General features: G+C 51.4%; 53 protein-coding genes, 1 other RNA gene and 1 pseudogene (1 of these 55 running past the window's edge). 36 read left to right on the top strand and 19 right to left on the bottom strand.

Features of this window, described 5'->3' with window-relative positions; all coding sequences use genetic code 11:
- From lnt to WCI03_05560, 8 genes are all read left to right on the top strand, one after another.
- Positions 1–1,065, top strand: partial view of an apolipoprotein N-acyltransferase gene (lnt, locus tag WCI03_05595; GenBank protein MEI8139326.1) — the 3' portion only. 624 nt of this gene lie to the left of the window's left edge; the window shows 1,065 of its 1,689 coding nt (coding positions 625–1,689); its start codon lies beyond the left edge, outside the window; the stop codon is at positions 1,063–1,065.
- A protein-coding gene (gene prfB, locus WCI03_05590) for a peptide chain release factor 2 (GenBank protein ID MEI8139325.1) occupies positions 1,062–2,187 on the top strand; the annotation gives its coding sequence in 2 pieces (ribosomal slippage) (positions 1,062–1,127 and positions 1,129–2,187; 1,125 coding nt in all). The genes lnt and prfB overlap by 4 nt, the downstream gene beginning before the upstream one ends.
- A gap of 4 nt (positions 2,188–2,191) precedes the next feature.
- Complete coding sequence (locus WCI03_05585) at positions 2,192–3,076, top strand: YicC/YloC family endoribonuclease (protein ID MEI8139324.1); 885 nt, start codon at positions 2,192–2,194, stop codon at positions 3,074–3,076.
- Between the two features lie 25 nt (positions 3,077–3,101).
- A complete protein-coding gene (gene gmk / locus WCI03_05580; protein MEI8139323.1) occupies positions 3,102–3,704 on the top strand; it encodes a guanylate kinase in 603 nt (200 codons plus the stop codon).
- Positions 3,698–4,489, top strand: a complete 792-nt coding sequence (locus tag WCI03_05575) for a TatD family hydrolase (protein ID MEI8139322.1) — start codon at positions 3,698–3,700, stop codon at positions 4,487–4,489. Before gmk ends, WCI03_05575 begins: the two co-directional genes overlap by 7 nt.
- A 3-nt stretch (positions 4,490–4,492) precedes the next feature.
- Complete coding sequence (locus tag WCI03_05570) at positions 4,493–5,695, top strand: 4-phosphoerythronate dehydrogenase (GenBank protein MEI8139321.1); 1,203 nt, start codon at positions 4,493–4,495, stop codon at positions 5,693–5,695.
- Positions 5,696–5,697: 2 nt separating this feature from the next.
- Entirely contained in the window at positions 5,698–6,960 is a 1,263-nt protein-coding gene (locus WCI03_05565) for a competence/damage-inducible protein A (protein MEI8139320.1), read from the top strand.
- A 2-nt stretch (positions 6,961–6,962) separates the two neighbouring features.
- Positions 6,963–8,918: a PAS domain S-box protein gene (locus WCI03_05560; protein MEI8139319.1), complete on the top strand. Its 1,956-nt coding sequence runs from the start codon at positions 6,963–6,965 to the stop codon at positions 8,916–8,918.
- Here the strand turns inward: WCI03_05560 and WCI03_05555 are convergent.
- The 3 genes from WCI03_05555 to WCI03_05545 form a co-directional block, all read right to left on the bottom strand.
- Complete coding sequence (locus tag WCI03_05555) at positions 8,863–9,681, bottom strand: hypothetical protein (GenBank protein MEI8139318.1); 819 nt, start codon at positions 9,679–9,681, stop codon at positions 8,863–8,865. The two genes, WCI03_05560 and WCI03_05555, sit on opposite strands and share 56 nt — an antisense overlap.
- 5 nt (positions 9,682–9,686) lie before the next feature.
- The gene (locus WCI03_05550; protein MEI8139317.1) at positions 9,687–10,529 is read right to left on the bottom strand and encodes a histidinol-phosphatase HisJ family protein; all 843 of its coding nucleotides are present in this window, start codon (positions 10,527–10,529) and stop codon (positions 9,687–9,689) included.
- Between the two features lie 189 nt (positions 10,530–10,718).
- On the bottom strand, positions 10,719–11,738 hold the full coding sequence (locus WCI03_05545) for a LacI family DNA-binding transcriptional regulator (protein ID MEI8139316.1): 1,020 nt from the start codon (positions 11,736–11,738) through the stop codon (positions 10,719–10,721).
- 368 nt (positions 11,739–12,106) lie between these two features.
- Between WCI03_05545 and WCI03_05540 the strand changes: the two genes are divergently transcribed.
- The 3 genes from WCI03_05540 to WCI03_05530 all read left to right on the top strand — a co-directional run bounded on the left by WCI03_05540 (position 12,107) and on the right by WCI03_05530 (position 13,892).
- Positions 12,107–12,460: a type II toxin-antitoxin system RelE/ParE family toxin gene (locus WCI03_05540; protein MEI8139315.1), complete on the top strand. Its 354-nt coding sequence runs from the start codon at positions 12,107–12,109 to the stop codon at positions 12,458–12,460.
- On the top strand, positions 12,457–12,807 hold the full coding sequence (locus tag WCI03_05535; GenBank protein MEI8139314.1) for a helix-turn-helix transcriptional regulator: 351 nt from the start codon (positions 12,457–12,459) through the stop codon (positions 12,805–12,807). The genes WCI03_05540 and WCI03_05535 overlap by 4 nt, the downstream gene beginning before the upstream one ends.
- Positions 12,808–13,250: 443 nt before the next feature.
- Complete coding sequence (locus tag WCI03_05530; GenBank protein MEI8139313.1) at positions 13,251–13,892, top strand: DEAD/DEAH box helicase; 642 nt, start codon at positions 13,251–13,253, stop codon at positions 13,890–13,892.
- On the opposite strand, the gene WCI03_05525 is transcribed toward WCI03_05530, so the two are convergent.
- Positions 13,858–14,106 (bottom strand): hypothetical protein, encoded by a 249-nt coding sequence (locus WCI03_05525; GenBank protein ID MEI8139312.1) that lies wholly within the window; start codon positions 14,104–14,106, stop codon positions 13,858–13,860. The genes WCI03_05530 and WCI03_05525 overlap by 35 nt on opposite strands.
- Before the next feature lie 226 nt (positions 14,107–14,332).
- On the opposite strand from WCI03_05525, the gene WCI03_05520 reads away from it, so the two are divergent.
- The 5 genes from WCI03_05520 (at position 14,333) to WCI03_05500 (ending at position 19,182) form a co-directional block, all read left to right on the top strand.
- Positions 14,333–15,082 (top strand): HNH endonuclease, encoded by a 750-nt coding sequence (locus tag WCI03_05520; GenBank protein ID MEI8139311.1) that lies wholly within the window; start codon positions 14,333–14,335, stop codon positions 15,080–15,082.
- The gene (locus tag WCI03_05515; protein ID MEI8139310.1) at positions 15,079–15,309 is read left to right on the top strand and encodes an ABC-three component system middle component 6; all 231 of its coding nucleotides are present in this window, start codon (positions 15,079–15,081) and stop codon (positions 15,307–15,309) included. The genes WCI03_05520 and WCI03_05515 overlap by 4 nt, the downstream gene beginning before the upstream one ends.
- Entirely contained in the window at positions 15,306–17,048 is a 1,743-nt protein-coding gene (locus WCI03_05510; protein ID MEI8139309.1) for an ABC-three component system protein, read from the top strand. Before WCI03_05515 ends, WCI03_05510 begins: the two co-directional genes overlap by 4 nt.
- Before the next feature lie 390 nt (positions 17,049–17,438).
- Positions 17,439–18,734, top strand: coding sequence for a folylpolyglutamate synthase/dihydrofolate synthase family protein (locus tag WCI03_05505; protein MEI8139308.1), 1,296 nt, complete (start codon positions 17,439–17,441; stop codon positions 18,732–18,734).
- Positions 18,721–19,182 carry an NUDIX domain-containing protein gene (locus WCI03_05500; protein ID MEI8139307.1) on the top strand — a complete coding sequence of 154 codons (462 nt, stop codon included), beginning with the start codon at positions 18,721–18,723 and terminating at the stop codon, positions 19,180–19,182. Before WCI03_05505 ends, WCI03_05500 begins: the two co-directional genes overlap by 14 nt.
- On the opposite strand, the gene WCI03_05495 is transcribed toward WCI03_05500, so the two are convergent.
- Positions 19,165–24,288 (bottom strand): S8 family serine peptidase, encoded by a 5,124-nt coding sequence (locus WCI03_05495; protein ID MEI8139306.1) that lies wholly within the window; start codon positions 24,286–24,288, stop codon positions 19,165–19,167. The genes WCI03_05500 and WCI03_05495 overlap by 18 nt on opposite strands.
- A gap of 383 nt (positions 24,289–24,671) precedes the next feature.
- Here WCI03_05495 and WCI03_05490 point away from each other — a divergent pair, with 383 nt between their 5' ends.
- From WCI03_05490 to WCI03_05480, 3 genes are all read left to right on the top strand, one after another.
- Entirely contained in the window at positions 24,672–24,857 is a 186-nt protein-coding gene (locus WCI03_05490; protein MEI8139305.1) for a hypothetical protein, read from the top strand.
- A 106-nt stretch (positions 24,858–24,963) separates the two neighbouring features.
- A complete protein-coding gene (locus tag WCI03_05485) occupies positions 24,964–25,959 on the top strand; it encodes a diacylglycerol kinase family protein (protein MEI8139304.1) in 996 nt (331 codons plus the stop codon).
- 62 nt (positions 25,960–26,021) lie between these two features.
- Complete coding sequence (locus tag WCI03_05480; protein ID MEI8139303.1) at positions 26,022–27,080, top strand: M23 family metallopeptidase; 1,059 nt, start codon at positions 26,022–26,024, stop codon at positions 27,078–27,080.
- Here the strand turns inward: WCI03_05480 and panB are convergent.
- From panB to cobS, 9 genes are read right to left on the bottom strand one after another with little or no spacing between them, the layout of a single operon-like run.
- Positions 27,074–27,868 (bottom strand): 3-methyl-2-oxobutanoate hydroxymethyltransferase, encoded by a 795-nt coding sequence (panB, locus tag WCI03_05475; protein MEI8139302.1) that lies wholly within the window; start codon positions 27,866–27,868, stop codon positions 27,074–27,076. The genes WCI03_05480 and panB overlap by 7 nt on opposite strands.
- 24 nt (positions 27,869–27,892) lie before the next feature.
- Positions 27,893–28,867 carry a DUF481 domain-containing protein gene (locus WCI03_05470; GenBank protein ID MEI8139301.1) on the bottom strand — a complete coding sequence of 325 codons (975 nt, stop codon included), beginning with the start codon at positions 28,865–28,867 and terminating at the stop codon, positions 27,893–27,895.
- The gene (locus WCI03_05465; protein ID MEI8139300.1) at positions 28,864–30,189 is read right to left on the bottom strand and encodes an extracellular solute-binding protein; all 1,326 of its coding nucleotides are present in this window, start codon (positions 30,187–30,189) and stop codon (positions 28,864–28,866) included. The genes WCI03_05470 and WCI03_05465 overlap by 4 nt, the downstream gene beginning before the upstream one ends.
- A 17-nt stretch (positions 30,190–30,206) precedes the next feature.
- On the bottom strand, positions 30,207–31,604 hold the full coding sequence (locus tag WCI03_05460; GenBank protein MEI8139299.1) for an MBL fold metallo-hydrolase: 1,398 nt from the start codon (positions 31,602–31,604) through the stop codon (positions 30,207–30,209).
- A 22-nt stretch (positions 31,605–31,626) separates the two neighbouring features.
- Positions 31,627–32,886, bottom strand: a complete 1,260-nt coding sequence (locus WCI03_05455) for an ATP-binding cassette domain-containing protein (GenBank protein MEI8139298.1) — start codon at positions 32,884–32,886, stop codon at positions 31,627–31,629.
- 8 nt (positions 32,887–32,894) lie between these two features.
- Positions 32,895–33,860 (bottom strand): iron ABC transporter permease, encoded by a 966-nt coding sequence (locus WCI03_05450; protein ID MEI8139297.1) that lies wholly within the window; start codon positions 33,858–33,860, stop codon positions 32,895–32,897.
- Positions 33,847–34,710, bottom strand: a complete 864-nt coding sequence (locus WCI03_05445) for a helical backbone metal receptor (GenBank protein ID MEI8139296.1) — start codon at positions 34,708–34,710, stop codon at positions 33,847–33,849. Before WCI03_05445 ends, WCI03_05450 begins: the two co-directional genes overlap by 14 nt.
- Positions 34,707–37,031: a hypothetical protein gene (locus WCI03_05440; protein MEI8139295.1), complete on the bottom strand. Its 2,325-nt coding sequence runs from the start codon at positions 37,029–37,031 to the stop codon at positions 34,707–34,709. The genes WCI03_05445 and WCI03_05440 overlap by 4 nt, the downstream gene beginning before the upstream one ends.
- Complete coding sequence (gene cobS / locus WCI03_05435; protein ID MEI8139294.1) at positions 37,028–37,771, bottom strand: adenosylcobinamide-GDP ribazoletransferase; 744 nt, start codon at positions 37,769–37,771, stop codon at positions 37,028–37,030. Before cobS ends, WCI03_05440 begins: the two co-directional genes overlap by 4 nt.
- 154 nt (positions 37,772–37,925) lie before the next feature.
- On the opposite strand from cobS, the gene WCI03_05430 reads away from it, so the two are divergent.
- Positions 37,926–38,609, top strand: coding sequence for a hypothetical protein (locus WCI03_05430; protein ID MEI8139293.1), 684 nt, complete (start codon positions 37,926–37,928; stop codon positions 38,607–38,609).
- A pseudogene (locus WCI03_05425) lies at positions 38,606–38,779 on the top strand (Dabb family protein). The gene WCI03_05430 and the pseudogene WCI03_05425 overlap by 4 nt, the downstream one beginning before the upstream one ends.
- A gap of 6 nt (positions 38,780–38,785) precedes the next feature.
- On the opposite strand, the gene WCI03_05420 reads toward WCI03_05425, so the two are convergent.
- Positions 38,786–38,968, bottom strand: a complete 183-nt coding sequence (locus WCI03_05420) for a hypothetical protein (protein MEI8139292.1) — start codon at positions 38,966–38,968, stop codon at positions 38,786–38,788.
- Positions 38,969–39,144: 176 nt separating this feature from the next.
- On the opposite strand from WCI03_05420, the gene WCI03_05415 reads away from it, so the two are divergent.
- Genes WCI03_05415 through WCI03_05405 form a run of 3 tightly spaced genes read left to right on the top strand, consistent with a single transcriptional unit; the run spans position 39,145 to position 40,261 of the window.
- Entirely contained in the window at positions 39,145–39,378 is a 234-nt protein-coding gene (locus WCI03_05415; GenBank protein ID MEI8139291.1) for a CopG family transcriptional regulator, read from the top strand.
- On the top strand, positions 39,365–39,622 hold the full coding sequence (locus tag WCI03_05410) for a type II toxin-antitoxin system RelE/ParE family toxin (GenBank protein MEI8139290.1): 258 nt from the start codon (positions 39,365–39,367) through the stop codon (positions 39,620–39,622). The genes WCI03_05415 and WCI03_05410 overlap by 14 nt, the downstream gene beginning before the upstream one ends.
- Before the next feature lie 27 nt (positions 39,623–39,649).
- On the top strand, positions 39,650–40,261 hold the full coding sequence (locus WCI03_05405; GenBank protein MEI8139289.1) for a CDP-alcohol phosphatidyltransferase family protein: 612 nt from the start codon (positions 39,650–39,652) through the stop codon (positions 40,259–40,261).
- A gap of 48 nt (positions 40,262–40,309) precedes the next feature.
- Here the strand turns inward: WCI03_05405 and WCI03_05400 are convergent, their stop codons facing one another.
- A complete protein-coding gene (locus WCI03_05400; GenBank protein ID MEI8139288.1) occupies positions 40,310–41,509 on the bottom strand; it encodes an MFS transporter in 1,200 nt (399 codons plus the stop codon).
- 34 nt (positions 41,510–41,543) lie between these two features.
- On the bottom strand, positions 41,544–41,798 hold the full coding sequence (locus WCI03_05395) for a hypothetical protein (protein MEI8139287.1): 255 nt from the start codon (positions 41,796–41,798) through the stop codon (positions 41,544–41,546).
- Between the two features lie 160 nt (positions 41,799–41,958).
- Between WCI03_05395 and WCI03_05390 the strand changes: the two genes are divergently transcribed.
- The 7 genes from WCI03_05390 to WCI03_05360 all read left to right on the top strand — a co-directional run bounded on the left by WCI03_05390 (position 41,959) and on the right by WCI03_05360 (position 49,881).
- The gene (locus tag WCI03_05390; GenBank protein ID MEI8139286.1) at positions 41,959–42,951 is read left to right on the top strand and encodes a hypothetical protein; all 993 of its coding nucleotides are present in this window, start codon (positions 41,959–41,961) and stop codon (positions 42,949–42,951) included.
- Positions 42,952–42,978: 27 nt separating this feature from the next.
- On the top strand, positions 42,979–43,821 hold the full coding sequence (locus tag WCI03_05385; protein MEI8139285.1) for a PHP domain-containing protein: 843 nt from the start codon (positions 42,979–42,981) through the stop codon (positions 43,819–43,821).
- On the top strand, positions 43,799–44,974 hold the full coding sequence (gene hemW, locus WCI03_05380; GenBank protein MEI8139284.1) for a radical SAM family heme chaperone HemW: 1,176 nt from the start codon (positions 43,799–43,801) through the stop codon (positions 44,972–44,974). Before WCI03_05385 ends, hemW begins: the two co-directional genes overlap by 23 nt.
- Before the next feature lie 18 nt (positions 44,975–44,992).
- Entirely contained in the window at positions 44,993–45,877 is an 885-nt protein-coding gene (locus WCI03_05375) for a fumarate hydratase (protein MEI8139283.1), read from the top strand.
- Positions 45,868–46,464 carry a FumA C-terminus/TtdB family hydratase beta subunit gene (locus WCI03_05370; GenBank protein MEI8139282.1) on the top strand — a complete coding sequence of 199 codons (597 nt, stop codon included), beginning with the start codon at positions 45,868–45,870 and terminating at the stop codon, positions 46,462–46,464. Before WCI03_05375 ends, WCI03_05370 begins: the two co-directional genes overlap by 10 nt.
- Before the next feature lie 8 nt (positions 46,465–46,472).
- Positions 46,473–47,411 (top strand): methionyl-tRNA formyltransferase, encoded by a 939-nt coding sequence (fmt, locus tag WCI03_05365; GenBank protein ID MEI8139281.1) that lies wholly within the window; start codon positions 46,473–46,475, stop codon positions 47,409–47,411.
- 76 nt (positions 47,412–47,487) lie between these two features.
- Positions 47,488–49,881 (top strand): transporter substrate-binding domain-containing protein, encoded by a 2,394-nt coding sequence (locus WCI03_05360; GenBank protein ID MEI8139280.1) that lies wholly within the window; start codon positions 47,488–47,490, stop codon positions 49,879–49,881.
- A 62-nt stretch (positions 49,882–49,943) separates the two neighbouring features.
- On the opposite strand, the gene WCI03_05355 is transcribed toward WCI03_05360, so the two are convergent.
- Both WCI03_05355 and WCI03_05350 read right to left on the bottom strand, forming a co-directional pair.
- Positions 49,944–51,077: a hypothetical protein gene (locus tag WCI03_05355; protein MEI8139279.1), complete on the bottom strand. Its 1,134-nt coding sequence runs from the start codon at positions 51,075–51,077 to the stop codon at positions 49,944–49,946.
- An 8-nt stretch (positions 51,078–51,085) separates the two neighbouring features.
- On the bottom strand, positions 51,086–52,180 hold the full coding sequence (locus WCI03_05350; protein ID MEI8139278.1) for a lactonase family protein: 1,095 nt from the start codon (positions 52,178–52,180) through the stop codon (positions 51,086–51,088).
- 244 nt (positions 52,181–52,424) lie between these two features.
- On the opposite strand from WCI03_05350, the gene WCI03_05345 reads away from it, so the two are divergent.
- From WCI03_05345 to rnpB, 5 genes are all read left to right on the top strand, one after another.
- The gene (locus WCI03_05345) at positions 52,425–53,462 is read left to right on the top strand and encodes a PAS domain-containing protein (GenBank protein ID MEI8139277.1); all 1,038 of its coding nucleotides are present in this window, start codon (positions 52,425–52,427) and stop codon (positions 53,460–53,462) included.
- A 114-nt stretch (positions 53,463–53,576) separates the two neighbouring features.
- Entirely contained in the window at positions 53,577–54,647 is a 1,071-nt protein-coding gene (locus WCI03_05340) for a response regulator (GenBank protein ID MEI8139276.1), read from the top strand.
- A 53-nt stretch (positions 54,648–54,700) separates the two neighbouring features.
- Positions 54,701–55,894 carry an aldo/keto reductase gene (locus tag WCI03_05335; protein ID MEI8139275.1) on the top strand — a complete coding sequence of 398 codons (1,194 nt, stop codon included), beginning with the start codon at positions 54,701–54,703 and terminating at the stop codon, positions 55,892–55,894.
- 693 nt (positions 55,895–56,587) lie between these two features.
- Complete coding sequence (locus WCI03_05330; GenBank protein ID MEI8139274.1) at positions 56,588–57,286, top strand: C4-type zinc ribbon domain-containing protein; 699 nt, start codon at positions 56,588–56,590, stop codon at positions 57,284–57,286.
- Positions 57,287–57,311: 25 nt separating this feature from the next.
- Positions 57,312–57,671, top strand: an RNA gene (gene rnpB, locus WCI03_05325) — RNase P RNA component class A; the annotation flags it as partial.

The raw sequence follows: 57,671 nt of genomic DNA, 5'->3' as shown, positions 1-57,671 counted from the left end.
TACGTTTCACCACGTAAGCAGAAACACTATCGACCGCATTTGGAATTGTTTGTCGCACTGTTGAGTATGGCGCTTTGCTTCAGGTCGGGCGTTTTACTCGTCCGGGAGTATACCCCGGTTATCCGCTCCGTCACCATCAGCGCCATTCAGCCGGCGATCCCACAGATCAAAAAATGGACGGATGAGCAAGTGGATCTTATTCATTCCACATTCCGCCAGTTGATGACGCAGACGGTAAAAGATCCCGAGGGGCTCCCGGATCTCATTGTCTGGCCTGAAACGGCAACCCCGTATTGTGTTACCGATGAACGGGGCGCCTCGAAGGATTTTGTTGAGGAGCTCTGTCACTGGGGGAGCCCCTTGTTGGTGGGCTCCATGGATGAAGTCAGCGTCGGCTGGAGTGTTTCGTATTATAATGCGAGTTTCCTGTTTGATACCAACGGTGTCGTAACCGAGCATTATTATAAGCAACATCTGGTTCCTTTTGGTGAGTTTGTACCTCTGAGCGGGATCATTCCCTGGTTGGGTACGCTGGCACCCATGGGCTGGAATTGTTCGCCCGGACGGGAAGCAACCGTCTTTACGCTGGGCTCCTTATCCAAATGGAGTTTTTCCTGCCTGATTTGTTTCGAAGATATTATGGCGGATTTGTCGCGGGCTGCGGTCAAGAGAGGTGCCCGGCTGTTGGTGAACCAGACGAATGATGCCTGGTTTGACCGGTCGGCAGGCCCGGAACAACATTTGGCCCATTGCGTTTTCAGGTGCGTGGAAAATCGGGTGGCGGCCGTGCGGGTGGCGAACTCGGGGGTTTCCTGTCTGATTGAACCAACCGGGCTGATTGTCGAGCAGACGGAGAATGGGATCGGACGACCGCCGGAAGCCGCCGTACTGCGCTGGCAGGTGCCGATTCCTGAGGCGGACTTTGAATTGACCGCTTATACCCGCTATGGCGACTGGCTTTTAGGCATACCCTGCGGAGTTGTCGCCGTGATTTGTTTTGTGTTAGCATGGCAAACTCTGCGGCGAAAAACGTTGCTGGCAGATAAGGGAGTGGATCAATTATGAATGAAGATATTAAGGGCCGCATTCAGGAAATGCGGGAGAAAACCGATGAGATGCGAGGTTATCTTTGACGTCGCCAAACGGAAAGCGACGTTAAATGAACTCGAAGCCCAGACCGCAATGCCGGGGTTTTGGGATGACCCCAATAAGGCTAAAAACCATCTCGGTCGCGTGAATGAGATTAAGGCGGTTTTGGATCCCTTCGCCCGGATTGATAAACTGGTTGAGGAAGCTGGCTTGATGGCCGAGCTGTCCGAGGCGGAAGAGCCCGGCCCTCTTCGGGATCATGCGTTGAGCGATGCGGCCAAAGATCTTGATCGCGCCGAGGTTCTCTTTAATGAACTGGAGACCCGGTCGCTCTTGAATGGGCCCCTGGATCGAAGCAATGCCTTTGTGACCGTCCATGCCGGTGCCGGGGGTACGGAGTCCTGCGACTGGGCCAATATGCTATTCCGCATGTTTCAGCGCTTTGCTTCAAAAAAAGGCTTTGAGGTCGAAGTACTCGATATTCAGGCGGGTGATGAAGCCGGAATTAAATATGCCACTTTTGCAGTTCGGGGTCCGTTTGCGTATGGATTCATGAAATGTGAGCGGGGAATTCACCGGTTAGTCCGCATCAGCCCCTTTGATTCCAACAAGCGGCGTCACACCTCCTTTGCCTCATTGGATGTTATTGCTGAATTGGACGATGACATTGAGGTGGAGATCGATGAAAAAGATCTGCGCATTGATACCTTCCGTTCCAGCGGTTCGGGTGGACAGCATGTCAACAAGACGGATTCAGCCATCCGGATCACCCATATGCCGACAGGCCTTGTTGTGTCATGTCAGGCAGAACGCTCCCAACACATGAACAAGGCCAAATCCATGCAGATGTTGAAGGCCAAGATATATGAGCTTGAGATGGATAAGAAACGCAAGGAGATGGAACGCTTCTATGGTCAGAAGGGTGAAATGGCCTGGGGTAACCAAATTCGATCATATGTTTTTCAGCCCTATACAATGGTGAAAGATCATCGTACAGAGGCCGAAACCAGTAATGTTGAAGCCGTCATGGATGGGGATTTGGATCGTTTCATTGAGGCGTACCTGAAGAAGGAAAAAGCCGCCGAGAGAAAGAGTTAACACGATGTTGATACGCAGTATGACTGGATATGGGCGGGGAGAAGCGACCGCAAAAGGGCTCCGTGTCGAGGTGGAACTGACTTCCGTCAATCGCAAACAGTTGGAAGTCAGGATTTCACTGCAACGAGCCTGGCAGGCCTTGGAATCAAGGGTTGGCGAGTTGGTTCAGGAATCCATTTCCAGAGGTCAGGTTTCCGGCTCGATCGTAGTACATGTCTCCGAAGCATTACGGGCAAAGAGTTTAAAAGTAAACCGGGCGTTAGCGGCAGTTTATGCATCCGAACTTCGCAAGACTGCCAAGGCGTTGAAATTGAAGGACGACCTCTCTGCCAGCCTACTATTGAGCCTACCGGAAGTCGTGAGTTATTCCGGGGTGGATCAGGATGTGGATTTTGTGTGGCCAGTAATCGAAAAGGGCCTCAAGGCGGCCATTGCCCAGCTTCTGATCATGCGGCTTAAGGAAGGCACGGAGTTGGTCCACGATTTGGAAGGTCGGTTAAAAAAACTTAGTGAGCATCTCGATGGCATCCGTCAGGAGGCGCCACTTGTTACCGAACGCTATCGCGAAGCCATTCGCAAGCGTCTGGCCCAGGCCGGGGTGATACTGGATGCCTCGGATCCGGTAGTGATGAAGGATCTGGCCGTGTTTGCAGATCGGTCGGACATCACCGAAGAAATCACACGGCTGGAGAGTCATCTCAAGCAGGCCCATACTTTATTCAAATCGCGGGAACCGGTCGGTCGGACTTTAGACTTTCTGGCCCAGGAGATGTTCCGGGAAATCAATACCATCGGATCCAAGGCTAATGAAGTCCGCATTACACGCCAGGTGATTGAATTTAAAACCGAGTTGGAACGGATCCGTGAGCAGGTTCAGAATATCGAATAACAGGGCAAAGGGTGAGGGGTGAAGGATGAAACATGGGAGAGCGTTACTGCTGGTGGTGTCAGCACCATCTGGTGCCGGGAAAACGACATTGTGCAACCGGTTGCTTGCCGAGCATGACGGCATGACACGTTCTGTTTCCTGCACGACCCGGGCACCGCGTGGGGCGGAGATTGATGGCAAGGATTATCATTTTCTGTCAGCGACTGAATTCGATCGTCGGGTATCCGAAGGCCTGTTTTTGGAGCATGCCGTTGTGCATGGGAACCAGTACGGAACTTTGCGCAGCAATGTGGAGTCCGTCCTGAAAGCGGGTAGGGATGTTCTGCTCGTCATTGATGTCCAAGGGGCTGCCGCGGTTCGCAAGGCGGCCCAATCTCTGGGCGGCCTACTGGGCCGTGCCTATGTGGACATATTCATCGCTCCACCCTCGATTGAGGCCCTGCGGGACAGGCTTCAAAAACGTGGCGAAGATGCAGCGGATGTGATTGAGCGCCGTTTGGTCAATGCCCTGGGCGAAATGGAGCGGGGGAATGAATACCAATACCTGGTCGTAAATGACAATCTTAAGCAGGCATTTACTGAGTTAAAAACTATTATTCGCGCGGAGCATGACCGAAACCCATGCTGATCGATACCCATGCTCATTTCCGTGAAACCATGACGCCAGGCGAAATTGCGGGGATCATGGAGCGGGCTCGTTTTGCAGGGGTGGGGCGAATCATGGCTGTCGGGTGTGAGCCAGACACCAATGCGTCTGCCCTACGTCTGGCAGCGGCTTATCCAGATCGCGTAAAGGCCGCAGTAGCCTATGATCGGAGTCTGGCTGGCTCTGATGCCAAGGCCGACGATATCCGGCGTCTGATTCAGTCTGCTCCGACTGGTCAGGTGACAGCCATCGGGGAAATCGGACTCGACTTATATTATGAACCGGAAACGGCTGAGGCACAGCAGGAATTAATGGAATCTCAGCTTGCCCTGGCCCGGGAACTCTGCTTGCCGGTGATTGTGCACAGTCGGCAAGCGGACAGCGAAACGTTGGCTTTATTGACTACCCATTCAAAAGTCTGGTCAGGTGATGCAGCTCTGATAGGGGTTCTACATTGTTTTACTGGTGAAGAGCCGTTTGCCCGACGATTGCTGGATTTGGGGTTCATGATCAGTTTCAGCGGGATTGTCACCTTCCGGAATGCCGATCCTTTGCGCGCGGTGGCTAAAGTCATTCCTGATGACCGGTTATTATTGGAAACGGATTCGCCTTATCTCACGCCTGTTCCGCATCGTGGCAAACCCAATGAGCCCTGCTATCTGCCTGCCGTAGCGGCCCTGGCTGCAAATATACGTGGGGTGACAATTGAAAGCCTGTCAGCGGTTACATCAGAAAATGCGACTCGGTTGTTTAATTTTGAGAGGTGAGCTATGGCCCTGAAAATCATCTGTGCAACGAATATGCCATTTGCCATGGAGGCCTTTAGTACTCTGGGTGAAACGCGGATTCTGGAAGGCCGTAATATCAAATTTGATGATGTGCGGGAGACGGATATTCTGGCACTTCGCTCCACTACCAAAGTCAATCGCGCGCTGTTGGATGGAAGCAAGGTCCGTTTTGTCGGGACGGCGACGATTGGGACGGATCATTTGGATATTCCGTATTTTGACAAGGCGGGCATCAAATGGTGTTTTGCGCCGGGATGCAATGCCAATAGCGTTTCCGAATACATCACCGCAGCGCTGTTGTATCTTGCCAGCAAACATGGATTTATTCTGAAAGGGAAGACCATTGGAGTCATCGGAGTTGGGAATGTGGGCCGCCGTGTGGTGCAAAAAACTCATGCCTTGGGTATGCGTGTCCTGATGAATGATCCGCCGAGAGAGAGAGAAGAAGGCAGCAGGCAGAGGTCAGAGGGCAGTAGCGAAAATCAGGAGATGGCAAACCCGTTTGTCAGTCTGGATCGGGTACTGGCGGAGGCGGATATTATTACCGTGCATGTGCCGTTGACCAAAGAGGGTGTGGACAAGACGGTTCATCTGGCTGATGCGGCATTTTTTTCGCGTGCGAAAAAGGGTCTTATTTTCCTGAATGCGGCCCGTGGCCCCGTGGTGGATTCTCCGGCGTTGCTTGCGGCACTTGATGAGGGGCGGGTAAGCCATGCGGTTCTGGATACCTGGGAAGGGGAGCCCAATTATCGGATGGACTTACTTGGCCGTGTGGATATCGCCACCCCCCATATTGCCGGCCATTCCTTTGAAGGTAAAGTCATGGGCACCGTCATGGTGTATCAAGAAGTCTGCAAGTTTTTGGAAATTCCGGCAACTTGGTCACATGAGGCGCTATTGCCTCCGCCTCTAGTCCCGGTAGTCAGGGTGAATGCGGCCGGACGCGAAGATCAGTCGGTCCTTCGGGAAATAGTCAGTCAGGTTTATGACCTTGAAGGGGATGATCGCCGATTCCGCGAATCCGCTGTTGCGGATGAAAAGGCCAGAATGAAGAATTTTGACCTTCTGCGCAGCGACTACCATGAACGTCGTGAGTTCCAATACACAATGGTAAAATTAGCAGGCGGCAATGAACAATTATATCGCACATTGAGTGAACTTGGATTTAGAGTACAGAGAGTATAACAATGAATGCGATAATTCTATCCATCGGTGATGAACTTGTGCTAGGTCAGACACTTGACTCAAATTCAGCATGGTTAAGCGCCCGGTTGGCTGATCGCGGCATTATTCCATTATATCATAAAACAATTGCGGATGATTTAGAGGCCACGGTCAGGGCGCTGAGGCTTGCTGTCGATGAGACAGATTTGGTTGTTGTGACGGGTGGATTGGGGCCGACCCAGGACGACTTGACCCGGCAGGCGCTTGCAGCTTTCATGAATAAACCCCTGGATTTGCATCCCCCGTCCCTTGAGCGGATGAAGGCATTTTTCAAGTTGTTAGGGCGCGAAATGCCGCTATCCAATCGTATTCAGGCCCATTTTCCGCGCGGTGCCGAGGTGCTTGATAATGATTGGGGAACGGCCCCTGGTATCAAGCTTAAGGCAGGGAAGACGTTAATTTTTGCATTGCCCGGCGTTCCCTATGAGATGGAGAAAATGTCCGAACGTTACATTTTTCCGCTTTTTGAAAAGAACTCAGGGATGGTGGTTGCGGTAGAGTCACTGGCCACTTTTGGCGCAGGTGAATCGACAGTTGCCGAGAAATTAGGGGAACTGATGCGACGGGATCGCAATCCACTTGTGGGCACTACGGTTTCCGGAGGGATCGTGACAGTGCGGTTCCGCAGTGAGGCACCCACCGTTGAATTGGCTCAGAAACAACTCGTTAGAATAGTGGCGTTGGTTAGGGAGCGTTTAGGTGTACTCGTTTTCGCCGAAGGGAAGCAGTCCTTGCCTGAAGCCTTGGGACAATTGGCGAAGGCAAAGTCGAAGCGATTGGTCACTGCAGAAAGCTGTACGGGTGGGTTGGTGGCAAAAATGTTAACGGATGTCCCGGGATCCAGCGCCTGGTTTGATGGAGGGTGGGTGACCTATTCGAATGCCATGAAGAGTGATGAATTGACTGTGTCTTCCACCTTAGTTGAGCAGGAAGGGGCTGTGAGTGAAGCTGTCGCCTGTGCAATGGCTGCGGGGGCTTTGAAGCATTCGACGGCTGATTATTCGATAGCACTAACCGGTATTGCCGGACCGGATGGCGGATCTGATGAAAAACCAGTGGGTCTGGTCTGGATTGCCATTGGAGGCAGAGATGGCACGCAAGTGACAACCCATGCTGAGTGTTTTCGCTTCCCCGGCAATCGCGATATGATCAGAGATCGGGCGGCCAAGACCGCGCTCAATCTATTGCGTTTGGAATTACTGAAGGCAATAGGGTGCCAGCTGTGAAAATGGTTAACGAAATCAAAAAAGCCCTTAGTGAGAACGAGCGATTGTTATATCAGGCCCAGCAGATCGCAGGCTTGGGATCGTTTGTGATGGATATTCCTACAGGACGTTTTAAAGCTTCTCCTGTTCTTGATGATATTTTCGGAATTCAACCAGATACGCCTCATACTTACGAGTTATGGACGTCGATTATTCACCCTGATGATCGGCAGATCATAATTGAGTATTTCCGGCAGGAGGTTCTGGGGCTGAGGCGGCGATTTAACAAAGAATACAGAATTTGCCGGATAGTAGATGGAGCTGAACGCTGGGTTCAGGGACACGGTGATCTCGAATTGGATGAGAATAACCTTCCGGTTATCATGACTGGCACCATACAGGATATCACCGAGCGTAAGCGCTGGGAGAAGGCCCTGCAACAAAGTGAGACTCGGTATCGGGAACTTGTTGACTTGGCTGTTGATGGGATATTGGTCGGCTCAAAGGATGGTATCATTCTTGATGCCAACCGGTTCATGTGCAAGCTTACCGGATTAAGACATGATGAATTGGTCGGAAAACACATAAGTGCTGTGCTTTTCACACCTGAGAGTCTGGCGAATACTCCATTACGTTTTGATTTATTGGAAAAAGGCGAAATCGTTGTCAGCGAGCGCCAAGTATTTCACGTGGACGGCTCGGTGGCGTTTATTGAGATGCGAACCAAAATGATGCCCGATGGAACCTATCAATCCATCTATCGCGACATAACCGAACGCAAGAGTACGGAAACCTCGCTTTTAAATTTTGCGAAGTTACTCGCTCAACGCGTTGAGGAACGTACCAATGAGCTGCAAAAAGCTAATACTACCCTGAAACATAGTGTACAGCAAATTCAAGCCAACCAGGCGTTGCTTAATGAAGTGGGTAGAATTGCAAATGTCGGCGGATGGGAGCTCGATATTCAAACCGGAAAACAGGTTTGGACTGAAGAAGTTTATCATATCCACGAGGTTGACCTGGACTTCGAGCCGTCAAAAGATAATGGCATCGAATTTTATTCCCCGGAAGTGAGGCCTATCATTGAAAATGCCGTAAGGCAGTGTGCTGAAAAGGGCGAGTCATTCGACTTTGAATACCCATTCTTTACGGCTAAGGGTAATCCCCGATGGGTACACGCCATCGGCAAGCCAGACCTTGAGCATGGTCGGATCTATGGTACTTTTCAGGATGTGACAGATCGTAGGCTGGCTGATGACGCGCTACGAGAAAAGAATGTGGCATTGGATCAAAGCGTGGCTCAACTTCGTAAACTGGCCATGGAATTAACACAGGCTGAAGAGCTGGAGCGCAAAAGGCTGGCGGTCATGCTTCATGACAATGTTCAGCAATATATGGCTGCTGTGATGATGAAAATCAGCCTGCTTGATAGCAAAATGCCGGCGGATGAGCATGCCCGGTGCGCTCAGGGGGCTCTAGCGCTTTTGGGCGAGGCACTTGAGTCCTCACGATCCCTCACCGTCAGTTTGTGTCCTCCGGTTCTGCTTGAAGCCGGGCTCATGCCGGGCTTACGCTGGCTTGCTGAATGGATGAGAGACAAGCATGGGTTGATTGTCGATGTCTCTGGAGATGATACCCGATCACTTCCAGGCCCCCTTTGTAGCCTGCTTTTTCAGGCCGTGAGGGAATTGTTATTTAATATCGTCAAACATTCCGGAGTCAACAAGGCAACCGTACGAGTGGATCATCCGAATGCAAAAACACTCCGGATCGTTGTTTCTGACATTGGCAAGGGGTTTCCTGCTGGAGAATCCCGTATTGGTATTACTTCAAGTGGGTTCGGATTGTTCCACTTACGAGAACGCCTCGCATACATCGGCGGCACATTTGAGGTGGCGAGCGAGCCCGGAAAAGGAACATGCGTCACGTTGACGGTGCCGGCCATTGATTCCGTCCCCAACGTGAAGCGAACGCCATAAGGGAGCTATGCTGTCCTACCGGGATAAATTCGCTGGAATGGTTGAGCAGGATATGTCGAAGGCTGGCTGCCGGATTTTGTGTATCAAACTCACCCGCAGCCTGAAAGCCTGTGCGACCAATCCAGCACTCTTCTCCGGGACGGGGCAGTGAGTCGGATCCGCCAATGATTTTAAACCCCTGCTTTATAGCTAGTTTCATTAAGCCGGGCTTTGGCCATAGGGTGGGGCGCAGTCCAATGTCCCCGATCAGGAAACTTTCGGGGGCATTTGAAGTTATGAGTGATTTCACTAACTTTCCCCGGCCAAAAAACCATTTCCCAGGCGACCAACTCAGGACCGGCACGCCCCCCTGTTCGGTAATGGCCTGTATGGTTTCCTGAAGTGGGAGCCTTTTCGAAATGGAGGTAATGCGGCCAAGTGCGAGAACTTCCAGATTTTCCGAAGTTACCCATTGCCGTCCGGCGATCAGGTAGCCTTTTATGATCCCGAACTCACGAATGACAAGACTGTCGGCATTCGGCCCAGCCTCCAGTTGAAGAGATCCTTTTGTTAAGGGGGAGCCACGTTCAATCACTTCGTTATAGAAACGGTTCGCTGTGCTTTCTGCCAGCAGTCCGATGGGAATGACAGGCTGATTTGGAGCCAGGGTGCGTCTGGTGAGTGATAGATTAGTAATCAAGGCATTGATCGCAACAGTCCAATCATAGTGCTTATAAATGTGAACATGCCCATCGATCATCAGCGTTGAGAGAGTGGTATCCATGATGCCTAAACCCTCCATGAGGACAAGGGAACACGGGTCGCAACCCTGTTCTTGTAGAGAAGTGAGTCTTTGCATCCAGTATCGAGCGCCAGTGCCAAGGCTTCAGCGAAATGGTATCCAACTTCATTGGGTGCGTGTGCATCAGATCCAAACGTGATGGGGATTTCCCGTTCAGCGGCGAGACTGAGGATCAAAGGCGAGGGATAGGCTTCGGCTGCATCCCGGCGCCAGCCCGAAGTATTGATCTCAAAGGCCATCCCTTTTTTTGAAATATGATCAAGTACCGGCTGAACCAGCTCTTTCATCTCCCGATCCCTGAGACGATGCCCGAATTTCTTTGGAAGGTCAAAATGACTGATCACATCAAACAAGTTGGTGTCGATAAGCTGTTTGATAAGCCGTAAATATTCAATCCAGACTCCTTTCAGGTCCACCGATGCCCAGGTCTTTATGTAGTCAGGATTATCAAATCCCCAGTCTTTGATGTAGTGAACCGAGCCCATTACCAGGTCTAGTGGTTGGCTAGGAAGAAACTCCGTTAAAAAAGGCTCACAGCCCGGAAAGAAATCGGCCTCCAATCCCAGCAAAACCTGTGGGGAATCGCCATCTTGAAGTGGCTTCACGAGGTCATAATACTCGGGGATTTCCTCAAGCGTCATCCGGTATTTGGGATCGTATCCGGATGGTTCGGGGCAATGGTCGGTGAAACATAATTCCGCGAGCCCCTGTTCCTGGGCCTGTTGCCTGAACTCCTGAGGTGTCCCCTCGGCATGCTTACAGAGGCGGGTATGGGTATGATAATCCGGAGGCAGTAAAACAAGGGGCGAAGAGGTTGATGTGTTGTTCATAAAATTCGGTAAATTAATCTAACCGTGGAAGATGCTGATGTCACGGATAAAGAGGGTGGAAGAATTTGATAATCGTATTCCCGTCTTTTAGTGACGCGCGGAAGAGGGGATAAACTACTAAACTCGCGAAAGGCGCGAAAATTTATTTGTGAATGATGACGTATGAACAACCAATACAGTATAGGTTGTTCAAGAGGTAGTCGTTTCTGGTCTTGAGTCAGTTTCAGGCGGAGGAGTTTCTGATGTGATCTCCGGTTCTGGAGTTGTGACTGTTGTCTCAACTGGCAACGATTCAGCCACGGGATCCGGTGTTGCCGTCTCGATGATAGGCGGTGTTACCTCATGGCTTACGGTCTCCGATTCCGAGATCGTGAGAGGCGGTTCGGGAGCAGGTTCCACGGAGATGGCCGGCTCCGGCCTTGCGACCGGCTCCACCGCCGGTATCGGCTTCGGCACTATCGGTATTGGCATCACGATGACGACCGGCTTTGGCGTTGCAACGGGTGTAACCGGTGTCGGCTGCGGTGGCATGGCAGGCGCAGGTTGCGCCTGAGGTTGCTGAGTTGATGCGTTGTTGGTTGTTGAAGTCCCAATCGGCCCGCGCTCATTGGCGCCTGGTCGCCGGACCTCCGCCTCCGGCGCTCCGTACTCCGCGCTCCCCACTTCTTTCGCTAGCATCGCCTTCCCCGCCCCCTGCCACAAGACGATCGTCTGGCATTTTCCCGCCGTCATCGCCGACACCACCGGATAAACGCTGGGACAACCAAGAATTCCCGCAACGCCGTCCTGGAGCAATCTGGTCACCCGCTCGCGAACAGCCGTTGGCTCCGGCGAAACAATGACGATGACCACCAGGTAATCCTCCGCTTCCAGTACCGCCTCAATCCCGGGGATCAGGCCCAGGGTGGTGATGGTGGTGTCGGTTGAGATGATGATGCCAATCTGTCTCTGCTTTTTCGCTTCTGCAATCTGAGATTTTTCATTTGAGATTCCATCCAGCGATTTCACTGGATGGAACTTCCCCAGAGCAACATCCCGTGCCGCCGGATCCGGCTGATAGCCCATCTGCCGGGCCATATCGCGAACCCGCTTCTGCGTATCAATGCCGATCCGGAACTTATCGAGCTTCTCATTGATTACCCGCGAGACGGTAGTTTTAGAGACTCCTGCCGCCCTGGCAACATCCATTATTGAAACTTTATCACTCATGAACAACCTTATAAACATAGGTTGTTCAATGTATCAAGCGTAAACTTAGGCAGTTCATAAATGATATCCTGGGTCTTTTGTTTTTCTTTCCATCCGGACGCCCCTTCGATCCGCGTCCTATGTCGGAGTTTCCCACACCAGATGAACTCGTCGCCCGCTTAAACGCCATCTCTGCCGCCCTTTTGCGGCAGTTGTTCGTCAAAATGAGAAGAGGAAAAGTCCTCGGGCATAGATATATCTAAAATAGTGCTATATAATAGTAGTGATTTAGTGTATTGTACTGAGCAATGGGTGGCTGGGGCGGGTGTTTGTGAAAAAGTCCACCCATGAGAGGCTTTGATTCACACTAAATTTGATGTTGACCGTTTATGGAGTTCATCGTAGAGTTTTACGAGAGTGCGAGCGGACAGTCGCCCGTTCGAGCATTCCTTGATACGCTTAAGAAGAGTGACCCGGCTGACCACGCGGCAGTGTTGCGCGGTATGGTGAAATTGCGTGATCGCCAGTATCACCGCGAGCCGCTGTCCAAGGCGTTGGGCAACGGCCTCTTTGAGTTGCGTCACGTTGGAAGGTTAAACACGCGCGTGCTGTGGTTCTTTATGAAAGGGCGGCGCATTATTGCAGTTCATGGCATCCGTAACAAAGGGCAGACCATTCTGATCCAGGATCTTCAAACGGCACAGAATCGGATGCGTGACTGGCAGGAAAGATGGGGAACATGAAAAAGACCAATTTTGACCTTTACTTGGAAGAGCAACTGAAGGATCCGGACTTTGCCGAGCGGTTTGAACAAGCGGGCGAGGCGTGGGATGTGGCCTTACAGATTGCGGAATTGAGGGAGAAGGCGGGGCTTTCGCAAAAGGCTCTCGCGCAGAAACTCAAAACTACCCAGCAACAGGTCAGCCGCCTCGAGTCGCCCTCATACGAAGGCCACTCGTTAAGCATGTTGCGTCGTGTGGCCAAGGCGCTCCACGCCCACGTTCATGTTGTGTTTGAAGCGGAGCCCCCTCGGACAGGGATGCGCGTGGCCGAAGCCGTGACTGCCTACGGAACCAGTAAACCAGCATGATGAGAAAATGATATCCATGGTCTTTTGATTTTGCCGCTCATTGGACCGGGCCTGACGGAGCAGGATCCTCCACAAATGCCATGGCAGGAATCATGTTAGATTATTTATGTTGGGTGAAGCGCCCCGTCTACGGTGTGATTGACGAATGCGTGGCGATTGTTCACGGGCGAGGATCAGAATTAGAATTGTAGTTTTGAGACCGCCCGTTCTTGATTAATTATCCAGATGGTGTAACGTCCAACAAATGTTTAAAGCCTCGATAGACCTCCTCCCTGGAACCGAAGTTCACACCCGCGGCTTGCGGTGGGAAGTGGTACTGGCTTGTTTACCATCAGGCATTTCTCCTGGAGCAGGCGCTCGGGGCCGATGCCCTCCTTGCAACCCAGCCCGGTCGTCTTCGGGTGGAGCCTTACCAACTTGTTCCGATCCTCCGCTCAATACGCATGAGCCGACCCCGCTTGCTTCTGGCCGATGGCGTTGGTCTCGGTAAAACCATTCAGGCCGGTTTGATCCTGACGGAGTTGATGGCCCGGCGTATTGCTCACCGGATCCTGATTGTCTCACCCGCAGGTCCCCTCATGGAACAGTGGAAGACCGAGATGCTGGAACGGTTTGGTTTGCGGGCAACAGTCATTGACCGTGCCAAACTGAATGATATCCACAGAAGTACCGAATTTGGAGCCAACCCGTTCGATCACATCGCCATTGGGTTAGCCTCCATGGATTTTCTCAAGCAGGAGACCGTTCTTGATCAACTGGAGCGCGCCACTTATGACGTGGTTGTGATTGATGAGGCCCATCACTGCATGGATTTGGGCGCATCAGGAGAACGGGATGATTCCCTGCGCCGACGTATGGCTGAAGTCCTGGCGCGCCGCTGTGATTGCCTGATTCTTACCACGGCCACGCCGCATGACGGGAACGACCGCTCCTTTGCGTCGCTCTGTGAACTTCTTGACTATTCTCTTGTGGATAGCCGGGGCGGCCTGCGCGGGACACGATTCCAGTCGCATGTGGTGCGCCGCCTGAAAGATCACATCAAGGATCCGGTTAGTCCAGGGGGTGGAGTTGGGGGATACCCATGACCCACGTCCGTGGCTTGAGTCCTATGCCGCAGGTGTCGGATCGCCACTCGAACTCAAGTTCCTGCGCTTGTTTGAGAAGCACGGTTTTCAGCCAGCCAAGCAGGTGGAAATCGGTATCCCTGACGGGACTACCCCCATTACGATTGCTGACTTCGCGGTCCCGGAGCGCCAGCTGGCGATCTATATTGATGGTGCCTCCGTTCACTTGGGGCATGTCTCTCGACGGGATGCCTACATTCGTAATAAATTACGAAGCGCAACTCCACCATGAACAGTAGTAGAACTGCGCGCTCTAGATTTGGGACGGGGCGCATCATTGGTGGCACAACTTAAGGGATGAGTTGATGAATCAAAGCCCGCAGTCATCGACCAATCTTTGGAAACTCCTGCACAAATGAAGATGTTGCACTGTTATAATTTAACTGGTATTAGATTATTACATGAGTGCGGCTCCTAAAACAAAACTTCTTCTGGCATTTCGTAGCGGTGACCGGTGTGCGTTTCCGGGGTGTGGCAAATGGCTAACGGTTGATGCTCCAGGAGGAGGTGACCCTGTTGTCGTCGGGCAGGCCGCTCATATTGCAGGTGATAAACCGGATGCCCCTCGGTTTGACGCCGCCATGACTGATGACGAGAGAGATCACAATAACAACCTCATTTATCTTTGTGGCGATCACCACACCCAAATAGATAAGCAGGTGGAACACTTCCCCGTGGCGTTGCTGACTAAAATGAAAACTGATCATGAGTCAAAAGTGCGGGATGGAATGAACGACGCTTTTGCTGAGATTGGTTCCCCTGAACTCCGGATCGCAACCGAGTGGGTGTACAAGTTCAAGCCCGGCACAGACTTGCATGACTTCTCTCTCTTGACGCCAGATGCGAAAATTCTGAAAAACGACCTTAGCTTGGCGAGTCGGCTAACCATCACGATGGGTTTGAGTGTCGCGCGTCTGGTGAGTGATTTTATTCAGGATGAAGCCCAGATTGATGCGGATTACCCTGAACGTTTGAAGGCCGGTTTCTTGACAGAGTATTACAGGCTCCGTCATGATGGTTTCAAAGGCGATGATTTATTTGATATGATGTGTGAGTTTGCGCAACGAGGCATGATAGGGCAGGCGAGACGGTCTGCCGGCTTGGCTGTTTTGGTGTGCCTATTCGAGAAATGTGATGTATTTGAAAAATGATTTTACCTACGAAACATATTTCATTGGATAAATCCCTTCTTGGGGCTGGCGCGACAGTTCTGCCGGAACTGAAAACGCCCATGACCGTCACGGGAATATGGGAACGTGTTAAAGAAACTCCAGAAATTGGTTCGTATGGGAGGTTTCTGTTAACTCTCGATTTTCTCTATGCAATTGGGACCATTGAGTTGGCCGATGGTCTGATTGCCAGAAGGGAGGCGCCATGATTAAGCGAGTCTCTTCAAATCATGCGTCATTCAAAACCGTAGAATTCAAACCGGGCTTCAATGTGTTATTGGCAGAACGCACCCATGAGTCAACAAAACTTGATTCCCGTAACGGGCTGGGGAAATCCACTTTAATTGAAATCATTCATTTCTGTCTGGGGGCCAAGGCGGCTAAAGGCAAGGGGCTGCTTGTGGATGCCCTCAGTGGGTGGGCTTTTACAGTGGAACTGGAAGTGGGGGGGCGGTCCATTACTGCCATCCGTTCCATTGATGCACCCAACGATGTTGTGGTTAACGGGCTTCCCGACGAATGTCCATTCAGGCCCAAAAAGAAAAAAGATAAATATGTTTTCTCCGTTCGGGATTGGAATCTGATTTTAGGGGGCCTTTTCTTCGGGTTGCCCGGTGCTGATGACAGCCTGAAATATCAACCGACTTTCCGCAGTCTTTTCTCATACTTTGTCAGGCGTCAGAAAGACGCTTATTTTACACCATTTGAGCACCACGGGAAACAGGCCGAATGGGCTCGGCAGGTTAATAATGCATTTCTTCTTGGTTTGGCGTGGGAGAACGCTGTGGAAGTGCAGGTTCTGAAAGATCGGAAGAAAGGCCTCGAAGGTTTGATCAAGGCCGCCAAAACGGGCGTACTGAAAGGCTTTGTTGGGTCTCGGGGTGATTTGGAGGCCAGGCGTGTTCGATTAAGTGAAAAAGCGGGGGAAGAGGCTGCAAATCTGGAATCCTTCAAGGTACATCCTCAGTATGAGGACATCCGGATGCAGGCGAATCAACTTACGGAAGAGATCCATGTTGAGGCCAATCATAATTCCAAGGATCAGCGGATATTGTCGCTATACGAGAAGAGCTTAGCCGAGGAAAATGCACCCGTTCCTAATGCAGTAGAAAAACTCTATGCCGATGCGGGTGTTGCTTTGCCGGGCGTGGCACTACGTCGTATTGAGGATGTTCAGGCATTTCATCACACCATAATTGAGAACCGGCGGCTTTTTCTTGAGGCGGAAGTCTCCCGGTTGAAAATGGCCATCGAGGCTCGCGAGCAATTGATTAAGGCGAAATCGAACGAGCGGGCTGTTGTTATGGAGGTTTTGAAGACGCATGGCGCGCTTGAAGAATATACCCTTTTGCAGAAACGGCATTTGGAAACGCAAAACACTTTGAACTCCATTACCGCGACCATTGACAATTTAAAGTCATGTGAAACGGGCATGAGCCAATTCAAGATTGATCAGCAGGTGCTGCAACAGCGATCTCTCCGCGACTATGAAGAACGACGGGAAATTCGGGAGACCGCCATCAGATTATTTAATCGCTACTCCCAGGGGCTCTATAGCGTGCCTGGAAAACTTGTCATTGATGTTGGCCTCAATGGATTCAAGTTTGATGTTGAGATTGAACGGTCAGGTAGCACCGGCATCAATAACATGAAGGTGTTCTGTTATGACATGACCTTGGCTGCAATATGGGCCCGAAAAATTGTTTCGCCCGGAATTCTCATACACGACAGTTTGATTTTTGATGGTGTCGATGAAAGACAACGTGCCCTGGCCTTGGAAATTGCAGCGAAGGACGCGAACTCGGATGGATTTCAATACATTTGTACCCTTAATAGTGATGCCGTCCCATATAGTGAATTTTCTAGCGGTTTCGATATAAAGAAATACGTCCGGTTGACTCTTACGGATGCGGATCAAGCAGGATGCTTGCTTGGTATCAGGTATTGATTCGGTGCAGGGAAGTGCGAAACGATAACCAGACGAGCTATTCGGCGAGGTCGGAGCCATTTGCAGAGATTCACGTTTATCGTTACTTTCTGCATATGAAAAGGTGTGTCGGTGAACATTATCGGGCAGGAACATAACTGGGCATTCATTCGGGTATTATTGTTTGCAAACGGTAACTTAGGCATAACTAGGTGATCCGTCACGGATCGTCGACTGCTCCCGTCGATACATGGAGCTTTCAAAACATAATGTTAGTCAGGCCGAGTTCGCGGCTAATCTTGCTGAAAATCGTGCCGGTCTTATACAATCAGGATATAATCATGACTTTACCTTCTATCATCGCGCTCGATCAGGGAACATCATTGGTGGCTCAACTTAAGGGGTGAGTTGATGAAACAAAATCTTAAACAATCACTCGAACGTTTATATGCCTTGCGAACCTTTGGCATTAAGCCGGGACTCGATGTAACGGTCTCCTTATTGAACCGATTGGGGAATCCCCATCATGCCTTTGCCGCCATCCATGTGGCCGGGACCAATGGTAAGGGATCCGTTTGCGCCATGCTGGAATCGGTTCTGCGGCAAGCAGGGCTGCGGGTCGGCCTGTATACGTCACCACACCTGATTAATTTCAATGAACGGATTCAGGTCAACGGAGAGGCGATCAATGACGAGGAGTTGGCTGCCCTATTTGAGGATATGGAAGCCCACGCGGCTGCGGTGTCGGTCGCGGAGCGTGAAGTAACTTTCTTTGAGTTTACCACGGCCCTGGCCTTTGAATATTTCAGGAGAAAGGGTGTCCAGGTGGCGGTGGTAGAGACAGGGATGGGTGGGCGACTGGATTCAACCAACGTGGTGATGCCTCTGGTTTCAGTCATTACTCGCATCGGGCTTGATCATACAGCCTACTTGGGAACCACCCTGGCCGCGATTGCCGGTGAAAAAGCAGGGATTATCAAAGACGGCCGGCCGGTCATTTGTGGAGCAACGCCGGATGAAGCCAAAACCGTCATCCGGGCTACGGCTGGCGCCAAGAAATCCCGACTCGTCGAAGTTGAGGACGCCGTAGCGGTTCGGCGGGTGTCGCAGAATCTTATGGGCCAAAAGGTGGCAATTACGAGTGGGGATATCGATTACGGAACCGTTCCAATAAAATTATTGGGTAAACATCAGCTTGAAAATGTCGCTACTGTCGTTGCGACTCTGGAGGTCCTCGCTGACTGCAGTCCTCTCAAAATCCCTATTGAGGTGATTCGGGCAGGGCTTGCTGCGGCCAAATGGCTGGGGCGTCTACAGGTTCTCGTTCAGGATCCCCCCACGATATTGGATGGCGCCCACAATCCGGATGGTGCCCGTGCTCTGGCCGTGACCTTGAAGGATTTGTTGAAGAAAAAGAAGGTGGGGCTGATCTGGGGAATGTGTGATGACAAGGATGCGCTCGGTTTTGCCAAGGCCATGGGTGCTACAGTAAAGCGTTGCTGGATTGTTCCCATTAACTCGGAACGGAATGCGGATCCACGGAAATTGTTGCAGATCGCAAAAACAGAGGGTTGGGAGACGATGACAAGTCCGCTTCCGGAGGCAATGGAATTGGCAAAGAAATGGGCACAGGAAAATGAAGGCGCGGTGTGCATCGCGGGTTCATTATTTTTGGCAGGGGAAGTATTGTCATATGAAAAATACTAAACATATTGAGATTCTGGTTCGGGGCGTTTGTGTGAAACAGGGGCAGTTGCTTGTTTGTCAGGGAAAGGGTGCCGCAAACACCTATCTTCCGGGTGGACATGTGGAATGGAATGAGCAAGCGGCTGAGGGGTTGAAACGCGAAATTGAGGAAGAACTTGGCGTAAAAGCAGTGGTAAAGGAATTTCTCGGATCCGTAGAGCATACTTTCATCCAAAAAGGGGAGCGTCATTGTGAAATTAATTTGATGTTTGCGATGACGATTTCGGCGCTATCCCCTGGAAAAACACCCGAAGCCTGTGAGGGCTGGATTAGTTTTAAATGGATTCCGCTATCTGGGCTTGGCCGGAACCAGCTTGAACCCTGGCCGTTGCGAAAGCTGATCGCCGGCTGGATGAAGTCAACGGGAAGAGTTCCGCGCTGGGGCAGTACATTACGGCGCGGTCACTGAGATCCGGTAGAACCTGCTGGGGTGCGTCAGCGTGTTATCGGTATAGCTCATTATTCCCGTCGTTCCTGTGAGACCAGTTGCCCCTGGCAAGTTGATCCAACTACCAATGGGGCCCATGGTATCCTTATACGAAATGGTATAGTGCCGGTTGGTAAGGCCGGGCCACTGTAATGTGAATCCACCTTCAAGGCCTGGTGTATTGTTTGAGGCCCCAATTTGGAATACGCTTCCTCCGAGCAAGGCATCGGTTCCGGAAATTTCTTCCTGCCAGTTCAGTACTCCGTCATGATCCCAGTCACTATTTGGCGAAAGCACTATAAATGAGGCATAGGTTGCCTGTCCAATCCACCCGGCCTGATCTTTGGCCCACACATACATCGTATTAGTTCGATCCGTTAGGAGGCTTGAAATCAGGCCTTGCGTATTGGTTGTCCAGGTGCCTTTCGTGGTGCCTCCTGCATTGGTAGGGGCAAAGTAGTATCCCGAAATGCCAGAGCCGGCCCCGTCAGTAAAGTTTGACCAGACGCCCGTTACAGAATTTGAGCCCACTATATAGCTACCATAAGGGCTCAGTTTGAGGGTGATCCCGGCAAGAGCTGCCGAGGGAGGTGTGGCATCAATCCAGCAAGGTCCGTAAAATGCAGGTACGCCAAGGTTTCCCATTTTGTCTCTGGCACGAACCCAGCCCCAGTAATTGGTGCCGTCGGACAGAGGGGGCGGGGATCCCGTTAGGCCTGTAGTCGTATTGGTTGTTATCAGGACTGATAAATTAGTAGTTGTCCCAAATAAGTAATTGGTCACCCCACTCCCGCGCGTTTCCTGAACCGAATCCCAGCGAAGACTCATGACTGAGTTTTTAGACCAGGCATTTGTTTGATGAACGAGTGAGAAAAGATGTGGCGGGGTGGGCGGAGCTTCATTATCCACCCTAAAAGGCTGACTGGTCACCCAACTGCTCAAAAAGAGGCCATCCCAGGTGCGGACTCGAAGGAACGTGTTACTCGAATAGACAATTGCACACCCCGTGGCTTGAGAATCCCAAATGGAGACAAGGTTGTTTGTAACCACTCCTGCCTCGCTTCGGGTAAGGAGGTTGGAAAGCGGCCAGGCTTCATCTCCGATGAGTGTGGCTGAACCAATAGTAGACTGGACTGATGTGAGCCATGTGTTACGCCACACCCCGGGGATAGTACTCCATTCGATAGATGCAAGGCAGGCGTCCCCATCGGCATCGTGCAATTGGTTGGTCAGTGTAATTTGACCTGTCCCGTTGGTCGAAGTTTGCCCGGCGTAACACCAGATCAAGGTGGCGGGGGACCGTACCTTTAAATGAACGGGGATGAACGTGTTCAGATTAGTGATCGTGTTGCCGGCGATCCAAAGGACAGAGGTGCGGTCACCGGTCGGAATCTCTGCGCTGTTCAATATGGCGAAGGGCAGGCAGGCACTGCTTTTTGAGGGAACTATCACGTTGGTACTGACCGGCGTCAGCCAGGCTTGAGGCTGGATTATGGGTGAGACCATAATATCGTCGATAAACCAGCCGGTTTCCTCGGTATTATCATCCGATCCGAAATGAAAGCGGAGAATAGCTACACAGCCTTCAAACGAGGAAAGATCGAATGCAGGCTGAGTCCAGGAAGAACCATTGCCTGCAAAACAAGGGGTTCTGTCAGGCCAGGGCGAGGCCGCATATCCTGAAATTAAATTCGGGTAACCGCCAATTGGCGAAATCTGTTTGAACGAGGCCCCGTTATTTGTGGAAATCTCAACAATGCCGCCATCCCAGCAATTATTATATTTCCAGCCCGGCCGCCAATACTGACCGTCGAGTTCACATTTAATCCAATGCCGGAACGTCAGTTGTGCCCCAGGGGTTACATAAAATGGGGCAGAGTCCAGTTTAGCATGCATACTCGGCGCATAAAGAGAAGCACCGGGATCCCCGCAATACCACGCTTGTGCCCCTGAAAATGCCAGATTTGTCGAGATATTCCATAAATCGTTGGAACCAGAGTGAGTCCAGGCGCCTGCACCGTTTTCGATATCATTGCTAAAGCCGCCCCACAAAATGGAGACATTGCCATGCCAGGAGCCCACTCCTGAATTCGTCACAGACAACATCAGATTGGAAGTGGTTTCGGGGAGAATCATCGGGTTATAGCATGAAGGTGATGATTGGATTTCAGGATAACTTGGAATCACGCTATAGGGGCCGTTCGTAGTGGCGGTTAGTGGATCGGTAGCAATGATTGAATATACAAAGCTATCCCCGTTTGTACCCGGCGGGGGAATGGAGGCGGTGAATACCTGTCCGATACCAGCCGTCATGGGGGTTGCTGTTACCGGACCACCATTGCGGCTCCAGCACATGATGGTTGAGACTACTTTGAAATTATCGGTAATGATGGCTGAAACGGTGTAAGGCGCAGGAAGCGGTTGCCGGTAGTTCAGCGGGGTATGATTGATGACTGCGGGGGTGGGGACATATCGCGAGTCATTTGGATTTGTCTGATCTTTGAACTCGCTAAGATTATTAAAGCCATCGCCATCGGGATCTGCATTGGGATCGCAGGCGTTGTGCCCCAGATAGAAAATCTCCCACCAATCATTCATTCCATTCCCATCGCTATCCAAGGCTTCAGGAACAAACAGCGCTATGGCTTGGTGCGGAGTGTTCATGAGAATCCCCGTTATGGGGTTAACGGCAGGGCTGGTCAAGTCCGGCTGCCGCGCCCCATCTAAAGTCCACCCTGTAAATTCATGAAGTATGCGGCTGACGTAGATTGAGGCGGGGGCAGGCAGAGACGTTGCGATGGTTCCTGAGGCCCACCACGTTGTGGTATTTAAACGGGAATAGAGCGAGGTATGCGTCAAAGCACATTGGGACTGCCATTGCCAGGTCAACGAAGAATTGGTGGTTAGCGTAAAGGAGACAACGTTACTGGTTCCGGAGGCCGGGACGCTACCTGTCCCAAGCCAACCGCTGCAGGCCCAGCGCATGCCATTAGTCTGGGGGGTCGCGGCAGGGACACTCGCTTGAACAATTTTACCGGAAGGGCAGGCTTGCGCCCCGTAGTCAGGACTGGGACTGGAGATGAAGGCGGGCGTTCCGGCAACTAAAAGACTTACGGGGGGAACAACGGTAAAGTCAAAGGTGTTGGTCGGGGCATCAGTGGGTAGGTGTACAATGAGTCCGTTTGTGGTGGCCGCTTGAATCCAATATCGGATTTGGGTACTTTCCGGATGTTCTGGGATAAATGCTCTGAAACAAGTATTACTCACCTTATAGCAGGATGCCACGCTGAAATTGGTGGATCCATTTGCAGCCCAATAGACGAAAATCTGATTGGTATCTGTCAAAATAGAGGGGCCCACTTCACATTCGATGGGATAGCTGGCGCCACTGTTAAAGGTATTCCCGTGAGCACTGTGTACGATTCGAAACAAGGCATCAACTGACTTACGTGCGTTAAGTCGGCCTCCGGTTATCGTTTTCCCGATCAGGGAGGGAATTACATCTACCCCTTTAAGAATGGCATCCCTGATGTCTTCGGCTCGGGCCGTAGGCCAAAGGCTCCACAACAGGGCGGCAACGCCTGCGACATGAGGCGTGGCCATGGAGGTTCCGCTCATATAACCATAACGCCCCCCGTAAAGTGAGCTGTAGATATCAACGCCGGGCGCGGCGAGGTGGACAGAGTTGGAGCCGTAATGCGAGAAGGTGGCGAGCGCGTCGTAGCCATCCGTTGCCGCAATGGCGAGGACGTTCGAATCACTGTAGGAAGAGGGGTAAAAAGGGTATATATCATTATTTTGGCTATCATTACCTGCCGCTGCCATGAACAAAATTCCGAGCCCCGCATTCTCATCCAGAGCATCTTTAAACGTTGAACTGTAGCCGCCGCCACCCCAGCTGTTGTTGGTGATCTTGATATTGACTCCGCGTCGCCGTAAATCGGCGACATAGTGAAGGGCATCGGCAGCGTCGGAAATTACACCATTGCCGCTGTTATCCAGAAACTTCAAAGGCATGAGCTGGCAGTTCCAGTTGACGCCCACAACACCAATTCCATTGTTGCCCACTGCACCCATGGTTCCCGCCGTGTGGGTCCCATGGCCTTGCCCGTCCATGGGGGTATTGGTGGCATCCACAAAATTCCAACCACGAATGTCGTCGATATAGCCGTTGCCATCGTCATCCAAACCATTAAGAGTTTCTGCTGTGTTGTGCCAGATATTGGAGGCAAGGTCCGGATGATTGTAGTCCATGCCGGTATCGATGCCAGCAATGACAACCTGCTTATCACCGGTCGTAAGATCCCAGATTTGAGGGGCAGAGATATCCGCGGCCGGGGTTGGGTTATTATTGAGCCCCCAGAGCAATCCGAATTTGGGATCATTAGGAATGGTCTGTTGAGAACGGACCACGTAATCCGGTTCGACATATCGGATGAGGCCCTTCTGCTGCCCCAGGATCGTTAACAGGCGGGGCAGGGCGGCAATAGACTCGTCTGGGATGCTGATCAGGTAACAACCGGGCATTTTCATTACCTTACGAATAGTCAGGCCTTGTTCTTTTACAAGAGCCTCCAAATTCATGGGTGCTGCCTCAGGATTTAATCGTATCATGACATGGTCGGCGATCATGATGTTGCGGGACTGAATGGTTTCAGATTTTCCTGCCGGTGCTTTCATCACAAACTCCTCAACACGCCAGAGCGGGTATTTGAAGTTAGCACGAACAATCCTGACCCTTTTAATGCTGTCAGGATGACTGGTTTCCGGTGTTTCCGAAACCTGGAGTACAGGCATCCCCATTGTTGGGTCGTCAGGGATGGTCGAAACTGGCGAGGATACGGGGACGGGAGATGCGCCGGTTGTTGAGTTGGTGTTTTGCTGGTTGTTTAGCTGGGTTCGGTTGTTCAGCAGGGACTGAGTTGTGGTTAAAGAAGACTGTGGAAGCAGGGAAGAGGTGGACGAAAGATCAGTGACGGGGATTAGGATTGGCGATAGGGTGGTTCGAAAAATCCACCAACTCAAAGCCACAAGCAAACAGCCAATCAGTATGACCACCTTTAGCTCTATTTTTGCCCGGTTGTCCATATTTGTTAATGTTACTAAATCAGGCCGTTTGTTGCACGTTACATATTTTCTATTTTTAAAAAATAGTTAATCGTGGCAGCTATACGGTGCGGCACAACTATTGTATAATGAACCCGTGGAGAGAGAGTGGGGCCAGGCCAAGGCCGGCTTCCGGCCAAGATTAGGTTGCAGTTATTGTGCCCACTCTTAAGAACATTTCTCCACAAGAGGATAGGGCGACATCGGGTGGAATGAAAAGTCCATAGGTGTCGCCCGCTTATTTATGGCATGATTTGAGTTAGGATTGATATTGACTTACGCGGTTTTTAACGGCATCGTGTGCGCCCTTGCATTCTTATGCATTGGATGAATGAAGCAACGTATTTATTAGAGAGGATGTAACTATGGCTGGAAAAGGTGGAGATACCCGTGCTGGGCGTCCTGTAAAAGGGGCGTCTGACAAGAAACGACGTGAGAAAGTTCAACGCAAGCGTCTGGTAGGTCTTGGTGTGGATGCTGATAAGGTCAAGAAAATGGACGCTTCCGCAGTTCGGATCATGCTCAAGGCTCCGAAAAAAATCAAAAAGTAACGACGTTGCATATCGATTTAGCCGGCATTGCCTTGAAAACAGGCGTTGCCGGTTTTTTTTCGTTCATTTTCACCAATTCTGTGGCTAAATATTTGAATGGTGATTTATGAAGGTATTATGCGTACTCAATCATAATGCGGCGGGAGGCGATGCCAAGCGGTTATGGCCTGATGTGGCCGAGTTACTGCAAAGGCAAAGTATCGACTTTGATCTTCTCTCCGTGCAAGGTGATCTTACAATAAAAGATCAGGTCTCGGCATACCTTGATGCCGCCCCCCCCAACGCCTACAGCGTTGTGGCAGGAATTGGAGGGGATGGCACTCATTCAGGGGTGATGAATGGGATCATGCAATTCGGGGCAAGTTCCCCCTCCGCCAAGATTCCGGCGTATGCGTTCATCCCCATGGGAACGGGCAATGATATTGCTAAATCATTGGGGATCCGGCTGCGGAGTGAGTATTCGGCAAAGGACCTCCGGCGCGCCGTTTCAACCATCTTGCATGGGGCAGATTATCGGCTTGATCTGGGCCGGATCAACGGGACCTATTTTGTGGATGCCCTTACTATTGGTCTCGATTCCCGGATTTTACAGAAACGTAATGTCAGCAAACGTAAAATCGAGAAAATTCCTTTCCTGAAATTTTTGGCGCGCGGGAAATTTCTGTATTCTCTCTCTGTTGGTTCACGTTTTTTTATGCATGAACCCGTTGAGGCGGAAGTTATTGTAGATGGACGCAGTTGGTACAAAGGCCAGATGATCAATGTGGTCATTAATAATACCCGGATCTACGCTGGCGATTTTGACTTCAGCATGGATGCCTATCCGGATGACGGGATGCTGGATGTGGTTTTGTTTACTGATCACACCGATTATTTAACCCGATATCTTCTTGCAATCCGTCACAACCCGGACAAAATCCGGGACTATTCGGATGAACTTCACCGGCGTTCCATGCATATTCAAGGGCGTAATATTGAAGTCCGGATGACTCGTCATGAACCTGCCCAGATTGATGGTGAGGAGTTCAGGGAAGATTCGTTGTTCAAAATAACAATCATACCCCGGGCTATTTTAATCAAAACCCCTGTCGAACCACTATAAGCAAGCATGCTATGAAAAAGAGCTATTTAACTACGAAACACGCGAAAGACGCAAAATAGATCATGATTAATACTTTTCGCGGATTCCGCGTGTTTGGCAGTGATGTGAACTGCCTGATTTTGGTGATTTTGTTCGTGTTGATTTGTCCGGATTTCACGGTTTATGCGACGACGCCCTTCAATCAGGTCGTGATGCCAACGGATCGCAAAACATTGGATCCCGCAGTTCCGGGAAACTTCCAACCTACGGCTGCTGGCACAGTGGAGTCGGCACTATATGGATCTGTTCGGACGGTTCAAATCGGGAAGCATCTCTATCCCTCTTTTCACGAAGGGATCGACATTGCCCCCCTGCAACGTAATGGCCGGGGGGTTCCGCTAGATGAAGTCCATGCTGTGGCGGCAGGAACCGTGGGGTATATCAATCAGAAATCCGGAAACTCCAATTATGGGAACTATGTCGTTCTGCTTCATCAGGACCCCATCGGGGCGGTCTACACCTTGTATGCCCATCTCGCCGCTATTTCGCCTGATTTGCGCGTGGGGCAGGCCGTGGAACCGGGACGGCTATTGGGAATGATGGGGAATACATCTTCCGGCGCCATTCCCCTGAGTCGAGCCCATCTCCATTTCGAGGTTGGCTTGATCGTGAATGAACACTTTGGGATCTGGTTTCGCGCACAGAAATTGAAGCCGGATCATGGTCTCTTCAACGGCGGCAATTTGATTGCACTCAATCCTCTCACGTTTTTCAATCACCTGGACACTATTTCTGTTGCAGGTTTTAAAGGTCTGATTTCGGAGGTTCCTCGGGCTTTTACGCTCATGATTCAGGTTAACCACCCGTTGGATTATTTCCGGCGTTATCCGGGATTATGGGCAGGAACCCCTTTTCAGAGCGGTGGGGTTGTTATGACGTGTTCTGAAAATGGCGCCATTTTATCGGGTCGTAATGCGACCCCTGATGAGATCCGGGTGGCCTCTTCGCCCAAAGTCACGATCCTCGGCGTGGATGCCAAGGCGCTGGGACGCAACGGATGTCGTCTTATTGTTGAAGATCGCGGGCGCTGGCGGTTAGGGGAAAAAGGGACACGCTGGTTGGACATCCTGGAGTATCAGTAGCACTGTTTATCTGTGGGAAACGCGCCAGACTCCACTTCGGTTTTATACTCTTTGAATGCCTTAACCATTCGGTCCCCAAGGTCAGCGTAGCATTTGATGAACTTGGGTGCGGTACTGCCTGATAATCCCAATAGGTCATGGCTCACTAATATTTGCCCATCACAATCCGGGCCAGCACCGATGCCTATCGTGGGAACGCCCACCGTCCTGGTAATGATTGCTCCAAGTTGCGCGGGAACACATTCAATGACGATGCCGAACACTCCCGCTTCTTCCAAAGCCCGGGCATCCAGCACCAGACGTTCTGCATCTGAAGTTTGCCGCCCCTGCACCTTGTAGCCGCTCTGTCGGATACTTTGAGGGGTCAGGCCGATATGGCCGAGAACAGGGATGCCATTAGCCACAAGCGCGGAAATGGTCGATGTCCGGAAAGCCCCACCCTCAATCTTTACGGCATCGGCGCCAGCTTCCTTGAGAAATCGGCCCGCATTTTCCAGGGCTTGTTCCGTAGAGACCTGATAGGACATGAAGGGCATATCAGCTACAACCAAGGCGGACGTGACTCCGCGCGCCACAGCGGAAGTATGATGCAGCATTTGCTCCATGGTGACGGAAAGGGTCGTGGTATGCCCGAGCATGGTGTTGGCCAGTGAATCACCCACCAGCACCAGTTGAATGCCGGACGCATCTACAAATTTTGCGGTTGTATAATCATAGGCGGTCAGACAGGTGATTTTTTCACCCCCTTTAAGATGCTTAATCCGGTCGGCTGTCCATTTGGTTTGCATGACCATAAAATTACCTGATTCTCATCAGAAATTCAAACTTAACGCCGTTGAGAGAATGGAGTCGCGCGACTTTTTGTCTTCCCCGGGATTGCTATCGTAGCGCTCCTGATAGCAGATGTTAAGACTGAGATCGCGGGTGATATAGGATGCAAGACCAATTTCGGTATTGACAAAAAACACGCTGGGATCAGCCAGCTTCGGGATATATTCGACGGTGATCCAACCCAAAACATGGTCATTAAAAAGCTTTTCCGCCGTTACCGCAGCACGGCCTGCCGTATAGCCGTCTTCATTCTTGTCCTTTTTTTCCTCAACATACCCGGCCCCGATTTCGAAATTCAGAAGGGTTGTCTTGGTGCGGAGCAGGTGAAATCCTGGCGAGAGAATACCGGTAAAACGATAATCCAGTTCGGCGATGGGATCGGTCATCCAGTCGAGATTGGCGAGGGCATAAACAATCGGCGTAAGTTGTCGCTCATAGCGCAATGTCGCTCCGGCATTTTCTGTGTCCTTGCTTCCATCACTTTCCCCGTAGGCTCCGTGAGCTCGGAAGCGAATGGTATTGGCATCCTTTTCCTTTACAGTATCAACTCCAAGTGAATAACGCAGAGTATCACTGTTTCCGCGTGTCATATTCATGCCGAAGTCCAGATTTCGCCTCCAGTCGGTTGCGCTGCGAGGGGTCGCTTCGGGAGCGGGGAACCTGAGCGTGCGACCGGAAACACTATAATTACCACCAAAGCTTCCCGCCAGGGCACTCAGGACATTGGAGGAGCCCGGTTTAACGGTTCCTTTGGGTTTAATCACCGGTATCTGATTAGTGATCACCGGTATTGGATTGGTTACCACGGGAGTGACCTCGACGGGGGTGGGGACGACCTCGGGCGTAAGGTTGGTTGCGGTAGTATCCGGCGCCAACGGGATTTGGGCCAATGCTGCCCCATGGAGTGAGACTGCGATCAGGGCAGCCAAAAAAAGTTTTTGACGATTACTATTCACCGTGAGATCGACCTTTTGAGATAACGTAACTGAGCTTCTTTGGACCATTGTTGCATGACTTCCTGTTTGCGACGCGAATCTTTCCATATAGGGATCAATGCTTCCAGCGATTTTTCAGTCAGGGGCGGACGACAGAGTTCCTCCGCGAGTCCGGGATCCCGGTTCATGCAATCTTTCCAAGCTATTTTGAGGTCGGCATGGGCATCTATCAGCCACACGCCCATGAGATCGTTCAGGATATTCCAACGCCGTGTCGCAAGTTCATTGTCATAGGCGAGCCCTGAGGGGAAATCATAGGGATTAGGCTTGGGTGCGGCGGCCTCGGCGTAAAGCGCCTTGAGCACCGGCATTCGGTAAAGGTTGTGTTTTTGGCCGTTTGTTCCAGCCGACTGGTACAAGAGACGTTGTCCCTCCTCAGAAAGTGTAAATTCGATAAAAAGTTTAGCCAGCTCAGGCTGTTTGGCTCCCCGCAGCATGGCAATAGGATCCGGGCCGATAATGGTCTCCTTTTCAGGCAGTACCAGCGCCAGGGCGTCATTGCCCACTGACTTGATAACGGTCTGGGCATACTGGTCAATCACCATGCCCGCTGCAATGTCGCCAGCGGCAACCTCCCTCGGCACTGTGCCGCCTGCTTCCCCGAATCCCCGTACGTTGGCACAGATTCGCGTAATGATCGGCCACCCCTTTTCAAAACCGTAGGATTGAAGAATGATCTCATAACACATATGAACCGAGCCGCTGGAGCGGGGGTCGCCTGAGCCTACCCACGAATAATATTCCGGGCGTGCAAGATCATGCCAGGACACTGGAACAGGCAGCCCGAGCCGTTGAACCAGCGGACGGTTATATAGAATTCCAAAGGCGCTCAGGGTGACGCCAAACCAGCGTTGGCCGGGATCTAAGACGGGTGACCCGGCGCAGGTTGCAGGGATGTCGCTCAGGAGCTTAGCGGGTAACTCCGTTTGATTGAGCCAGTTTTTCTGAATCGCAGTCAGGAAGGGGGCAATCCCTCCACCAAACATAAGGTCCACACCGGGATTCCCGGGTGAGGACGCATATCGTGATTCGAGTTCCTTCATGACCTTGGAGGCACCACCGACATCAAGCCATTGAATCGCCACATTACGGTGATATCGGGTGTTCATCCATTCCGCAAAGCCCCGTGAATACTCCAGCCTGACCTCCCGGCGATGTGGCGAAATGATGGTGAGCGATTCATTAGCATTTCCCTTGGGTAGCTGGGCACCATGCCGTCCCGGCATGAGCAGGAATGGAATGGCGGCAATCAGAAAAAATAGAATGATGGCAAACCTGCGCATGATAGATTCACCACGTCTTACTCAAGTTCGGCGACCTGTCCATATTTTGGAACTGAGGAGGAAAACCCTTTTTCCTTTTTGACCGTTTCCGCAAATCGATGTGCCGTTTCAGGTTCACCGTGGGTGATAAACACATTACGCGGGGGTGTGTTGCCAAACCGGGACAGCCATTGCAAAAGCTCACCTCGATCCGCATGCGCTGAAAATCCCGAAATTTGCTCAAGTTTGGCCTTAACAGTGCATGATTGTCCCAAGAGTCGGACTGGTGAGACCCCGTTGAGAAGAAGTCGGCCTAGCGTGCCATTCGCTTGATAGCCCACAAATAGGACTGTGCTTTCGGGACGGCTGAGATTGTTCGCGAGATGATGCTTGATGCGCCCCCCTGTACACATGCCTGCACCAGCCATCACAACGACTGTTCCCTTGATGGCATTGATGGCCTTGGATGCGTCAACCGTTTGCACCATTTCCAAGCCCGGGAAATGGAAGGGTGATTGGCGATCCCGGATCAGCTGATTCATATCGGAATCAAGAATATCCATGGAATGCTCAAAAACCTTCGTCACGGTGACGGCCATGGGGCTGTCCAGGAACACAATGATATTGGGAATACATTTAGCTTTGAGTAATGCGTTAAAGTAATAAAGCACTTCCTGAGCCCGCTCGATGGCAAAAGTGGGAATGATCAAATTCCCGCCTCTTTGGGCGGTATCCTTGAGGATTTGGCACAACCGTTCGCTAATCAACTCCGTTTTTTCATGGAGTCTGTCACCGTAGGTAGATTCCATGACGACATAATCGGCAGTGGGGCAGAAATCAGGATCCTCCAGAATAGGTCGGTTCCACCGTCCGATATCACCTGAAAATATAATGGAGCGGCCATTCGCCTGGATTTTAATTGAGGCTGAGCCCAGGATGTGACCGGCATCTGTATAGATGGCCTCTACGCCATCGGCAAGGGTGACGGTCTGCCTGTAGCCGACAGGCGAAAAATGTGAGCAACACTGCTCCACGTCGTTGACGGTGAATAAAGGTTCCAAAGGACGTGGATTCGGGCGCTGCTCCTTCTCATGCCGTTTCTTTTTGAACGCCACATCTTCTGCTTGGATTTTAGCGGAATCCATCAGGACGATTTTGGCGATTTCAGCCGTTTGGGAGGTTGCATGGATGGGCCCCTGGAATCCATCACGAACAAGCCGGGGCAGATAACCGCAGTGGTCAATGTGGGCATGCGTTAGAAGAACCGCATCGATACTTGATGGAGCGACGGGGAAAGGCCCCCAATTGCGATCTGCAAGTGCACGTTCCTGATATAAGCCGCAATCGATCAACAGACGGCTTCCATTAATCTCCAGCAGATAGCGTGATCCGGTAACATTTTCAGCCGCCCCAAGAAAAGTGACTTTAGCGAACATATATATTTCCTCCTTTAATTCCTCAACCTGACTTCGCGGGAAGCAGGGTTAATAATTCGGCTACATCTTGATAGGGTTTTGCGCCGCGATCTATCAGTGTTTGTACCCATTTTTCGGCTTGACGGGTCGGGGTGTAATCCCGATTTCCAATGCCTGATGCAATAAAGACCGGTTTCCCTGCGGTTAACGCACTCTCCAGCAATTCCAGATTAGGCAAATTCCCTGTACCAAATGGAATCGGGGTTAACACCAAGGCATCGGCTTTAAAGGCCAGATCCTGCGCCACTTGAAGTGCTTCACGACTGATCGGGGAAAAGGGTTTTTCCAAGGCCAGTTTGGCACCCAATACAGCACCAATCTCGGCATCCATGTCACCCTGACTGACCACCCCGCAACTCAGCGTGTAGCCGCAGAGGGCCAGTCTGCGCAAGGTGGCTTCCCCGCAACCGCCTCCTGCCACCGCGTGGATCTGGATTCCTTTGCCTGCTGCGGCCGCAGGCAGACGCGGGGCCGCCAGAATGCTAAGACCTCCTGTCTGGGGATCCTGACTGACGCGAACATCACAATTATAAACCCGACGCAGCGTCTCTTCCGTTAGTACCATGCTGGGAATGCCATCAGCCACAATGTTCCCATGCTGCAACACGATCAGACGGCGGCTGAATTCAGCGGCCATTTGGAGATCATGGCTGATCATCAACACCGTGACCCCTGATTCACGGTTCAGTCGTTCAACCAATTGCATGATTTCCAGCCGATGATTGATGTCGAGATGAGAGGTGGCTTCATCCATGAGAATGATACGGGGTTCCTGCGCCAGAACCATCGCAACAATGGCGCGTTGTCGTTCTCCGCCGCTCAACTCATTCAGGTGGCGGTGGCGGATATCTGCCACATCGGTATAAACCATGGCCCGCTCGACAGCTTGACGATCCTGTGAAGTCGGTTTTGCAAACCGGCCCATTGAAACCGTACGCCCCATCATGACAATTTCCTCGACTGTATAGGGAACAGGAATGTCGAGTTCCTGTGGAACCACGGCAATGGCTTTGGCTCGCTCTCGGGGGGGCATCTGGCGTAGATCCGCATTAAATAACTTTACCGTTCCCGTGGCAGGTGTCAAAAGACCGGATACAATATTAAATAAGGTTGATTTACCTGCTCCATTGGGGCCCAGAATTCCAACCATTTCACCTGAATTGATCGTCAACGAAATATCCTGTAGTACCGGATGCTCCCGGTACTTAGCCGTTACATGATCAAGTTGAATAGCAGTCGTCATGGGGGGGGTCAATCAAGCCAACTCTGGGTACGGCGTCGCTTCAGGAGGAAAAGAAAAAAAGGGCCCCCAAGCAGGGCGGTGATGACACCTACCGGGATTTCAACGGCCAGGATGGTTCTTGCCAGCGCATCGCAGGCGGCCAGAAAAACCCCGCCGCCAATGGCGGCGGCGGGAATCAAGCGCCGGTGATCGGCCCCCACCAGGTTTCGCATGATGTGAGGGACAATCAAACCCACGAAGCCGATCAGCCCGGCGACCCCTACGGCCGCCGAGGCCACTAAGGTAGCCAGAAGCAGGGCGGTGATAATGGTAACCTTGACCTGGATGCCGAGGTGATGGGCCATGTGGTGGCCGAGAGTGAGGGCATTCAGTTCCCGAGACATTGCCCATAGGCCAAAACATCCGGTAACCACAACCACTCCAATGAGCATCAGGACGTTATTGGAACTGACTTCCAGATTTCCCAGCATCCACCAGAGAATGCTGTGCATTCCCTCGATGGACGATACAGAGACCATGAACATCAGGAGACTGGAGCAGACGGCGCTGACAATGACTCCGCTCAGAATCAATCCGTAGATGGACGGTGAATCCCCATTGCGTGACAAGGCATAAACAAGTGCCAGCGTGATGACGGCCATTACAAAAGCGCAAAGGGGAAGGACGTAGGCTCCCGCTGCCGCTATGCCCGTAACAATGGCGATGGCCGCGCCCAGACCTGCACCGCTGCTGACGCCCAGAATATAGGGCTCGGCCAGGGGATTGCGCAAAATGGCTTGAAAGACAACACCGGCACAGGACAACGCCGCCCCGATAATCAGCCCGCATAGCACCCGCGTCAAGCGGAGCATGAGTATTTCGCGATCCGTATTCAGATCCGGCATGCCAATGCCAGAAGGCCCCATCATGACGCAGAGCGTCAGAATAAACGGGGTCAATGCCATCATCAGCCAGAAATTTCTACTGTTTCGCATGAATTTGATTTTTAATTACTTCAAAGCCCTGCATCACGCGCGGGCCGGGTCGTAAGGCAACATTGTTATCAAACCCGTCATATACCCGTCCATCTCGGACTGCTTTAATGTGGCTCCAACCGGGCTGTCGGATGATGGTTTGACTGACAGGAGTACTGCTCGCCATAAAAAAACAAAAAATAATATCCGGATCATGAGCTAACACCCATTCGGATGAGGCTTGGAAATAGTCCCTGTTGATTTCGTCACCGATGTTTTGGCCGCCTGCCAATGCGATAAGGTCTGAGACAAATGATTTACTGCCGGCCGCATAAAAGGGGTCATGCCAGATTAACACCAGAATGCGGGGTCGATTTATGAAGGTTGTCGCCTGTTCACGGGCCGTCTGAATTTGGGAGATGAGGCTAGCCGCAAGGGCTTTAGCTTGAGGTTCCCTATGAATTAGTTGTCCAACGTGAATTATGGCAGGGGGAATATCTGTAAGGCGTTCACATGCAATGTGAACGGGATGGAGCCCCACACGGGTCATTTTACTGTCCATCATCGGGTCAGCTACATCTGTATAGAGCACCTGATCGGGCCGGAGCGATACGATACGTTCCAGCGAAGGGACACCAAAGTCACCGATGACCGGAACATTGCTCACGGCTGCAGGAGGATAATCGCAGGCTGAACTCCGTCCGATCAATTGGTTAGTTCCACCCAGGGCATAAACTATTTCGGTAATACTGGGGGCCAGAGAAATAATGCGGGGCGTGGAGGCCGAAGGTGGGGGCAGTGGGGCAGGTCTACAGCCGGATAACAGTAATGCGAAACACGTGAAATACGCGAATGAGCAGTCACTTTTCATAAATGACTTTCCGTGTCTTCAATTACAATCAGATGGATCCGTGCACCAAGGTCGGAGGGATATCCGCTAATGCCAATTTTCCCGGGGTCATAAGGCATTTCGGAAGAAATCTTGTAGATTCCTGTGGGCGATCCGCCGGGCGAACCATCGGGGCGGGCGAGAATACCAGATACCCTCGTAAACTCGTTGCTGATGGTTAGCGCCAAGCCAGGGCCTGACCAGGGTGGTGTGATTTTCAGTATTTGCCTCGGAAGCCCATCATCACGTGAGGCCGCAGCCTCGATCGTGATACGGACAGAGCGCCCGACTTGCGGGATGGGGCCGATTATTCCAGAGCCCTCCCGGCTCCAGCGGGCTGGAAGCAGGGCGTTTGTCGTCTGAATTTGGCTTCCTCGCCCCCAGGGGCCGCGCAATGCTAAGGGCCCATCATCCAGAATCTTGCGAACGACGAGGCCAGCGGAATTGGTAACGGGGACACCTTTTAGGATATCTATATCCATCACATATTTGCGGCATTCTGCTGGGAGCGCCGTTTTACTGACAATACGATCAAAACTTACTGTCTGATGCCCCAGACTTTGGAACACTACTCCGTCCTCAAGTCCTGGGTTACTGTAGGCTGTCACCCATAACACTTCCTCCTGTCCAGCGCGCTCGGTCAGCCATTGGGATAGTTTGGGATGTGCCACATAGCCAAATTCACTCAGCCCGATAACCCGCATTTTGCCGGAGGCGGCAAATGGTACGCTATAGGGATAGTAATCAAAAAAAGTGAGCCGTTGACCAATGTCACGGGAGAGTGATGCCACCCACTTGGTGGCACCTTTTTCGTGGCGGGCAAGATACGGGGCCGGCCATTGAATAAAGTTGAACAGGCCGACAATCAGCAATCCTCCCGAAAGGAGGGTTGCTGGGATATGTCCCGCTCTAGCTGCGAATAGGCGGCATGCCGTTGCCAGTGGGGGGGCGAGAGCTATGATCAAAAGTAACGTAAAGGGAATGAACCTACGTTGACTCCAGAGTCCCATGGGTTCAAAGCCCTTTAAGTAAAAGAAGAAAGGTGACAGAAACACTGCCAGCAGAAGTAAGGCACGGGAACGGGGATGCTCTTTGATGAAGAATGTGGAAAGCAGACCGGCCAGCAGAATGGAGCCATAACCCCAGCGGACACCGTCCCAATATTCAGCAAGTCCTGACATTATCAGTGTTTTACCATGCCATATTGACGAAGGCAGAGCAAAGGGGCAAAGGGCTAATAGAAGCAGTATCAGAATAAGTGCAGGGTGAGACAGGATTCGTTTAACCGCAAGGGTAATTCGATTTTTAAGTGAAGTTGGCCCCAATACCAGTGTCCCTACACCCACAACGAAGATCACCACGAACAGGCCTAAAAACCGAAGTAGGGCTTCCTTTGAAAGCCGTTCAGAGAAGTCGTTGAAATTAAAAAAATTGCCATAGGGCTGGCACCCCCAAACGGTCATGGCCCACCACGGGGCCAGTCCGATCGCAAATCCGATAAGGCTTAAGAAAATTCCTTTTCTGGATATTGAGGGGTCAATCAGGATCATGATGAGGGCGGGCAGGGCAAGGATGATGGCGACGGGATGAAAGCACACGGCGAGTCCGATGGCCAGTGGGGAGAATATTCTAAAAAGGCGTGAATGAGCGGAGAGCGTAATGCCTAATAAAACCATGATGACAAGCCCTGCCGCGACGGCTTCGGCATAATACCCACGGAAGAGGTAGGCGGGTAAAGGCGTTCCAATCAACAATACGACGCCGACAAGCAGTCCATACTTATTTCCCAGAGCCGCGCCAGTGCAAAGGATAAGCGCAAAGATCAGTAGGCCCATGAGCGGGACGAAATAATCGCCGCCCAGGGAGCCGCTCAGCACATCAAGCCCGACAGCCGCCATGGGGAGAAAAGGATAGAAATAGGGTTGAATGGAGCCGGTAATAAACGAGGTGATCTGAAATGAACGATCCCGTGTGTCTCTGCCCCATTTCCTGTATTCCAGCAATACGGTCCGGCGGAGCGGTTCGGGGATTTCAAGTAAAGTCCGGTCTGTGTCGTGAAGTTGACGGCCCTCCATAAAGGCATGAGCCATCAATCGGTAACAGGATGTATCGAGCCCGGTAAAAGTGTCCTCATGAGGGCGAAGTAACAGAAACCCGGCGGCCATAATAGAGAGCGCCAGAAGGATGTGGGTGATGAGGGAGTTGCCTCGGAGTCGCTCGCGTAGTGCCAGGAAAATGGAGGCACTTATGCCTCCGGCAATTACGATAACCAGCAGAAACCAGAATACGCTTAATGTCGTCATCCGTATCCCGCCGTGGCAATAAAGGCCGCAAAGGTCAGTAGGCCCGTTTCAATCACTTCGTTGGAAGCCCCAAGAAGATCACCCGTGACACCACCAAAGTGACGATGCATCCAGAATTTCAAGAAAAGTGCAAAGATCAAGCCCTGCAAAAGCAGAAGCAGTCCGGCTAATCCTGATGCGGCGAAACAAAACACAACTGCGGCGAGGAGCGCCAGAAGGAGATGATAGTGACGCGCTTCCTGCACGAAGGCTGCCGCTTTGCCGCCCTCCTGCCTGGCGTAAGGAAGTGAGGTGGCTAGAAAGACTTGTGCGGTACGTGATACGATAAAGGGAACCAAGGCGAGCGACCATTGACTCAGGGCGGCAAGATGGCTGAGGGCAACGGTTTTCAGGAGAAGGTCCCCGACAATCGCCATAACGCCAAACGCCCCCATGTGCGGATCCTTCATGATCTCCAGTCGTCGTTCCCGTGTGCGGCTCGCGCCCAGGGCATCCATGACATCCGCCAGACCGTCGACATGCAGCCCACGGGTGATCCAAACGGCCACAATCATGGCAATCACACCAGCTCCTGCGATCCAACCGGTTAGACTAGCCACATAAAGCGTAAGAACTACGAGCGCACCAATGAGAACCCCTATGGCCGGGAAGAAGGGAAGGGCACTCGCCAAATTGGCAGAATCCTTCCCGGGAATAGGAAGAAGGGTCAATGTTCGTATGGCTGTGACAAGTGGACGCATTTCCGAATCCTATCACGCCAATCACGGAACAAAAGCCGAAAATCGGAGAATTCCAATTTGATATTTCTAATCTGACTAATCTAGCAAGGGAGTATTATGGCGCGCTTTATTACTGAACATGCCGGTTTCGGCAAGTATCAAACGATTATCCTGCGTGACACCAAGACTGGTTCTGAAGCCCAAATTGCGTGTTTCGGGGGCTAACCTTCTGGCATATCGCGTACCCGTGAAAGGCAGGCTTTTCGATGTCACTGACGGGTTTCAGACACCTGACGAACTGGAGGCTGGCAAAGGCGGGCTGGAGGTCACAATTTCGGGGAAGAATGTGGGTGATGCCTCCGCCTTTTTCGGCTGTGGCTGGCATCCTTACTTCCGAGCCAGTGAGGACGGAATCGAAAAACTCCGGTTGGTCATTCCTAGTAAAGGCCGGATTGCTGTTGGAGACCGACTGCTACCCCTTGCGGGCGCTGCCGCCTTCGTCGACATGGAGAGCGCGCCTGATCTTGATTTCCGACCCAATCGCCCCAATGCCGGGAATGTGATTGCTGGTCGTGTACTGGACGGTGCGTATCGCGAACTTATTGCTGACAGCGATGGGTTGGCTCGCAGCTATATTGAAAACCCCGAGACCGGCCTGCGGGTATCAGTTTTTCAGGAACGTGGGCTGATGCACATTTATACCGGAGATGGCGTTCCTGAACGTAAACGGGTTTCGGTGGCATTGGAGCCTGTTGAATTTATGACTAACGCGATCAACCGCCCCGAATGCGCAAAGGATATTGTGCTGGCCCCCGGTACGGAGCGAAAATTCCACTTTGGTATCGAGGCGGGTTTATGATTCGTCACACAGTGGTATTCAAGCTCAAGCACCCCTCCGGATCACAACCAGAACACGACTTTCTTCAAGCCGCCCGGATCCTCGCCACCATTCCAACGGTCAGGAATTTTGAGGCCCTCCGGCAGACGAGCAGGAAGAACAATTATGACTTCGGATTTTCCATGGAGTTTTCATCCTCACAGGATTACCAGATCTATCCCATCTTCCTTCACAATCATCCGAAGTTCATGCCCCATCTGCTTGGGGGTTTGTTGCGGATGCCCCTCTTCAAGCAACTTATCAAACCGCTTCTTCTCTGGTTTCCCAGCCTCACGTATGGCGAAACGGCCGCTTTGATCCGTATCTTTTTTTGCTTTCATCCATGCTGATGTGACCAAAAAGACGCCTCAGAGGTAAGGAATATTTTCAATTGTTTGCTATCAACGACTTACAGCGCCAAAGCAGAAGACCCTGGAGAAGGTGGGCGCCGTGCGATGATAAATTGACATTATGACGTCATAACGCTATGTTGGCATAAGAGAAAAGGGGAACAAACATGAGCGTCGCAGTCAAACGGGCAACAGTGTATTTCGACTCATCGCTTCACCGCGTGTTGCGGCTGAAATCCGTCGAAACATCGCGAAGCGTGTCTGAATTGGTCAATGAGGCCGTATCAACAGCTCTTCACGAAGATCTCGATGATTTGGAGATCTTTCGCAAACGGGCGAATGAACCTACTATTTCGTTGGAGTCTGCCCTCAAGGAGCTGAAGCGAGATGGGAAAATATAGAATTGAGTTTAAGAAAAGTGTTCTAAAGGATTTTGACTCACTCCCCAAGAAAGACCTTCAGCGCATCCTCGTGGCAATTGAGTCGCTGGTTGATGATCCGCGTCCGCCTCAATCCAAGAAGCTCTCAGGGATGGATCAGTACCGCCTCAGGCAAGGCAACTATCGGATTCTTTACTCAATCAAAGATGACTTGCTGATTGTATTTGTAGTCGCAGTCGGACATCGCAAGGAAATCTACAGATAGCCGATCAGGGCAGGAAGATAGTGTAAAATGAGAAATCTTTTGACTGCTAACCTTACACTTGCAAACCGCATCACCATTGGGCGGCTGTTGCTCATCCCTGTCTACATTTTGGTAACTCTCTATTATATACAGAGCGTCAATGAGCATCACCCGGAAGAAATGTTCCGCTGGTTCGCCCTCATGTTGTATGTCATTACCTGCCTTACAGATGCGCTGGATGGTTATTTTGCTAGGTCTCGTAATGAGATTACACGTCTCGGAACGTTGCTCGATCCCCTGGCCGACAAGACGTTACTCATTTCCTCTCTGATTCTTTTGACTGGCCCCTGGGGACAACAGTGTTTTAACCCGCATCTTCCCCTTTGGTATGTGTTTTTGGTCATCAGCCGCGATGTGTTTCTGGTTATAGGGGCCGTTGTCATTCATGTCGCCGTGGGTCATACTGAAGTCAAGCCCCGCCTCTCTGGCAAGATCGCCACCTTTTTTCAGATGATCCTGATCCTATGGGTCCTGGGCCAGGCGTCAATTGCTGGTTTCCCGTGGCTACTTTGGTCCGCGGCCGGTTTCACCTTGGTCGCTGCCTATCAGTACATTGCGGATGGTATCCGCCAACTCGAGAAAGCCCATGCCCACAAGTAGGGGGTGACCATTTTGAGGCTGTTGATCCCTTCATCAGGAAACGCCTGATTACTTATTCAGGCATCCCCCTAAGGGAATCCGTACAAAGGCGCTAAACACACCCATCAGCACCGCGACGCCAGCCGTGGCTAGAAATACGGAGGAGTGGCCATAGCGAATCCACATCAGTCCGCCAAGAGCGGGGATGGACATCGATACGGCGTGGTTGATTGAGATGCCGAGCGAGAGTGTTGGTGCCAAATGATCTTTCTGTAGCACGATCTTAGACAGGTATGTATCTCGCGCCATGTTCACGCCGAACAGCAGGTTGTCGGCCACGAAGCACGCATAGAGTAGTCCCAGGGCAGCCGTGTGACTCGACAGGCAGTGGGCGAACCCATAGCCCAGACAGACCAACAGAATGAGGAATGAGTCTGTCAGTAAGACCGCACGTTCGCCATACCGGTCGATCGCACGGCCGAGCATCGGTTGAAATACTACGCCCAGAATGGCGGCGGCGATCCAGAGCTGGGCGAAGATCCAGGCCGGTTGATGAAATATGCGGATAAGAACCCACGGGCCGAATGTAATGAATACCTGTTTGCGGGCGCCAAAGAGAAGCGCCAATGTATAGTAGAGCCAGTAATGGTTGTTCCAAATATACTTTGGCCGTTGAAGATGTGCGTTGGGCAGGCGCATGGAAAATAGAAAAACAGAGGCGGCGACTGATGCGAGGCCGGCCAACACGAAGATTAGTCGATAACTTGCCTGCAGCCAGCGCATGGTTATCCATACGATCAAACAGCCGACGATGCTGGCCGCTATAGCCGTGGCGGAAATTTGCCCCAGACGCCGACCACGTTGGGTTGAAGTGGCGAGTTCCATGGCAATGGACGATCGGACTGGCATCATAAGATGGGCACCGGTGCTCCAAATGGTCAGGAATACGAGCATGCCAGCCCAATGAGGCCCGATAAAAGCCAATCCGAGTAGCCCGAGTCCGACAGCCAAGGCCGAGAATCCCGCGATTCGGGTCTCGGCGAGAAAGAACAGAATGCCAGCGAACAGTGCCGTCAGGAAACCGGGAAGTTCACGGGGGAATTCGAGTATACCGCGGGCATCGGCCCCGAGGTTAAACGTGTCGCTGACGTAGTTGTTGAACGTGGTTTCCATCATGCCGCCACTGACCCCCAGAAGAGCCATGCCGGCCAGGAACAAAAACAGGTTTCGCTCCAGCCCACGGCAGCGTGTAAGAAGTTGAGTAATCATGATCGCGAAAGATTACCCCAACGCACTAAAAGATTCAAACAGGTTGATCCCCTGAGTCGATGCAGCCCTTTTCGTAGGCGGCTAGGGCAGTTTCGTAGTCGTTGTCGGTTGAAGTGACTGCGTCAGAAGCGCCAGCTTGGGCGGCCATGAAGAGATCGCGGGCAGCCCTGTAGGCCTTGGTGGCACTTTCGTAGGCTCGGGTGGCATCATCATACGCTGCTGTAGCAGCGTTGTAGATTGAGGTCGCATCCGCGAAAGCCGAAGCGGCTGATTTGTGATTTTCCATCATCGATGGACGTTCAGCTTCATTCATAATTTCCCCCGTTTCATGCCTATGCCTGCATTCTACTATTGGCACTTTTAGCTGTCCAGCATTAGATCTTTAAAATTGCGCGCTTATTAGTCTGATATCTGGTATTCTGCGGTAGAGAAATCGGAGAATCAAGTTGATGCAATATAAGATACCAGAGCAGTTGAGTGAATTTCAGCGCGGGATGTACCTGCATTTATGTGAGTGGAAGAGCCGGAACATAACTCCCTTGCCGGGCAGTTTTGGCGGAAAAATGTATGATGTTATTTTGCCTGGAAAATTGCAGCAGGCCCTGCCGCATCTCTATGATCCAGTGCGGGCACGGTTCCGGGAACATCAGAATAAGTTTCACTTTAAGACGCATAAGTTTGCGGGGCACATGGCAAGTTCACAAATAGCCTCTGCCAATCTTTTCTTGCCGCTAATGGAAACACCACTGCTCGCAGCTCAAATTCTGAGGGAAGTGAAGCCGGATTTAAAATCTATTGCGGTTGAGGAATTTGACAGGGGACTCCGCATGGAATTTGGTGATGAAGGGGCCAATCGTCTGGGGGATCAGGGGGCCCAGGGGGCGACTGATGCGGATATCGCTATTGCCTATCGCAACCATGATGATGATCTTTGTTTGTGGCTGATTACCCATAAATTAACGGAGAATGATTTCACTGCCTGTGGTGGATATCGCAATCCTGCTAATCAGCACAAAGATGATTGTGATCGCAATGCAGCCGCCCGGCAGGGGCGGGAAAATTGCTTTCTCCATTCCGCAAAAAGGTTCAATTATTGGAGTATTACGTTGAAAAACAAAGATATGTTTCCTCCTGAGAACCTGCAGAAAGATAAGGCATGTCCGTTCAGAGGCGGGATGAATCAGCTGTGGCGCACCCAGTTGCTGGCGACAGCCATCGAGACGGATCCGAACGGCCGTTATAAAAAAGCGTTTTTTTCTGTTGTGCATCATCCCGGGAATACCAGTTTGTTGCCAGCCATGCAGGCTTTTCATGATCTGCTCGGGCAAAAGGATTGTTTCTCCTGGTTCTCGTCTGACCAGTTACTCAATGCAGCGCAAATGAGTGACAATGGTGACCTCAAAACCTGGGCTAAATGGTATCAGGAACTTTATTACTGGTAGTCGAGAAAGCAGTGTGGGGAGTATTTGGTGATTGATTTACATACTCATTCGACATTTTCTGATGGCAGCATGACTCCGGAGGAGTTGGTTGAACTCGCCGCGAAAGCGGGACTCACCGCCATCGCTTTAACAGATCATGATGGCATGATGGGAATTGATCGTTTCATGGCGGCCTGTGAACTGCAGGGGCTGCGAGGGATTCCCGGCGTGGAGATTAGTATTGAGCTGTCAGGCGGAACCATGCACATACTCGGGTATTTTATCGATCAACATAATCCTCGGATTATTGAAGCCTTGGCACGGTTACGACGGGGCCGAGAGACACGTAATCAATTCATCCTTGAACGTCTCAATAGTTTGGGACTGCCGTTGTCCTGGGAAGAAGTCTCCAGTCTGGCCAAGGAGGATGTTGTCGGACGCCCTCATTTTGCCCAGGCCATGATTGCCAAGGGGTATGTGAAGAAAAAAGATGAGGCCTTTGATAATTATCTTGGCAAGGGGAAACCGGCCTACGTCGAACGGGATCGTTTTACGATCGAGGAAAGCATCGGCCTGATCCGGGGGGCAGGGGGAGTCCCCGTATTGGCTCATCCTTGCACCCTCAATATGGGACGCAGGAGATTACGGGAGTTTCTGGCGGAATTGGCCGCAAAAGGATTGCAGGGGATCGAAGCTTATTATTCTGAGCACAGCCATGAACAACATCGTTTCTGCTTGAATATGGCGCGTGACTTGGGCTGGGTGGTCACCGGGGGCTCGGATTTTCATGGTGCCATGAACCCTCATATTCATCTTGGCATCGGCTTTGGATCCCTTGATATACCTGATGAATTAGTGGATCTGCTTTATGAGCGACGACCCAAAGATTGATGGACTTTATATCCATGTTCCTTTTTGCGATGGAAAATGCCACTACTGTGCTTTCTATTCCGTTCCTTATTGTCGCGACCTCGCAACAGCATGGCTCGCGGCAATAAGGAAAGAGCGGGATCAGGCGCTTGAGCGCTATGGCCCCTTGCCACTGACCTCCATCTTTATGGGTGGAGGAACACCGAGTATGTTGCCTATCGATCAGTTGGAACAACTTTTCAAGATTCTGAGTTCCTTCTTAACAACGCAACAACGCAACACCCTAACACCGCATCTCACTCCGGCGGAGCTTGAATGGACCAGTGAGGCCAATCCCGGTTCGCTCACCTTCGAGACGCTGGCCTTGATGAAAGCTTTTGGGGTTAACCGTATCAGTCTAGGCGTTCAGGCCATGACTGATCCCGTGTTGCGTCAGCTTGGGCGGCGGCATTCTGTCGCTGACATCTATGCCGCCGTAAATGCTATTCATGCGTCCGGAATTACCAACTGGGGATTAGATCTCATTGCCTGCATTCCCGGCGTGAGTCGGGACGCCTGGCAAAAAACACTTAAGGCCACCCTGAGTATGGATCCCAAACATATTTCAGTTTATGCGTTGACCCGCGAAGAGGGAACTCGGCTTCATCAGGATTGTGAGACTGGCGCCACTTGCCTGATGGAGGACGAGGAACAACTCCGGATGCTGGATGTGGCCGAGGCCACGTTGGAAGCGGCTGGTATCATGCGCTACGAAATCTCCAACTATGCCCGTCCCGGCTTCGAATGTCGCCATAACCTGTCCTGTTGGCGCGGGGGAAATTATCTTGGTCTCGGCTGTGCCGCTGCATCAAGGGTGGGAAACGAACGTTGGACCCATGGCGCCGATATTAAAACTTATTGTGCGGGAATATCCAATCAGGACCGCGAAACATTATCGCCACTTACTGATGCTGTCGAGCGGCTTGTATTTGGGATGAGGATGGCGGAAGGAGTCGATCTTGAGGAGATCCTGGCGACGACCGGCATGGGTCAGTCGGAACAAGGGTCGGTATGGCGGCAATCTTTGCGGCGGTTGGAGCGGGAGCATCTTGTGGCACAACCGGCCGGTCGCTGGCGACTTACGGCCAAGGGCCGGGCAATGGCAGATTACGTGGCGGTTGAATTGATGCCATGAGTATGGTATGGTCATAGTATGAAGAAGCATGCCTTATGGGAAGCGAGTCTGTTTGAGTTGATCCGTCGTACCTCGGTAGATTTGCCTGCCGATGTGGAGCAAGCACTTCGCCGGTCTTATAAAAATGAAAAAAAAGACAGTCGGGCTCGCTGGGTTCTGGATACAATCCTCGAAAATGTGCAAAAGGCGCGCGACAATGATGCGCCGCTTTGTCAGGATACGGGGAGTTTGATCTTCTATTTTCAGGTCCCTCTTGGATTTGACACCAACTTCCTGGTTGCCGCCACACGGATGGCGGTCGCGCGAGCCACACGACTGGGTTATCTTCGTCAGAATACCATTGACTCCCTGACCGGTGAATCCTGCGCCACCAATGTGGCTCATGGGGCACCAATATTCTATTTTGAGCAATGTGCCCGTACGACAGTAGATGTTCGGCTGCTTATGAAGGGTGGGGGATGCGAGAATGTTGGCCACCAATATAGCCTCCCCAATGCAGAATTGAATGCGGGGCGAGATCTTGACGGTGTGCGTCGTTGTATTCTGGATGCTGTTGTTTCAGCCCAGGGAAATGGCTGCGCGCCTGGCATTTTGGGCGTTTGCATTGGGGGCGATCGCGCTACGGGCTATGAATGTTCAAAAGCACAGTTTCTTCGAAAAATTGATGATCGGTCCCCGGTTAAAGTCCTGGGGCGGTTAGAAGAGCGCATTCTGAAAGAGTCGAAACAATTGATGATCGGCCCGATGGGGTTTGGTGGTAGCACCGCCTTGCTCGGGGTCAAGATCGGGGCATTGAGTCGCTTGCCTGCCTCCTTTTTTGTCACGATCTCATATATGTGCTGGGCGTTTCGCCGGCGTGGTGTTTTGCTTTCCGCCCGGGGAGGATTCAAAAAATGGCATTAACTCGCAGACTTTCTTATCCCTTTTCCGCAGAACAGATTGCCCCTTTGCAGGCTGGCCAATTTGTCCTTTTGAGTGGGGAGCTTTTTACGGCGCGTGACCGGATGCATAAATACCTTTTTGAGGGCGGGGAAAGCCCTGTGGATCTCAAGGATGGAGCTTTATATCATTGCGGGCCCGTGGTGATCCGGAAGGAAAGCAAGTGGGTGGTTCGTGCGGCAGGACCGACAACCTCGATTCGGGAGGAGCCTTATCTGCCCCGCATCATCAACGAACATGGCGTGCGGGTGGTAATCGGGAAGGGCTCCATGGGAAAAACCACGGAACAAGCCTGTTTGGATGGTGGATGCGTTTATCTCCATGCCGTTGGTGGCGCCGCTCAGGTATTGGCAGATCGGGTGATCGCGGTCAAAGAAGTGTATTTTGGCTCAGAGTTCGGTCCTGCAGAGGCTATGTGGGTGCTGGATGTAAAGGATTTCCCCGCGATTGTCGCGATTGATTCCCGTGGTAAAAATCTGATGAAAACAGTTCAGGCCACTTCCCGCAAGATATGGCAAAAGCTTGTGGCTTCTGAGCGATTTGAAGCGTGAGGGCGAACATGCGAATATTATTTATGGGTTCTGCTGGGTTCGCTTGCCCGTGTCTTGAAACACTGTTACGGAATAATCAGGATGAAGTCGTAGGGGTGGTTACCCAGCCGGATCGACCTAAAGGGCGGAATCTGCAGCTGTCATCCTGCCCGGTAAAAACGTATCTGGGTTCGCACCAAATTCCGGTGCTTTCCCCGGAAAAAATCAACACCAGCGAAAGTTTGGCAGCCATACGCACGTTACACCCTGATCTTATGGTCGTTGTGGCATATGGACAATTGCTCAAATCCGCGCTACTTGAGATGGCACCACTGGGCATCATCAATGTGCATGGATCACTTCTTCCAAAATATCGTGGGGCAGCGCCCATTCAATGGGCCGTGGCTAACGGGGATACTATCTCAGGTGTTACGACGATGTATCTCAATGAACGAATGGATGCCGGGGACATGATCTTGAAGCGTGAACTGCCTATCGACCCCGCCGACACCGGCGGCAGTTATCATGATAAGTTGGCCTTGGTGGGAGCCGAATTACTGAATGATACCGTGGATCTTATCCGGCAAGGGCGTGCCCCGCGCGAGGTGCAGAATGAAAACGAGGCGACCGTGGCACCCAAGCTGAAGAAAAGCGATGGCCGAATTGATTGGACGCTTCCAGCCGATATAATCCGTGCCCAGGTTCAAGGGTTCAATCCCTGGCCAGGTTCCTTCTGCGTTATTCCTGCCGATGGTGGGAAAATCGTTAAGGTTCTCACCGTTCGCGCGGAGGCTGGAACCGGTATCCCCGGGACACTAATAGCGTTAGGCGGTGAGGGGCCCCTCATTCAGGCGGGCCATGGCCGGGCCCTTCGACTACTTGAAGTCCAGCCTGAAGGCCGAAAGCCTATGTCTGGTACCGCTTTTCTTTGCGGACATGCATTGCAAGTGGGAATGCGGGCAGGCTAATCCCCGTTCGTGATTTTGTTTTATTGCGTTCGTATGGAAGGAGCGGTTAGAATGCAATAAAGGTTACGGTCAATTCATGCAACTAACTTATCGTCTTAGGCTATTTGTTCTCTGGCCACTCGTGCTTGCGACACTTTTCCTTGCAATCTCACCCTTGTGTGAGGCGCAAACGCAAACCATCCATGTCGTCATGGATAACAATTACCCACCCTATGTTTTTCAAAATAATCACGGCAAGCTTCAGGGGATTTTGATTGACCAATGGCAGTTGTGGGAACAAAAAACTGGAACAAAAGTTGAAATTCATGCCATGGACTGGGGGAAGGCCCTCAGCGCTATGCGAGCTGGAGAATTCGATGTTATCGATACGGTATTCATGACTCAGGATCGTTCCGTTTGGCTCGATTTTACACGCCCCTATGCCCGGCTTGAAGTTCCTATTTTTTTCATCAATGCCATTTCCGGGATTACTGATGCCTCCTCGCTTAAAGGCTTCTCTGTGGCCGTTAAAACCGGCGATGCGGCGGTCGATATTCTCAAGAGCAACGGGGTTAACAATCTGATGCTTTTCGATAGCTATGAGGCAGTCATCCTGGCAGCCAAAGAGCATAAAGTTACCGTGTTTGTGGTTGACGCCCCCCCGGGGCATTATTTTCTTAACAAACTTGGAATCCAGAATCAGTTCAAGCAGTCCGTGCCACTGAACGTTGGTCATTTTCATCGTGCAGTAAAAAAGGGGAATCAAGAACTCTTAAAAATGGTTGAAGAGGGCTTCGCAAAGATTTCGAAAGAAGAGTATGAGAAAATTCATACAAAATGGTGTGGCTCATCGGTGGAGGATCGTCGTTTACTCCGGTTCTTTTTAATGATTTCAGGGAGCTTGTCTTCGCTGATGTTGCTCCTTTTTGTTTGGAATCGTGTCCTGCGTAAGAGGGTTACAATTCGAACAGCTGAGTTAAAGGCCAGTGTAGAGGCTTTGAGAAGTTTGTCCATTCGTCAGGAAGCTATTCTTGCAGCCGTCCCCGATATCATCATGGAGGTAAACATCAATAAGGTCTACACCTGGGCCAATCCCGCTGGTTTGGATTTTTTCGGGGAGGATGTTATTGGCAAAGAAGCAGCGCATTTTTTCGAAGACGAGCAGGATACCTACCAGACAATCCAACCACTATTCGGGGGGAAAGAACAAGTAATCTATATTGAGAGTTGGCAGAGGCGTAAAGATGGCGAGAAACGACTTCTGGCATGGTGGTGCGAGGAATTGAGATCTGATCAGGGTATCGTCAAAGGCGCCATTTCGACTGCGCGAGATATCACGGACCGAATACGGGAGGAAGCTGAACTTCAGAAAATTCAGAATCTCACGAGTGTGGGAACGCTTGCGGGGGGGATCGCTCATGATTTCAATAATATTTTGATGGGATTATACGGGAATATCTCTTTGGCGCGAAATGAGCTTTCAAAAGATCATCCTGGCTTCAAGCCCCTGGAAGATGCGGAAAGATCGATGGGCCGGGCCATACGGTTGACCAAACAACTTCTCACTTTTGCTAAAGGCGGAGAACCTATCAGAGAAAATTTTAGTTTAGGGCTTCTCGTTGAGGAAGTCGCTGAATTTGACCTTTCTGGTAGCAACGTCATACTCTTGTGTAACACGGCGGCTGACCTATGGTTGGCTAATGCCGACAAAGGCCAGATTCAGCAGGTCATCTCTAATCTAACACTTAATGCCCGCCAGGCTATGCCCAACGGTGGTCATCTGTTTATCAACGTGGAAAACAGAAAACTGCCACCAGACGCAATTCCCGGCCTCCCTCAAGGCAACTATGTGAAAATTACGGTAAGGGATGAGGGTACAGGTATTGCCCCTCAGACTCTTCCCCGAATATTCGATCCCTATTTTTCCACAAAACAAACAGGCCATGGACTGGGACTAGCCACGGCCTATTCTATTATCAATAAACACAACGGCTACATCGGGGTTGAGTCGGAACTGGGAAAAGGCACAACCTTTACGATATATTTACCTACTCCTGCGGCACCTCAACTATCGTCAACTAAATCAGTTGATGTGGTCCCTCAGATTTTGAAATCTTCTCCAAAAATCCTCGTTCTGGACGATGATGAGTATATTCTTGCGGTGATTCCTCGCTGGCTCAAAAAATATGACTGTTCCGTTGAGACCACACTGGATGGGCTGCAGGCAATCGAGATGTATAAACGATCCCTGAGCAATGGCCCCCCATTTGATGTGGTCATTCTAGACCTTACTATCCCCGGCGGGATTGGCGGACAAGAAGTGGTGAAGCAAATTTTAACCCTCGATCCGGGTGCTAAGGCCATTGTGTCAAGCGGTTACGCTGAAGGCTCGATTATGTCGAATTACTATCTGTACGGATTTAAAGGAGTACTTACGAAGCCCTACACACAATTTCAGTTATACGCGGTATTGAATGGGGTTTTGAATTGATTTGTTATGGTACAGACTGAATCACAATGTCAGGATCGTCGGGCCGGGCTTTGATATCCACGTCATCCGTGTCGGCGTAAGATTGCCAATGCAATACGGCGGCCTATTTCGCGATAACTTTTTTGAGTAAGAACCGTATCTGCCACATGGGAATAGGGGATCTTGAGTCTCAGGGTCGGCACGCCCATTTCGGCACGCATATAGCCCGCAAAATCCTGCGTTTCTCCAAAAGAGGGGATCGTCAAGTGTTTGAACTCAGGAGCGGCAAATTCCGCCTGTAGCTCATTTTGAATGACGTTACACCACTTGATTTCCTCGGCGGCCTGCGGCTCAGTTGGCGCTTTCGATACCAGGGCGTAAACCCCATCCCGATCACAGGCTCCGGGGGCATGAAAATCCAAAGCTAAAATCGGGCGGCACCGTGCTTTCCAGCGTTCTACATCCTGTCGGATCACTCGCGATTCATGACGGACAGGGGGGGCACCCCATGCACAATTTAGGTCGAACAGGTCTCCGGATTTGCCGTAATGCCCGTTCACTACGCCATCAATATCCGCAAGAGGGACTGCCCAGATGACATAGGCTCCCTTACGTACCTGTGCCCAGTGCCGCAGAAAGCCGTCAAGAACCCAGGATCCTGGCGTTTCTCCCGCGTGCTGCCGGGCCATGATGTAGATTCCCGGCTGAGTGCCGCCCAGTGTGCCGGGGGCATTATGCAGGCGGAGAATACGGCGCCCTCCCTGGCTGAGGCCAATAGGCACAGCCTGCCAGTAGTCCTTTGAACGATCGAGCATGGCTTCAACATCGGATAGCCCATAGGGAATGCAGAATGCAATCATAACCGACGGTGAAGGATAAGGGATCGTCCACGAGATTTGGCGGCGGCCGTCAGGGGTTCGCGTTTCCTCACCTTGTTTGAGACGCGTCCACGTTTGGCCTGGCACAAGGCAGACAGGGATACAGTCCGGCGACTCAGAAATACCCGGCACAGTATCGATATACGTCCAGGTTAAGCGCACCTTGGTTTGGGTGGCTGGATCAGGATCGGTTTCCTCCAGCCGGAAGTGAAACCACATCGCCTGGGCGCCCCCACATGGATCAGAGGCGAATCGCACCTCGGGAATCTGTCCGCCCGTTAGGATTTCGATATCAGCGGCATTGCCGCCAGAAAAATGAGAAGTGGCTTTGAGACTCATAAATGGCCTTATAGCATGAAACGGACACAAACCGGAGTGCCGATTTTGATCACCTCGGTGGTCGGTTCCAGCATTCCTGTTTCTTGATTAATGCGGAAGACGATTACGGTATTGGCGTCTTGATTGGCAACCAAACAGAACTGCCCTGTCGGGTCAATATTGAAATTTCTCGGAGTTTTGATGCCGGTGTTCTGGAAGCCAATCAGCGTCAGCGTCCCATTTTTCGGGTGGATGTTATAAATGGCAATGGAGTCGTGTCCGCGATTCGAGCCGTAAAGAAATTTACCATTGGGGTGAACTCTCACTTCGGCACAAATACTCGTCCCTGAATACCCCTTTGGCAGCGTGGGGATGGTTTGTATCTCCGCAAGGTTTCCGGATTTTGCCTCATGCGCAAAGACGATGATGGTATTGTCAAGCTCGTTGATCAGGTAGGCGAACTTCCCGGCAGGGTCGAAAGACAAATGACGGGGGCCAGCTCCGGGCTTAATTTTAATCTCAGCAGGTTCACCAGACAGCATTCGACTGAATTGGGCCTCTAGCGTATAAATCATGATTTTGTCGATACCGAGATCTGCAACATAGGCAAACCGGCTATCAGGACTGAGATTAACACTATGGACATGTGGTTCCTGCTGTCGCTGGTGATTTACGCTTGAACCTGTGTGCTGAATCACGCTGACCGCTTCTGACAGTGAACCGTCATTATTGATCGGAATGGAGGCCACGCTTCCGCCCCCGTAGTTGGCAACGAGCAGGGTTCGTCCGTCCCTGGAAATGCAGAGGTGGCAGGGGCCTTTGCCGCCGGTAGCGGCTTTATTGATCAATTTAAGTTTTTTTGACTCAGACTCAATCTTGAAGGAGCTAACGGCTCCAGGATCCCGTTCGGATACCGCATAAAGAAACTTGGAATTGGGATGTATTTCAATAAATGTCGGACTGGGTGTCACACAAGAAAGGTCTGGTGCGGAAAGCCTTCCAGTTTTAAGGTAGAATGTGGCGTGATAAATGCCTTCAGCAGAATTTGGCTTGGTATAGGTTCCAAAATAAACGTCTATGGATTGGGCTGTTAATGCCTGCAAGGAAAGCAATGATGATGTCATGATAACTGTTCCTGAAAGATAATTTCCGCGTACGGGAAAGGAAGATGTCAAAAAAATGAAAGGATCGCAATCATGTTCCCGTATCCGAAGTGCCTCGAAATAGACAATTGACATAACTCGTGGTATTTTATTCGGAAATTAACATAATGTTAATGTTTATGATGAGGAGTTTGTTATTCAGATTTTTACTCAGTTTTACAGGAGATTACTACGAAGAGCAGCCACGGCTTCACTGGTTTCGTTTTTGATCAGTTGCCTCTGTCTTACGCTCCTGTATTTTGGCGGTGCTGAAGCACTTACCCGGGAAGTACAGCGAAGTCTTATTCAGTTGGCCAAAACGGCAGCGGTTTTTGTGGATGGGGATATTCATAAAACCCTCATCTCCCCCGAACAGGAAAAGAGTCCTGCTTATCTTCAGGCCGTTCTGCCTTTGAAGAGAATATTGGCGGCTCATCCTGAAATCCGTTTTCTCTATACCATGATCCTGCGCGACGGAAAGCCTTACTTCATCCTGGATGCCACTTCACCAGAGGACTCGGATCATGACGGTATTAAGGACCATTCTTCGATTATGGAGCCCTTTGACACACCTGCGCCCGCCCTTGTGGAGGCCCTGAGAACTGGGACGACAGGGGTTGATTCCGAACCTATCAAAGACCTGTGGGGAACTTTTCTGAGCGGATATGCGCCTATTCATGATTCCAGCGGACACTGTGTGGGAATTGTGGGAGTGGATTTGAAACTTCAAGAGTACAGCGAGCGCCTCTCGGGCATGAGGCGGTCCCTGCTGCTGGGTATTATGGCTGCCCTCGGTCTTGCCATGCTCAACGGACTGGGCGTCTGGTGGTTTGGTCGGCGAGTCCTGTGGGCTGAAAAGGATCACAGGAATGCCAGTGAAGCCTTGCAAATTAGTGAGGATCATTGTCGAACGCTGGCCCGGGACTACAGAATGCTGTTTGAACAAATGGTAAATGGCTTTGCCCTCCACGAAATGATTTTTGATGCCGAGGGGAAACCCGTTGATTACAGGTTTCTTGATGTGAATCCCGCTTTTGAAAAGCTAACAGGGTTAGTTGGATCAACTATTCTGGGCAGAACGGTGAAAGAAGTTTTACCCCAGACTGAGGCTTATTGGATCGAAGCCTATGGTAAGGTCGTTCTCACTGGCGTGCCCATTCATTATGAGAATTATTCTCAGGATCTTGATTGTTACTTCCAAGTGACGGCTTATCGTCCCGTGCCCGGCCAATTCGCCTGCATCATTGCCGATATTACTCAGTAAAAACATTTAGAAGCAGAGCGACTGAAGGAACAGGAGCAACTCCAGCACGTCCAAAAACTGGAGGGGTTAGGCTTGTTGGCTGGCGGGATTGCGCATGATTTCAACAATCTTCTTATGGCAATTCTCGGCAATACCGATCTGGCGATTGCGGATCTCCCCACAGGATCACCGCTTAAGCCAAATCTCTTTCAAATCAAACAAATATCTCTTCAGGCGGCTGAACTATGCAAGCAAATGCTTGCCTATTCGGGGAAAGGCAAATTCGTCGTGGAGGCCGTGTTTATTTCCCGTCTTATCAGTGATATATCGAAACTTATTGAAGTATCCGTCTCGAAAAAGGTTGCCCTTCATTATCAACTATCCGAAAAACTACCTGCTATTGAAGCGGATGCCACCCAGATAAGACAGGTAATTATGAATCTGGTCATCAACGCCTCGGAAGCGATCGGGGACATGAGTGGCTCTATCTCGCTCTCGACGGGGGTCATGTACTGTGATGAAAACTTCCTGCAGGGCGCTTATCACAGCGAGGCCTGTTCGCCAGGACAATATGTTTATCTGGAAGTGTCTGATTCCGGATGCGGGATGGATAACGAGACTCAATCCAGGATTTTTGACCCCTTCTACACTACAAAATTTACAGGCCGTGGGCTCGGGCTTGCTGCCGTGATGGGAATAGTAAGGGGCCATAAGGGGATGATTAAAATTATAAGTGAGCCCTGGAAAGGTTCAACGTTCACAGTGCTATTTCCCGCATCTGGAGCAATAGTAGCTGTTGAAATGCGAGGTCCTGCGGCCCCCGTCTGGCAAGGATCCGGGACGATCCTGCTGGCGGATGATGAAGAGTCGGTCCGGTCTGTGACCCGACGCATGCTGGAACGAATGGGCTTTAGCGTTCTTACTGCAACGAATGGAAAAGAAGCCGTACAAGTATTTGAAGAATCCAGCGATAAACTGGTTTGCGTACTTATGGATCTGACGATGCCTTACATGGATGGGGATGTGGCATTAAGCGAAATGCTCCGGATCCGAGCCGAAGTTCCAATCATTCTTTCGAGTGGCTACAATCCCCAGGAAATTGAAGCACGTGCTTTGGGGAAAGGCATGGCGGGCTTTCTTCAAAAGCCCTATCAACTGACAACCCTTTCTGAGACCATCCGGGCGGTTATTACGCCCCGTTCCTGACAGTTCGACTTCAATCATTGATTTCATTAGTACGATCTTTTACTTTCCTGCACATGACTACTTCAAACCTTATTCCAACCAGGCGGTTCGGACGAACCGAACTTGAGATGCCTGTACTGACTTGTGGTGGTATGCGATTCCAGCAGTCCTGGCAGGATACCGATGATATCACGACTGAAAATCAGAAAAATCTCGAGGCCACCGTCCAGAGGGCCTTCGCTCTCGGGCTTCGCCATATTGAGACGGCCCGCGGCTATGGTTCATCTGAGGTTCAGCTAGGACGTGCCATCAAAACTTTGCCCCGTAACCAGTTTATTCTCCAAACCAAGGTCGGGCCGGATGCCAACTCCGACATTTTTGCGGCACAGGTAGAGCTCTCACTCAAGCGACTGGGACAGGAACGTGTGGATCTGTTGGCCATCCACGGAATCAATAACCAGGAAATTCTCGAAATGGTTTTGCGCCGGGGCGGATGTCTGGATGTGGCGCGCCGGTTTCAGCGTGAGGGGCGGTGTGGCTTCATCGGATTTGCCACGCATGGACCGCCGGAAGTGACCGTGCGCGCTATCCAGACTGGTGAGTTTGATTACGTCAACTTGCACTGGTATTACGTTAACCCATTTACCTGGCCAGCCGTGCAGGCCGCTGCGGCCCAGGATATGGGGGTGCTCATCATCAGCCCCAACGACAAAGGCGGCAAACTCTATGCCCCGCCTCAAAAGCTTGTGGATTTATGCCAGCCCCTGTCCCCAATGACTTTTAATGTCCTCTACTGTCTTGCCCGACCGGAGGTCCACACGTTAAGTATCGGGGCGGCTCGTCCGTCGGATTACGACGAACATGTTCGTGCCATGTCCAGACTGGGTGATCAATCAATACCTGCTGCCATCGCCGCCAAACTGGATGCCGAGTTAGCTCGGGTGTGTGGGGCTGATTGGATGGCTCGCTGGCATGTGGGCTTACCCGAATGGGAAAAGGTCCCGAATCAAATCAATCTTCATGAGATCCTGCGCCTATGGAATTTTGCCCGTGGCTTGGATATGGCGGATTTTGCCAAGATGCGCTATAATTTGTTAGGGCAGGCAGGGCACTGGTTTCCGGGCCAAAACGCCGCCCATGCTGGTGAGCAGGACTTGTCAGAAGCCTTGAATTTGAGTCCCTTCGCCAGGCAAATTCCCGGCCTGCTAACCGACGCCCACAAAAGTCTCTTTGATCAACCCGTTCAACGGCTAAGCCAGTCGGAATAAGACGGTGAACCCCATCAAACCCGTTTATCTTCTCGCAGGAGGGCCACACTTCCGCCGTGAATCACGCGATCCGCTGATTTCAAAAATGCTTGGGGATACCGATCTTTGCAAACCGTCCGTTGCATATATCGGAGCTGCCAGCGGCGATGACCTCCATTTTTTCAAGGCAATCAAGAACCTTTTAGTGCAACACGGTGCGGGTCGGTATTGATCCATAAACGGTTTCAGGCCGGAGCCCTATTGGCTGGACTGTCGGCTGGCAGCATTCTGCTTGCTCAACAGTGGGTACGATGGCGTGACCCGATGGGGAGATCGGTTACGGGATCCCCGCCTCCATGGGACTCTGCATCCACTTTGACTACCGTATCGAGGAGATCGGGGGTAGGGTGCATCGATATGTTTTCAGAAACGGGCAGGTGGATTCGCTCTAGATCAGATTTATGCTTTCAAAATCGTCGAAAATAATGAAGATGGTTCCTTGGTTTTTAAAAAGTGAAGTTAATCAGATGATTCTGCTGGCTCGTGACGCAGCAGACCAATTTGCGAAATGCCGAGGGATTCCCACCATCTCCTTTTAACGTGTCAGTCCCTTGAAAGAGGAAAGGGGGAACGGGGCCGCTGTTGGCGTTGACTTGAATCTTTTCGTATGCCATATTGTGGGGCGATTTTTCCAACCTTTTACCGCGGAGTGTTATGACGCCTATTATCGAGAAGTTGCTGATTATTCAAGATCACGACCTGCGAATCTTGAAATTTGAAAAAGAATTGGCGGACATTCCGTTACGGAAGAAAGCCATTGATTCCATGCTTGATGAGCATCGGCAGGCCGTTACGGCTGCCAAGGAAGTCTTGAAGACCCGTCAGGCTGGCATCAAGAAATGTGAGCAGGAGATCGAAGCTTACCGCGACAAGATTCGCAAATACCGTGAGCAGCAGATGCAGCTCAAGAATAATCAGGAATTCCGCGCCATGGAGAACGAAATCACTGGTGTGGAAAAACTGATTCGGCAATGTGAAGACAAAATCCTTGAAATCATGGAGACCGTTGAGTCCGCCCAAGAGGATGTCAAACTGCGCGAGGATGCGCTTAAATTGGAAGAAAAGGGCGTCAGCCATGAATTTTCGACCATCGAAGGGCGGGGGAGTGAGATCAAAGGGGAACTCGATCGCGTGAAACAGCTCCGGGCTGGATACGCAGCGGATGTGGACCCGGTTCGCCTCGCTCAGTATGACCGTTTTTTTAAGAACAAAAAAGCAAAGGTTCTTGTTGCGGTGGAAGACAATGGTACTTGTGGAGGTTGTCACATGAAGCTGCCACCCTATATCTGCCATGATGCCAAAAAGCAAGCGGATGTTGTCGCCTGTGGTTATTGCGGGCGAATGTTGTATTGAGGTTGTCGAGGTTGTGATGTTGAAAGGCAGGGGGCGTTCGGTCGCTCCGGTTTTAGCGCAAGCGGATCGGGGAGGAAAGTCCGGACTCCATAGGGCAGAATGCCGGTGCTTAATAAGCCCGGGGGGCTCTTCTCAAAGGGAGTTCACGGAAAGTGCCACAGAGACTATACCGCCGCTGCAGACCTGAAAAGGAACGTTGCGGTAAGGGTGAAAAGGTGGTGTAAGAGACCACCGGGCGCGCAGAGATGAGCGTCGCATGGCAAACCCCATTCGGAGCAAGATCAAATAGGGAACCTGAGGTGGCCCGCCTCGTGTTGTCGCGAAAGCGGCACGCGGTTTCGGGTTGATCGCTTAGATAAATGACTGATCCCGTTCGCGGGAAACA

Source organism: bacterium (assembly GCA_037143175.1).
In the GTDB taxonomy this organism is placed as follows: Bacteria; Verrucomicrobiota; Kiritimatiellia; order CAIKKV01; family CAITUY01; genus JAABPW01.
This window is presented reverse-complemented; position numbering and strand designations above follow the sequence as displayed.

What these genes read in the sequence shown, in the direction of transcription:
- WCI03_05335 (MEI8139275.1), top strand. Translation starts at nt 54,701, where the DNA reads ATGACTACTTCAAACCTTATTCCAACCAGGCGGTTCGGACGAACCGAA.
- WCI03_05405 (MEI8139289.1), top strand. Translation starts at nt 39,650, where the DNA reads ATGAGAAATCTTTTGACTGCTAACCTTACACTTGCAAACCGCATCACC.
- WCI03_05395 (MEI8139287.1), bottom strand. Translation starts at nt 41,798, where the DNA reads ATGATGGAAAATCACAAATCAGCCGCTTCGGCTTTCGCGGATGCGACC.
- WCI03_05495 (MEI8139306.1), bottom strand. Translation starts at nt 24,288, where the DNA reads ATGGACAACCGGGCAAAAATAGAGCTAAAGGTGGTCATACTGATTGGC.
- WCI03_05520 (MEI8139311.1), top strand. Translation starts at nt 14,333, where the DNA reads ATGAGTGCGGCTCCTAAAACAAAACTTCTTCTGGCATTTCGTAGCGGT.
- WCI03_05415 (MEI8139291.1), top strand. Translation starts at nt 39,145, where the DNA reads ATGAGCGTCGCAGTCAAACGGGCAACAGTGTATTTCGACTCATCGCTT.
- WCI03_05460 (MEI8139299.1), bottom strand. Translation starts at nt 31,604, where the DNA reads ATGTTCGCTAAAGTCACTTTTCTTGGGGCGGCTGAAAATGTTACCGGA.
- gmk (MEI8139323.1), top strand. Translation starts at nt 3,102, where the DNA reads ATGAAACATGGGAGAGCGTTACTGCTGGTGGTGTCAGCACCATCTGGT.
- WCI03_05485 (MEI8139304.1), top strand. Translation starts at nt 24,964, where the DNA reads ATGAAGGTATTATGCGTACTCAATCATAATGCGGCGGGAGGCGATGCC.
- WCI03_05570 (MEI8139321.1), top strand. Translation starts at nt 4,493, where the DNA reads ATGGCCCTGAAAATCATCTGTGCAACGAATATGCCATTTGCCATGGAG.
- WCI03_05400 (MEI8139288.1), bottom strand. Translation starts at nt 41,509, where the DNA reads ATGATTACTCAACTTCTTACACGCTGCCGTGGGCTGGAGCGAAACCTG.
- WCI03_05375 (MEI8139283.1), top strand. Translation starts at nt 44,993, where the DNA reads ATGAAGAAGCATGCCTTATGGGAAGCGAGTCTGTTTGAGTTGATCCGT.
- WCI03_05480 (MEI8139303.1), top strand. Translation starts at nt 26,022, where the DNA reads ATGATTAATACTTTTCGCGGATTCCGCGTGTTTGGCAGTGATGTGAAC.
- WCI03_05340 (MEI8139276.1), top strand. Translation starts at nt 53,577, where the DNA reads ATGGCAATTCTCGGCAATACCGATCTGGCGATTGCGGATCTCCCCACA.
- WCI03_05420 (MEI8139292.1), bottom strand. Translation starts at nt 38,968, where the DNA reads ATGAAAGCAAAAAAAGATACGGATCAAAGCGGCCGTTTCGCCATACGT.
- WCI03_05565 (MEI8139320.1), top strand. Translation starts at nt 5,698, where the DNA reads ATGAATGCGATAATTCTATCCATCGGTGATGAACTTGTGCTAGGTCAG.
- WCI03_05350 (MEI8139278.1), bottom strand. Translation starts at nt 52,180, where the DNA reads ATGACATCATCATTGCTTTCCTTGCAGGCATTAACAGCCCAATCCATA.
- WCI03_05535 (MEI8139314.1), top strand. Translation starts at nt 12,457, where the DNA reads ATGAAAAAGACCAATTTTGACCTTTACTTGGAAGAGCAACTGAAGGAT.
- WCI03_05455 (MEI8139298.1), bottom strand. Translation starts at nt 32,886, where the DNA reads ATGACGACTGCTATTCAACTTGATCATGTAACGGCTAAGTACCGGGAG.
- WCI03_05555 (MEI8139318.1), bottom strand. Translation starts at nt 9,681, where the DNA reads ATGGATACCACTCTCTCAACGCTGATGATCGATGGGCATGTTCACATT.
- WCI03_05585 (MEI8139324.1), top strand. Translation starts at nt 2,192, where the DNA reads ATGTTGATACGCAGTATGACTGGATATGGGCGGGGAGAAGCGACCGCA.
- WCI03_05545 (MEI8139316.1), bottom strand. Translation starts at nt 11,738, where the DNA reads ATGAGTGATAAAGTTTCAATAATGGATGTTGCCAGGGCGGCAGGAGTC.
- WCI03_05515 (MEI8139310.1), top strand. Translation starts at nt 15,079, where the DNA reads ATGATTTTACCTACGAAACATATTTCATTGGATAAATCCCTTCTTGGG.
- WCI03_05575 (MEI8139322.1), top strand. Translation starts at nt 3,698, where the DNA reads ATGCTGATCGATACCCATGCTCATTTCCGTGAAACCATGACGCCAGGC.
- WCI03_05525 (MEI8139312.1), bottom strand. Translation starts at nt 14,106, where the DNA reads ATGCCCCAAGTGAACGGAGGCACCATCAATATAGATCGCCAGCTGGCG.
- fmt (MEI8139281.1), top strand. Translation starts at nt 46,473, where the DNA reads ATGCGAATATTATTTATGGGTTCTGCTGGGTTCGCTTGCCCGTGTCTT.
- WCI03_05390 (MEI8139286.1), top strand. Translation starts at nt 41,959, where the DNA reads ATGCAATATAAGATACCAGAGCAGTTGAGTGAATTTCAGCGCGGGATG.
- WCI03_05410 (MEI8139290.1), top strand. Translation starts at nt 39,365, where the DNA reads ATGGGAAAATATAGAATTGAGTTTAAGAAAAGTGTTCTAAAGGATTTT.
- WCI03_05540 (MEI8139315.1), top strand. Translation starts at nt 12,107, where the DNA reads ATGGAGTTCATCGTAGAGTTTTACGAGAGTGCGAGCGGACAGTCGCCC.
- WCI03_05360 (MEI8139280.1), top strand. Translation starts at nt 47,488, where the DNA reads ATGCAACTAACTTATCGTCTTAGGCTATTTGTTCTCTGGCCACTCGTG.
- WCI03_05510 (MEI8139309.1), top strand. Translation starts at nt 15,306, where the DNA reads ATGATTAAGCGAGTCTCTTCAAATCATGCGTCATTCAAAACCGTAGAA.
- WCI03_05370 (MEI8139282.1), top strand. Translation starts at nt 45,868, where the DNA reads ATGGCATTAACTCGCAGACTTTCTTATCCCTTTTCCGCAGAACAGATT.
- WCI03_05560 (MEI8139319.1), top strand. Translation starts at nt 6,963, where the DNA reads ATGGTTAACGAAATCAAAAAAGCCCTTAGTGAGAACGAGCGATTGTTA.
- WCI03_05500 (MEI8139307.1), top strand. Translation starts at nt 18,721, where the DNA reads ATGAAAAATACTAAACATATTGAGATTCTGGTTCGGGGCGTTTGTGTG.
- cobS (MEI8139294.1), bottom strand. Translation starts at nt 37,771, where the DNA reads ATGCGTCCACTTGTCACAGCCATACGAACATTGACCCTTCTTCCTATT.
- WCI03_05440 (MEI8139295.1), bottom strand. Translation starts at nt 37,031, where the DNA reads ATGACGACATTAAGCGTATTCTGGTTTCTGCTGGTTATCGTAATTGCC.
- hemW (MEI8139284.1), top strand. Translation starts at nt 43,799, where the DNA reads ATGAGCGACGACCCAAAGATTGATGGACTTTATATCCATGTTCCTTTT.
- WCI03_05550 (MEI8139317.1), bottom strand. Translation starts at nt 10,529, where the DNA reads ATGAACAACACATCAACCTCTTCGCCCCTTGTTTTACTGCCTCCGGAT.
- WCI03_05445 (MEI8139296.1), bottom strand. Translation starts at nt 34,710, where the DNA reads ATGAAAAGTGACTGCTCATTCGCGTATTTCACGTGTTTCGCATTACTG.
- WCI03_05450 (MEI8139297.1), bottom strand. Translation starts at nt 33,860, where the DNA reads ATGCGAAACAGTAGAAATTTCTGGCTGATGATGGCATTGACCCCGTTT.
- WCI03_05530 (MEI8139313.1), top strand. Translation starts at nt 13,251, where the DNA reads ATGAGCCGACCCCGCTTGCTTCTGGCCGATGGCGTTGGTCTCGGTAAA.
- WCI03_05355 (MEI8139279.1), bottom strand. Translation starts at nt 51,077, where the DNA reads ATGAGTCTCAAAGCCACTTCTCATTTTTCTGGCGGCAATGCCGCTGAT.
- WCI03_05465 (MEI8139300.1), bottom strand. Translation starts at nt 30,189, where the DNA reads ATGCGCAGGTTTGCCATCATTCTATTTTTTCTGATTGCCGCCATTCCA.
- panB (MEI8139302.1), bottom strand. Translation starts at nt 27,868, where the DNA reads ATGCAAACCAAATGGACAGCCGACCGGATTAAGCATCTTAAAGGGGGT.
- WCI03_05505 (MEI8139308.1), top strand. Translation starts at nt 17,439, where the DNA reads ATGAAACAAAATCTTAAACAATCACTCGAACGTTTATATGCCTTGCGA.
- WCI03_05330 (MEI8139274.1), top strand. Translation starts at nt 56,588, where the DNA reads ATGACGCCTATTATCGAGAAGTTGCTGATTATTCAAGATCACGACCTG.
- WCI03_05490 (MEI8139305.1), top strand. Translation starts at nt 24,672, where the DNA reads ATGGCTGGAAAAGGTGGAGATACCCGTGCTGGGCGTCCTGTAAAAGGG.